The 57671-nt window shown below is 66.3% G+C and carries 49 protein-coding genes and 3 pseudogenes (2 of these 52 cut by a window edge); 39 read left to right on the top strand and 13 right to left on the bottom strand.

Annotated features, from left to right (window positions below; translation table 11 throughout):
• From J0I42_RS09475 to J0I42_RS09465, 3 genes are all read right to left on the bottom strand, one after another.
• Positions 1-768, bottom strand: the 5' portion of a protein-coding gene (locus J0I42_RS09475) for a protein adenylyltransferase SelO (protein WP_291654576.1). It extends 702 nt beyond the left edge of the window; the window shows 768 of its 1470 coding nt (coding positions 1-768); the start codon lies at positions 766-768; the stop codon falls past the left edge of the window.
• A gap of 115 nt (positions 769-883) precedes the next feature.
• A complete protein-coding gene (locus J0I42_RS09470; RefSeq protein WP_291654575.1) occupies positions 884-2410 on the bottom strand; it encodes a M81 family metallopeptidase in 1527 nt (508 codons plus the stop codon).
• Positions 2407-3987, bottom strand: coding sequence for an ABC transporter substrate-binding protein (locus J0I42_RS09465; RefSeq protein WP_291654574.1), 1581 nt, complete (start codon positions 3985-3987; stop codon positions 2407-2409). The genes J0I42_RS09470 and J0I42_RS09465 overlap by 4 nt, the downstream gene beginning before the upstream one ends.
• Positions 3988-4447: 460 nt before the next feature.
• Here J0I42_RS09465 and J0I42_RS09460 point away from each other — a divergent pair, with 460 nt between their 5' ends.
• The 3 genes from J0I42_RS09460 (at position 4448) to J0I42_RS09450 (ending at position 8381) form a co-directional block, all read left to right on the top strand.
• Complete coding sequence (locus J0I42_RS09460) at positions 4448-5335, top strand: DMT family transporter (RefSeq protein ID WP_291654573.1); 888 nt, start codon at positions 4448-4450, stop codon at positions 5333-5335.
• Between the two features lie 94 nt (positions 5336-5429).
• Positions 5430-6932: an aldehyde dehydrogenase family protein gene (locus J0I42_RS09455; protein WP_465247666.1), complete on the top strand. Its 1503-nt coding sequence runs from the start codon at positions 5430-5432 to the stop codon at positions 6930-6932.
• Between the two features lie 57 nt (positions 6933-6989).
• Positions 6990-8381: an amidase gene (locus tag J0I42_RS09450; protein ID WP_291654571.1), complete on the top strand. Its 1392-nt coding sequence runs from the start codon at positions 6990-6992 to the stop codon at positions 8379-8381.
• Between the two features lie 42 nt (positions 8382-8423).
• Here J0I42_RS09450 and J0I42_RS09445 read toward each other — a convergent pair whose 3' ends face one another.
• Complete coding sequence (locus J0I42_RS09445) at positions 8424-10778, bottom strand: xanthine dehydrogenase family protein molybdopterin-binding subunit (protein ID WP_291654591.1); 2355 nt, start codon at positions 10776-10778, stop codon at positions 8424-8426.
• 388 nt (positions 10779-11166) lie between these two features.
• On the opposite strand from J0I42_RS09445, the gene J0I42_RS09440 reads away from it, so the two are divergent.
• The 9 genes from J0I42_RS09440 (at position 11167) to J0I42_RS09400 (ending at position 20334) form a co-directional block, all read left to right on the top strand.
• Positions 11167-11778, top strand: coding sequence for a fused MFS/spermidine synthase (locus tag J0I42_RS09440; protein WP_291654570.1), 612 nt, complete (start codon positions 11167-11169; stop codon positions 11776-11778).
• A complete protein-coding gene (locus J0I42_RS09435; RefSeq protein ID WP_291654569.1) occupies positions 11775-13331 on the top strand; it encodes a fused MFS/spermidine synthase in 1557 nt (518 codons plus the stop codon). The genes J0I42_RS09440 and J0I42_RS09435 overlap by 4 nt, the downstream gene beginning before the upstream one ends.
• Positions 13328-13672 carry a hypothetical protein gene (locus J0I42_RS09430; RefSeq protein ID WP_291654568.1) on the top strand — a complete coding sequence of 115 codons (345 nt, stop codon included), beginning with the start codon at positions 13328-13330 and terminating at the stop codon, positions 13670-13672. Before J0I42_RS09435 ends, J0I42_RS09430 begins: the two co-directional genes overlap by 4 nt.
• Complete coding sequence (locus J0I42_RS09425) at positions 13669-14037, top strand: hypothetical protein (RefSeq protein WP_291654567.1); 369 nt, start codon at positions 13669-13671, stop codon at positions 14035-14037. The genes J0I42_RS09430 and J0I42_RS09425 overlap by 4 nt, the downstream gene beginning before the upstream one ends.
• Before the next feature lie 103 nt (positions 14038-14140).
• A complete protein-coding gene (locus J0I42_RS09420; RefSeq protein WP_291654566.1) occupies positions 14141-14371 on the top strand; it encodes a hypothetical protein in 231 nt (76 codons plus the stop codon).
• Between the two features lie 68 nt (positions 14372-14439).
• Positions 14440-15429 (top strand): MvdC/MvdD family ATP grasp protein, encoded by a 990-nt coding sequence (locus J0I42_RS09415; protein ID WP_291654565.1) that lies wholly within the window; start codon positions 14440-14442, stop codon positions 15427-15429.
• Positions 15426-17150, top strand: coding sequence for an ABC transporter ATP-binding protein (locus J0I42_RS09410; protein ID WP_291654564.1), 1725 nt, complete (start codon positions 15426-15428; stop codon positions 17148-17150). The genes J0I42_RS09415 and J0I42_RS09410 overlap by 4 nt, the downstream gene beginning before the upstream one ends.
• A gap of 201 nt (positions 17151-17351) precedes the next feature.
• A complete protein-coding gene (locus tag J0I42_RS09405) occupies positions 17352-19565 on the top strand; it encodes a sensor histidine kinase (RefSeq protein WP_291654563.1) in 2214 nt (737 codons plus the stop codon).
• A 76-nt stretch (positions 19566-19641) separates the two neighbouring features.
• A complete protein-coding gene (locus tag J0I42_RS09400; RefSeq protein WP_291654562.1) occupies positions 19642-20334 on the top strand; it encodes a response regulator in 693 nt (230 codons plus the stop codon).
• Positions 20335-20374: 40 nt separating this feature from the next.
• Here the strand turns inward: J0I42_RS09400 and J0I42_RS09395 are convergent, their stop codons facing one another.
• The gene (locus J0I42_RS09395) at positions 20375-21979 is read right to left on the bottom strand and encodes a glucan biosynthesis protein G (protein ID WP_291654561.1); all 1605 of its coding nucleotides are present in this window, start codon (positions 21977-21979) and stop codon (positions 20375-20377) included.
• A gap of 300 nt (positions 21980-22279) precedes the next feature.
• Between J0I42_RS09395 and bglX the strand changes: the two genes are divergently transcribed.
• Entirely contained in the window at positions 22280-24676 is a 2397-nt protein-coding gene (bglX, locus tag J0I42_RS09390; protein WP_291654560.1) for a beta-glucosidase BglX, read from the top strand.
• Between the two features lie 49 nt (positions 24677-24725).
• On the opposite strand, the gene J0I42_RS09385 is transcribed toward bglX, so the two are convergent.
• Entirely contained in the window at positions 24726-25172 is a 447-nt protein-coding gene (locus tag J0I42_RS09385; RefSeq protein WP_291654559.1) for a VOC family protein, read from the bottom strand.
• 254 nt (positions 25173-25426) lie between these two features.
• On the opposite strand from J0I42_RS09385, the gene J0I42_RS09380 reads away from it, so the two are divergent.
• The 5 genes from J0I42_RS09380 (at position 25427) to J0I42_RS09360 (ending at position 32531) form a co-directional block, all read left to right on the top strand.
• Positions 25427-27025 (top strand): acyl-CoA carboxylase subunit beta, encoded by a 1599-nt coding sequence (locus tag J0I42_RS09380; protein ID WP_291654558.1) that lies wholly within the window; start codon positions 25427-25429, stop codon positions 27023-27025.
• Between the two features lie 5 nt (positions 27026-27030).
• Positions 27031-29025, top strand: a complete 1995-nt coding sequence (locus J0I42_RS09375) for an acetyl/propionyl/methylcrotonyl-CoA carboxylase subunit alpha (RefSeq protein WP_291654557.1) — start codon at positions 27031-27033, stop codon at positions 29023-29025.
• Positions 29026-29177: 152 nt separating this feature from the next.
• Positions 29178-30389, top strand: coding sequence for an MFS transporter (locus J0I42_RS09370; RefSeq protein ID WP_291654556.1), 1212 nt, complete (start codon positions 29178-29180; stop codon positions 30387-30389).
• A 157-nt stretch (positions 30390-30546) separates the two neighbouring features.
• Positions 30547-31494 carry an N-carbamoyl-D-amino-acid hydrolase gene (locus J0I42_RS09365; protein ID WP_291654555.1) on the top strand — a complete coding sequence of 316 codons (948 nt, stop codon included), beginning with the start codon at positions 30547-30549 and terminating at the stop codon, positions 31492-31494.
• Positions 31495-31679: 185 nt separating this feature from the next.
• Positions 31680-32531 (top strand): NHL repeat-containing protein, encoded by an 852-nt coding sequence (locus J0I42_RS09360; protein WP_291654554.1) that lies wholly within the window; start codon positions 31680-31682, stop codon positions 32529-32531.
• 20 nt (positions 32532-32551) lie between these two features.
• Here J0I42_RS09360 and J0I42_RS09355 read toward each other — a convergent pair whose 3' ends face one another.
• The 5 genes from J0I42_RS09355 to J0I42_RS09335 all read right to left on the bottom strand — a co-directional run bounded on the left by J0I42_RS09355 (position 32552) and on the right by J0I42_RS09335 (position 36608).
• Entirely contained in the window at positions 32552-33226 is a 675-nt protein-coding gene (locus tag J0I42_RS09355; protein WP_291654553.1) for an amino acid ABC transporter permease, read from the bottom strand.
• Positions 33226-33900, bottom strand: coding sequence for an amino acid ABC transporter permease (locus J0I42_RS09350; RefSeq protein WP_291654552.1), 675 nt, complete (start codon positions 33898-33900; stop codon positions 33226-33228). Before J0I42_RS09350 ends, J0I42_RS09355 begins: the two co-directional genes overlap by 1 nt.
• Before the next feature lie 8 nt (positions 33901-33908).
• Positions 33909-34670 (bottom strand): amino acid ABC transporter ATP-binding protein, encoded by a 762-nt coding sequence (locus J0I42_RS09345; RefSeq protein WP_291654551.1) that lies wholly within the window; start codon positions 34668-34670, stop codon positions 33909-33911.
• Complete coding sequence (locus J0I42_RS09340) at positions 34667-35542, bottom strand: substrate-binding periplasmic protein (protein ID WP_291654550.1); 876 nt, start codon at positions 35540-35542, stop codon at positions 34667-34669. Before J0I42_RS09340 ends, J0I42_RS09345 begins: the two co-directional genes overlap by 4 nt.
• A gap of 145 nt (positions 35543-35687) precedes the next feature.
• Positions 35688-36608 (bottom strand): LysR family transcriptional regulator, encoded by a 921-nt coding sequence (locus J0I42_RS09335; protein WP_291654549.1) that lies wholly within the window; start codon positions 36606-36608, stop codon positions 35688-35690.
• Between the two features lie 172 nt (positions 36609-36780).
• On the opposite strand from J0I42_RS09335, the gene J0I42_RS09330 reads away from it, so the two are divergent.
• The 7 genes from J0I42_RS09330 (at position 36781) to J0I42_RS09300 (ending at position 43802) form a co-directional block, all read left to right on the top strand.
• Positions 36781-37878: a DUF917 domain-containing protein gene (locus J0I42_RS09330; protein WP_291654548.1), complete on the top strand. Its 1098-nt coding sequence runs from the start codon at positions 36781-36783 to the stop codon at positions 37876-37878.
• A gap of 42 nt (positions 37879-37920) precedes the next feature.
• The gene (locus J0I42_RS09325) at positions 37921-39270 is read left to right on the top strand and encodes a dihydroorotase (RefSeq protein WP_291654547.1); all 1350 of its coding nucleotides are present in this window, start codon (positions 37921-37923) and stop codon (positions 39268-39270) included.
• Positions 39271-39275: 5 nt separating this feature from the next.
• On the top strand, positions 39276-40520 hold the full coding sequence (locus J0I42_RS09320; protein WP_291654546.1) for a Zn-dependent hydrolase: 1245 nt from the start codon (positions 39276-39278) through the stop codon (positions 40518-40520).
• 4 nt (positions 40521-40524) lie between these two features.
• The gene (locus tag J0I42_RS09315) at positions 40525-41187 is read left to right on the top strand and encodes a flavin reductase family protein (RefSeq protein WP_291654545.1); all 663 of its coding nucleotides are present in this window, start codon (positions 40525-40527) and stop codon (positions 41185-41187) included.
• Complete coding sequence (locus J0I42_RS09310; protein ID WP_291654544.1) at positions 41184-41867, top strand: aspartate/glutamate racemase family protein; 684 nt, start codon at positions 41184-41186, stop codon at positions 41865-41867. The genes J0I42_RS09315 and J0I42_RS09310 overlap by 4 nt, the downstream gene beginning before the upstream one ends.
• Before the next feature lie 220 nt (positions 41868-42087).
• The gene (locus J0I42_RS09305) at positions 42088-43017 is read left to right on the top strand and encodes a dihydrodipicolinate synthase family protein (protein WP_291654543.1); all 930 of its coding nucleotides are present in this window, start codon (positions 42088-42090) and stop codon (positions 43015-43017) included.
• The gene (locus J0I42_RS09300) at positions 43017-43802 is read left to right on the top strand and encodes an SDR family oxidoreductase (RefSeq protein WP_291654542.1); all 786 of its coding nucleotides are present in this window, start codon (positions 43017-43019) and stop codon (positions 43800-43802) included. The genes J0I42_RS09305 and J0I42_RS09300 overlap by 1 nt, the downstream gene beginning before the upstream one ends.
• 128 nt (positions 43803-43930) lie before the next feature.
• On the opposite strand, the pseudogene J0I42_RS09295 reads toward J0I42_RS09300, so the two are convergent.
• Positions 43931-44053 (bottom strand): annotated as a pseudogene (locus J0I42_RS09295) (IS630 family transposase); the annotation flags it as partial.
• 81 nt (positions 44054-44134) lie between these two features.
• On the opposite strand from J0I42_RS09295, the pseudogene J0I42_RS09290 reads away from it, so the two are divergent.
• The 8 genes and pseudogenes from J0I42_RS09290 (at position 44135) to rfbA (ending at position 53014) form a co-directional block, all read left to right on the top strand.
• Positions 44135-45247 (top strand): annotated as a pseudogene (locus J0I42_RS09290) (IS3 family transposase).
• A 340-nt stretch (positions 45248-45587) separates the two neighbouring features.
• Positions 45588-47006, top strand: a complete 1419-nt coding sequence (locus J0I42_RS09285; RefSeq protein ID WP_291654541.1) for a phosphomannomutase — start codon at positions 45588-45590, stop codon at positions 47004-47006.
• A gap of 89 nt (positions 47007-47095) precedes the next feature.
• Positions 47096-48124 (top strand): NAD-dependent epimerase, encoded by a 1029-nt coding sequence (locus tag J0I42_RS09280; RefSeq protein WP_465247665.1) that lies wholly within the window; start codon positions 47096-47098, stop codon positions 48122-48124.
• A gap of 38 nt (positions 48125-48162) precedes the next feature.
• Positions 48163-49371, top strand: coding sequence for a 3-oxoadipyl-CoA thiolase (gene pcaF, locus J0I42_RS09275; RefSeq protein ID WP_291654539.1), 1209 nt, complete (start codon positions 48163-48165; stop codon positions 49369-49371).
• A 232-nt stretch (positions 49372-49603) separates the two neighbouring features.
• On the top strand, positions 49604-50659 hold the full coding sequence (gene rfbB, locus J0I42_RS09270; RefSeq protein ID WP_291654538.1) for a dTDP-glucose 4,6-dehydratase: 1056 nt from the start codon (positions 49604-49606) through the stop codon (positions 50657-50659).
• A gap of 14 nt (positions 50660-50673) precedes the next feature.
• The gene (gene rfbC, locus J0I42_RS09265; protein ID WP_291654537.1) at positions 50674-51231 is read left to right on the top strand and encodes a dTDP-4-dehydrorhamnose 3,5-epimerase; all 558 of its coding nucleotides are present in this window, start codon (positions 50674-50676) and stop codon (positions 51229-51231) included.
• A complete protein-coding gene (gene rfbD, locus J0I42_RS09260; protein WP_291654536.1) occupies positions 51231-52136 on the top strand; it encodes a dTDP-4-dehydrorhamnose reductase in 906 nt (301 codons plus the stop codon). The genes rfbC and rfbD overlap by 1 nt, the downstream gene beginning before the upstream one ends.
• Positions 52137-52138: 2 nt before the next feature.
• Complete coding sequence (gene rfbA / locus J0I42_RS09255; RefSeq protein ID WP_291654535.1) at positions 52139-53014, top strand: glucose-1-phosphate thymidylyltransferase RfbA; 876 nt, start codon at positions 52139-52141, stop codon at positions 53012-53014.
• Here rfbA and J0I42_RS09250 read toward each other — a convergent pair.
• The gene (locus J0I42_RS09250) at positions 53011-53298 is read right to left on the bottom strand and encodes a helix-turn-helix domain-containing protein (protein ID WP_291654534.1); all 288 of its coding nucleotides are present in this window, start codon (positions 53296-53298) and stop codon (positions 53011-53013) included. The two genes, rfbA and J0I42_RS09250, sit on opposite strands and share 4 nt — an antisense overlap.
• A gap of 117 nt (positions 53299-53415) precedes the next feature.
• Here J0I42_RS09250 and J0I42_RS09245 point away from each other — a divergent pair, with 117 nt between their 5' ends.
• The 6 genes and pseudogenes from J0I42_RS09245 to J0I42_RS09220 all read left to right on the top strand — a co-directional run.
• On the top strand, positions 53416-53724 hold the full coding sequence (locus J0I42_RS09245; protein ID WP_291654533.1) for a hypothetical protein: 309 nt from the start codon (positions 53416-53418) through the stop codon (positions 53722-53724).
• Between the two features lie 186 nt (positions 53725-53910).
• A complete protein-coding gene (locus tag J0I42_RS09240) occupies positions 53911-54651 on the top strand; it encodes an ERF family protein (protein ID WP_291654532.1) in 741 nt (246 codons plus the stop codon).
• Between the two features lie 2 nt (positions 54652-54653).
• On the top strand, positions 54654-55277 hold the full coding sequence (locus J0I42_RS09235) for a lambda exonuclease family protein (protein WP_291654531.1): 624 nt from the start codon (positions 54654-54656) through the stop codon (positions 55275-55277).
• Positions 55277-55672: a hypothetical protein gene (locus J0I42_RS09230; RefSeq protein WP_291654530.1), complete on the top strand. Its 396-nt coding sequence runs from the start codon at positions 55277-55279 to the stop codon at positions 55670-55672. Before J0I42_RS09235 ends, J0I42_RS09230 begins: the two co-directional genes overlap by 1 nt.
• 27 nt (positions 55673-55699) lie before the next feature.
• Entirely contained in the window at positions 55700-56062 is a 363-nt protein-coding gene (locus tag J0I42_RS09225; protein WP_291654529.1) for a hypothetical protein, read from the top strand.
• Positions 56063-56899: 837 nt separating this feature from the next.
• Positions 56900-57671: pseudogene (locus J0I42_RS09220) on the top strand (lysozyme) (it continues 33 nt past the right edge of the window).

Raw genomic sequence — 57671 nt, 5'->3', positions numbered from 1 at the left:
GGTTTCTCCCGCGATCGACATGTTGTCCGTGTTCATCACACCATGAATGAAGCCGACCGTCATCCATTGCGCGATCAACGAAGCCTGCGCAGCGACCACCGCCTCGAGCAAGGCGAGATAGCGCCCCTCGCCGGCGCAGGCCGGGTAGTGCCTGGCGATAACGTGCTCGGCGAGCAGGCGCAGCGCCTCGAGATCGCCGCGAGCGGCAAAATACTGGAAAGTGCCGATCCGGATATGGCTGGAGGCAACACGGGTCAGGACCGCGCCGGGCAACGCGGTCTCCCGCCGGACTGATTCGCCGGTCAGGACCGCGGCAAGCGCGCGCGTCGTCGGGACGCCCAGCGCCGCCATCGCCTCGCTGACGATATATTCGCGCAGGACCGGCCCGAGCGCGGCCCGGCCATCGCCGCGGCGCGAGAACGGGGTCGGTCCCGCGCCCTTGAGCTGCAGATCGCACCGCCTGCCATCACGGTCGATAACCTCGCCGAGCAGGATGGCGCGGCCATCACCGAGCTGCGGGCTGAAGCCGCCGAACTGATGACCGGCATAGGCGGTCGCGATCGAAGCGGCACCGGCCGGCATGCCATTGCCGGACAGCATCGCCACGCCCTCCGGGCTGCTCAGCCAGCGGGGATCGAGCCCGAGCCGCACCGCGAGCGAAACGTTCAGTCGGATCAACCGCGGCGCGGTCACGGGCGTCGGGGCGACCGCCGCGTAAAAGCGCGGCGGCAGGCGCGCATAGGAATTGTCAAAGGCGATCGGGCTCATCGATCGAAGATAGGCCCGGAATGCGGCCGCGCAACTCGCAGGCCCGGGCAGGCGCCCATGCGATCAGCTCGCATGGGCTTGTCTCGGCCAGCCGCGCGGCTGGTCAGGCTTCCCGTCAGCCGGACGACTTGTCCCAGTCCGCCGGCGGGAAGCTCGGACTGCCATAGGGATAGTAGTCCGTCAGGGTCAGATTCTCGTAAGGCAGCGCGTCGAGATGGACCGTGCCCATGAAAGGCTCGGGCGGCTCGACCAGCAGGATGGTCGGCGTGAAGCCGCTATCATCGAAGCCCCGGCGGAAGTGGACGCGCGACTTGATCGCGATCACGTCGAACTCATCCGGCGCGAGCCCGAGCTGCCAGAGTTCCGAAGGTTCGATGATCTGGACGAGATAGGGGCTGAGCACCAGCAGGTTGCCCTTGCCGAACTCAACGCAGATCCACTCCTTGCCATTGCCGCGCGCGGTCGTCGCCGGCCCGACGGAGCGCAGCTTGCCGGTAATGCGGATGGGGGCTCCGGCCGATTCATCGAAGAGGCCGCCGATCTCGGCATCGAACGGATCGCCCGGCTTCGCGCCGGACTCGATCACGGAGCGAACCGCATCGGGCGAGGCGATGGTCGCGACCAGCGTGCGCTCGAGCTTCTGCGCGACAATCTCCTGGAGAAGCCAGGTCGCATAGCCGGAACGATCGCTGTAGTCGGCAAGCAGGACGGGGCCCTTGCCTGCCGCCACCGCCTTGCGGGCCTCGGCGACCGCTTCCTTGGTCTTGTAGATTTTCACGGTGTCGAGCAGCGCCTGGCGCCGGCGCCAGGTCCATTCCGCCATGTCGCGGATAACGCGCTCTGCCAGTTCCGGATCGTCGTTGGTCAGCACCTGCAGCGCCATGCCGGCATCGGGAACGTCCGACCAGGGAAAGCCGAAGAAGACGTTGACGAAGACATCGGGCTCGCGCGCCTCCCAGATCAGGGCGCGCTGGATGAGATCCGACCAGGGCGAGGCGCCGGTCCACATCACCACCGTCGGCGCGATGATCGGGATGCGCAGCGTGCGATGCACCGGCTTGAAGCTGCCGCGGATCGCCCGGACCAGCATGCGCGCCGCGCGCTCACCCTGCAGATGCATGTCGTAATGCGGGAAGTACTTCACGCAGAAGGCCATGTCGGCATGGGCGAGGAAATTCTCGTCCTCATTTCCGTGCGGGTCAAAGGTCGCGGTGATGAAGGCCTTCCTGCCGACGACCTCGCGCACGCGCCGGGCGATGTCGGCCTCCGGCCGCGGCACGCCACGCACCGCGAGCGCGCCATGGAGCGCGAGATAGACACCGTCGAGATGAGGCTGCGCCTTCAGCTCTTCGATCATGATGCCGATGAAATGCTCATAGGCATCTTCGGTCACCCAGCCGGAACCGGTGCCGGTGCGCGGCCAGAGCGGCGAGGTGATGCCGATGAGCTCGACATCCTCGAACTCGCGCGCAACCTGGACGAAGCCGCCCATGTAGCCCTTGGGGTCGGTGGCCAGGAGCGCTTCGCCTGAAGCCGGAGAGCCCGGGTAGATGAAATCCTCCCGCGTGGTGTCGTTCGGGAGGAAGGTGACCGTCTCGTGGGAGAACTGAAGAACGGCGATACGAAGCTTGGAATGTGTCACAGCGGCCTTACGTCGTAGAATTGAGCGAACCCGATACGCATTCCCGTGATCCCGCGAGAGGCCGTCTTTTCGTAATAGGCGCCGAGCGGAATGTAGGGCACGTCGATGAAGAACTGCTTCTGGATCTCGGCGCAGATCGCCTTCTGCGCCGAGATGTCCTTGGCCGCGAACCAGTCGAGCCTGAGCTCTTCGAGGCGCGGCGATTTCGGCCAGCCGAACCAGGCCTGGTCGCCATTGCCGCGGATGCCGAGCTGGCTCGCCGGATCAAAATTATTGGTGCCGTTCAGATAGGTGAAGAAGATGTTCCAGCCGCCTTTGTCGATCGGCTGGCGGCTGGCGCGGCGCTGGACCACCGTGCCCCAGTCGGTCGAGACCAGCTCGACATTCATACCCGATTTCTGCAGGGCATCGGCCGCGACCGCCGCGAGCGCATGGGTCGAGGGATAATCGGTCGGGTCAAGCAGCACGACCCGCTCGCCCTTGTAGCCGGCCGCTTCCAGGGCGCGCCTGACGGCGGCAAAGTCGCGCTTGCCGACCAGCACCTCGGTCCCGGCGGTCGTCGCCATCGGCGTATCCGGGCTGAAGACGCCGACATGGTCCTTCCAGAGCGAGCGCTCGTCACCGGCGACCGCCGTCATGCACTCGACCTGATCGATGGCACCGAGCAGGGCCCGCCGGATCGCCGGATTGTCGAAGGGCGGATGCAGCGCGTTGAAACGCAGGCAGCCGATGCCGCCGGCCGGGTCGAGAACTTCCAGCTTGAGGCCCGGCCTGCCCTTGAGCGTGCCCTGGAGATCGGGCGTGGGGTTCTGCCACCAGTCGATCTCGCCGTTGCCGAGCGCGTTCGCCGCCGTCTGCGGATCAGGGATGATGTGCCACTCGATGCGGTCGAAATGAACCCGCTTGGGACCGGCGGTGAAGGTGGCGGAACCGTCGGCGCGCGGGACATAGCCAGCGAAGCGCTCGTAGACTGTCAGCGCGCCCGGAATCCGCTCGTCGGCCTTGAAGCGGAACGGCCCGCTGCCGACCATCTCCGTGACCTGCTTGTTGGGGTCGGTGACGGCGAAGCGCTCCGGCATGATGCAGGGCATCGAGGTGCCGGTCTTGCCGAGCGCGGCAGGCAGCAGCGGGAACGGGCGCTTCAGCCGGAACTTCACGACACGATCGGACTCGACCGACAATTCGTCGGTGGCATCCATCAGGGCACGGCCGAAGGCGTCGCGCGCCGAGAAGCGGCGGATGCTCGGCACGACATCCTGCGCCCTGACCGGCTCGCCATCATGGAAGCGCAGACCCTCGCGCAGCGTCAGCCGCCAGGTCTTGCCGTCATCCTCGACCGTATGGCCGGCCACCATCTGGGGTTCGAAACCGTAACTGGCGTTCTGGCCATAGAGCGTATCGAAGACCAGATAACCGTGATTGCGCGTCACCGTCGCGGTCGTCCAGACCGGGTCGACAATCGCGACATCCGATTCCGGAATGAATTTCAGCACCTTCGCCGGCTGCGCGAGGCTGGGCCTCGCCAGCGTGGAGACGGCCGCTCCGGCAGCAACACCCAGGAATGTCCGACGCTTCATGCTGGGAACCCTCTCTGGAGAAGGTGGAAAACCGCACGGACAGCGTCCCTGCGATCCCGACACCTCGATCCTAGGATGGCGCAAATGACGGGAGCAAGCGCTTTGATCCTGCCCTGAACGCAGGACCGCCCCTCATTCAAGCAGCCTGCGTCCATTCGGCGCGTGAGCTCAGCGCATGGGTGGGCTGAGCAATCCGGGCGTTGAGATCGCATTGGGGCGCCCCATATCGCGGATACGGTCCACGGCCCCTCCGCTTTCTCCTCCCAGCGGAGCCTTGCCGTCCCGTTCCCCTCGAGACCTTTTGGCCGCGTGCCAACGGTTTCCCCTTGGCCGGCTCCTTTCGAGGACGCCGGCCTTTTTTGCCTTGGGCCTCTTCACGCGCCGCAGGACAAGACCATTGACGAAGGGCTCTGCGCCCGCTGTGGCTTCTCGCCGCCCCGTCTTTGCCCCGCGTGTGATCTTGACGCCCCACTCCTCTTCATCGGCCGCTCACTCCCGCGGCGTCCTGCTTGTCTTCGCCGCGACCGTCGCCTGGAGCGCCAGTGGCATCTATGCGCGGCTGCTGACGACGGATGCCTGGACGGCCATCGCCTGGCGCTCGCTCTTCGCCGCAATCTTCCTGATCGTCCCGATGGTCCTATTCGGCGGCGCGGGAACGCGACGGCAGTGGAAGAAGACATTTGGTCCTGCCGGACTCGCCCTGATCGCCTGCCAGACGATCAGTCAGGCCGCCTTCCTCGGTGCCTATTATACGACCAGCGTGGCAAACGTGGCTGTGATCTACGCCACCGCGCCTTTCATCGCCGCCGTTCTCGGCTGGCTGCTGCTGAAGGAGCCGATCGCCTGGCGCGCGATGGTGGCGGGGCTCGTCTGCCTGATCGGCGTCGCGATCATCATCTCGGCTTCGATGGGGGCCGGGCGGATCATCGGCGACCTGCTCGCCCTGCTGATGACGGTGACATTCGCGGTGGTCATCGTGGTTCCGCGGCTGGAGCCGGAACTGCCGGCCATGCCGCCGATCTTCATCAGCGCGCTGCTTGCCTTCGTCATCTTCGCACCGTTCGGATCCGGGGGCACGCTCGACGCCCATAACCTGCTGGTGCTGGCGGCTTTCGGGGCGACGAATTTCTCCATCGCGCTCGTGCTGTTCATCATGGGCGCGCGGTATCTTCCGCCGGCCGAATCGGCGCTGATCGGCACCACCGAAGTCGTCATGACCCCCGTCTGGGTCTGGCTCCTGTTCTCGGAGCGCCCTCCGATGGCAACTCTGATCGGCGGCGGCGTGATCCTTGCGGCGGTGCTCTGGTACACGATCGCCGAACTCCGGCGCGGCAAGCAGCGGGGCTAGCGGATGAGGATCAGCGGCGGGCGATATTGACAGCTCTCGTATCCGGGATACCACAAATCCGACGATATCGAGCGCCGCGTGCAGGCTCTCGCTCATGCGACGGCCGTCCGCTCGAAGGGCGCCGCTCGCCGACCACAGAAGACGATCGAGGCTCGACGTGAAGACCTATCGCAATTTCATCGCCAATGAATGGCGCGATGCCGTGGACGGCGATCATATCGACGTTCGCAACCCGTCGACCGGCGAGGTCCTGGCGAAGCTGGCGCGCGGCCGGCGTGAGGATGTCGATCTGGCGGTCACCGCCGCCCGGCAGGCTCTCTCCGGCGAATGGGGCCGCCTGACCGCGACGGAGCGCGGGCGCATCCTCAGCCGGATCGGAGCCGGCGTTCTCAGGAACATCGACCTTCTCACCGAGACCGAGGCGCGCGATGTCGGCAAGCCATTGACGCAAGCACGGGCCGATGTCGTCGCGCTGGCACGCTATCTCGAGTTCTACGGCTCCTCCGCCGACAAGGTGCATGGCGACACCATCCCGTACCAGAACGGCTTCACCGTCCTGACGATCTACGAGCCGCATGGCGTCACCGGGCACATCATCCCGTGGAACTACCCCATGCAGATCCTCGGCCGCAGCCTCGGCGCGGCGCTGGCCATGGGCAATGCCGCCGTCGTCAAGCCGGCGGAAGAGGCCTGCCTCACCATCCTCGAATTCGCGCGGATCGCGCAGGAGGAAGGCCTGCCGGCCGGGGCGCTGAACATCGTCACCGGCTTCGGCGCCGAGGCCGGCGCGGCGCTCTCCGCGCATACCGACATCAACCATATCTCCTTCACCGGCTCGGCCCGGACCGGCGAGATGGTGCAAGCCGCCGCCGCCCGCAACGCCGTGCCGGTAACGCTGGAACTCGGAGGCAAATCGGCCCAGGTCGTCTTCGCCGATGCCGATCTCGACCGCGCCGTGCCCTTCCTGGTCAATGCCGGCATCCAGAATGCCGGCCAGACCTGCTCGGCCTCGTCGCGCATTCTCGTCGAACGTCCTGTCTACGAGGACGTCATCGCGCGCATGAGCGAGAAGTACCGGGCGCTGAGGGTCGGGCCGGCCGAATCCGACCTCTCCGTCGGCCCGGTCGTCTCGCAGCGCCAGAAGGCCATCGTCGAGGATTTCCTCGACGTCGCCCGCAGGGACGGCCTGAAGGTCGCGGCGCGGGGCACGATCGTCCCGGACGCGCCGGCCGAGGGCGCCTATGTCGCACCGACCCTGCTGCGGGACGTGCCCCCCGATCACCGGCTGGCGCAGGAAGAGATCTTCGGCCCCGTGCAGGTCATCATGCCCTTCGACACGGAGCAAGAAGCGCTGGCGCTCGCCAACGGCACACCCTACGGGCTGGTCTGCGGCATCTGGACGAGCAACGGAGGCCGGCAATTACGCATGGCGCGGGCGGCGCAGGCCGGGCAGGTCTTCATCAACAATTACGGAGCCGGCGGCGGGGTGGAGCTGCCCTTCGGCGGCGTCAAGAAGTCGGGTCATGGCCGGGAAAAGGGTTTCGAGGCCCTCTATGGCTTCGCCAGCATGAAGACCATCTCGATCTTCCACGACTAGGGCCGGCACCCCACCGCCTTATCCCACAGGACGACCGGACCTGACGAGAGTTGCCCCATGACCGAACTTGCCGACCTGACTGCCGTCGCTCTCGTCGAAGCCTACCGCGCTCGCAGGCTTTCACCCGTCGAGGTGACCGATGCCGTGATCGCGCGCATCGATGCCTGGGAACCGCAGCTCAATGCGCTCTGGGCCTATGATCCTGAGGCGGCGCGCGCAAGTGCGCGGCAATCCGAGATGCGCTGGATGAAGGGCGAGCCCATCGGCGCGATCGACGGCGTGCCCGTCACGATCAAGGAGAACATCGCGACGAAGGGAACGCCGGTTCCGTTGGGAACCGCGGCCGTGACGCTGGTGCCCGCTGCCGCCGATGCCCCCCCGGCAGCACGTACACGGGAAGCGGGCGGCGTGCTGCTCGCCAAGACGACCATGCCCGATTACGGCATGCTCTCCTCCGGCCTGTCGAGCTTCCACAAGCTGGCGCGCAACCCCTGGGATCTCTCGACCAATCCCGGCGGATCCAGCGCCGGCGCAGGGGCCGCGGCCGCGGCGGGCTATGGCCCGTTGCATATCGGCACCGATATCGGCGGCTCGATCCGCTTGCCGGCAGGCTGGTGCGGCCTTGTCGGCCTGAAGCCCTCGGCCGGGCGCCTGCCGATCGATCCGCCCTTCATCGGGCGCGCGGCCGGACCGATGACGCGCACGGTCGCCGACACCGCCCTCTACATGTCGGTGCTGACCAAGCCGGACCGCCGCGACACCATGGCCCTGCCCTATCAGGAGATCGACTGGCTCGATCTCGCCGGCTCGGTGAAGGGCCTGAAGATCGGCCTGTGGCTCGATGCCGGCTTCGGCCAGGAGGTCGGCGCGGAGACGCTCGCTGCCGTGCAGGACGCTGCCGCATTGCTCGCCGATGCGGGCGCGACCATCGTGCCGATCGCCCCCTTCCTGACCCGCACCATGATCGACGGCCTCGACCGCTTCTGGCGGGCACGCGGCTATGAGGACGTCTCGCGCCTGCCGCCCGAGCAGCAGGCCAAGATCCTGCCCTATATCTTCAACTGGATCGTGACCGCCAAGGACTTCTCCGGCGGCGACGTCTATTCCGGATTCGCCCAGATCGATGCGATGCGGAACGCGCTCCATGGCGCGCTGAAGGATGTCGATTTCATCATCTCGCCGACAGCGCCGGAGCCGTCCTATCCGGCGGAATGGGCCTCGCCGCTCAATGACCCGCAACGGCCCTTCGAGCATATCGCCTTCACGGTTTCGGCCAATATGGGCGGCCAGCCGGCCGTGTCGCTCAACTGCGGCTATTCCAGTGGTGGTCTGCCGATCGGCCTCCAGATCATCGGCCAGTCCTTCGACGATCTCGGCGTACTGCGCCTGGCCCGGGCCTTCGAAGAGATGCGCGCGCCGTCGCGGCCGTGGCCGAAGCTCTCCGGCTGAGCCCAAGCCGCTTCACGACGCGGCGCCTCTTGCGGCGCGTCGTCAGGCTTTCGCGTGAATGGCCCTCCAGATAGCCTGCGGCGTCGCCGGCATATCGAGATGGCGCACGCCATGGGGCGAAAGCGCATCGACGATCGCATTCATCACCGAAGGCAGCGAGCCGGCACAGCCGGCCTCGCCGCAGCCCTTGGCACCGACCGGGTTGGTCCGGGTCGGCACCCCCTCGCTGATGAAGGTGAAGAACGGCGTGTCAGCCGCCCGGGGCATCGCATAATCCATGTAGGAGCCGGTCCTGAGCTGGCCGTCCTCGTCATAGGAGGTCATCTCGCAGATCGCCTGGCCGATGCCCTGCACGACGCCGCCATGGAGCTGCCCCTCGACGATCATCGGATTCACCAGCACGCCGAAATCATTGACCATGACATAGCTGGCGATCTCGACATGACCGGTATCGGGATCGATCTCGACCTCGGCGATATGGCAACCGTTGGGATAGGCCGAGGGCGCCGCCTTGAAGACGTGGTCGACATCGAGCGTCCTTGGCAGGTCCTCCGGCAGCGATGCGCCCGCCTGGAGCCTGCGGGCCAGTTCCATGATGTCGATCGAGCGGTCGGTTCCGGCAATGCCGAAGCGTCCGTCCATGAATTCGATATCGGCGACGGCAGCCTCGAGAAAATGCGCGCTCAGGAGCTTGCCCTTCTCGATGACGCGCTCGCTCGCCTCGATGATGGCCGAGCCGCTCGCCATGATCGATTTGGAGCCTCCGGTACCACCCCCGGCGATCAGACGATCGCTGTCGCCCTGCACGAGCTTGATCTTGTCGAAGGGCACGCCGAGCTGGCTGGTCAGAACCTGAGCGAAGGGCGTCCAGTGGCCCTGCCCGTAATCGAGCGTGCCGGTGACGATGGTGACCGTTCCATCCGCCTCGAAATGGATGCCGCCCATCTCGTTGCTCGGCGGGGCGGTGACTTCGAGATAGCAGCCGATGCCGCGGCCGCGCAGCTTGCCGGCCTTGCGGCTGGAGCGCTCTCGCGCCCCGTAGCCCTTCCAGTCGGCCGCCTCCAGCGCGCGAGCGAACAGCGCCGGGAAGTCGCCGCTGTCATAGACCGTTCCGATCGGGGTCTTCCACGGCAGTTGCGCGGGCCCGATCAGGTTGCGGCGCCGGAGGACGGCCCGGTCGATCCCCATCTCGCGGGCGGCGGTGTCGATCAGCCGCTCCATGAAATAGTTGCCCTCGGGGCGCCCGGCGCCGCGATAGGCCGCGATCGGCACGGTGTTGGTGACAGCGCAGCGCGTCTGCACCTCGACCAGCGGCGTGCGGTACATGCCGACGCTGTTCTTGCCGATGTTCAGCGTCGCCATCAACGGACCAGGCTGGGTGAGATAGCCGCCCATATTGCCGAAGCCGGTGAAGCGCGTCGCGAGGAAGCGCCCACGAGCGTCGAGGGCGAGCTCGGCCTCGAACACCATGTCGCGGCCGTGATGGTCGGAGACGAAACTCTCTGAGCGCTGATCGGCCCATTTCACCGGCTTGTTCAGGAGCCGCGCGGCATGGAGCAGCACGACATATTCCGGGAACACCGCCGATTTCATCCCGAAGGAACCGCCGACATGACCGGTGATCAGGTGCATCTTCTCCTGCGGCACCCCCATCGCCGCCGCCAGATTGTTGCGCATGCCAAACGCGCCCTGGCTTGGGGCGTGGAGCGTGTAGCGCTTCGTCTTGCGGTCATAGGTGCCGATCGCAGCGCGCGGCTCGATCGGGTTCACGATGATGCGGTTGTTGACGATCCGTACCTTGGTGACATGAGCCGCCGCGGCAAAGGCTCCCGCGACCTTGTCGGCATCGCCGAAATGGTAATCGAGCACGAGATTGCCGGGCACATCGTCGAAGAGCTGGGGCGCATCGGGGGCGAGTGCCGCCTCGGCGGAGGTGACGGCAGGCAGGACGTCGATATCCAGCGACACGGCCTCGGCTGCATCGCGCGCCTGTTGAGCCGTGCGAGCGACGACCATGGCGACGGGATCGCCGACGAAGCGCACCTTGTCGGCCGTCAGCGCGTGCCTGACCGGCTTCTTCATCGCTGACCCGTCGCGATTCGGCAGGTCGACCGCACATTTCAGCGCGCCATAGCCCTGACCTTCGAGGTCCCCGGCCGCGTAGATCGCAACGACGCCCTTCATCGCCCCGGCTTCGGCGACGTCGATGCCGCGAATGACGCCATGCGCATATGGGCTGCGGACGAAGGCTGCGTAGAGCTGGCCGTCCAGCGAGAGATCATCGGTATAGCGCCCCTCGCCGCGCACGAGGATCGCATCCTCCTTGCGAGGGAGCGACTGACCAATCCCGGCGGCGCGTCCGGCCAGGCGGTCAGGCTTGGAAACATGCATGTTCATCGCAAGGCACCACAGTCGCATGACGGCCGAAGCGGTGATCCCGAGCGGATCGGCAAGGAGCACTTCGGCCTCGCGCCGGCATTACCTCGTCTTTCGAAAGGCGTCCGGGCGCGGTGATCATAGGCGTCCTCGCGCCGATTGGCGCCTGTGTCGACGGCATAGCTCCATTGACCGTGAGGTAGCCCGACCTGAATCCCTTTCAGCAAACCAGCGCCTTCCGATCGCCCCTTCTCGGGAGGTCTCCGGTCTCCGCGCCTCTCTCGGGCCGAGAACGAAAAACCGGCGACACGAGGGCGCCCCCTCCCCCGAAACGGGGGCTGGCAGGAAGCCCGAACCGATCCGTAATGACCGGCATGGTTGCAAACCCCGGCAGGGCCGGCGGGGCCCTATGATACCCGCCCTGCTTCTGGCCGAAGCTCTCACCGCCTTCTGCGCGCTCGCCTTCGAGACCGCGACGGCGCGGCTCGTCGCCCCCTATGCCGGTCTGTCCACCGATAGCTGGACCGCGATCATCGCCGGCTTTCTTCTCTCCTGGGCGCTCGGAAACCATCTTGGCGGCGCCTGCACCGCAGGATCGATGCGTCTCTCCCTGTTCAGGGCAGCCGCTGCGATGCTCGCCGGGACGATCGCCATCGCCCTCACGCCATCCCTGTTGCCGGCCCTCGACGCGTGGATCGTGGCACCGGATCCGCTCGCCCGCTGGCGCATGGTGGTTTTCGCGGCCGTGCCGACGCTCATGCCTGGCGTCCTGCTCGGCATCGCGCCGCCCCTGCTGATGCTGGCGATCATCGAACGCGGTGGCGGACGCGGCGCACTGGTGGGGCTCGCCAATGCGGCCGGGGCCGCCGGCAGCGCCGCCGGAGCGCTCAGCGTGCTCTGGCTCGGGCTGGATCTGCTCGGTGCGCGCGGGACCTGTATCGCCATCGCAGCGCTCGGCATTCTGGCCGCGGCCGTCACCGCAGCGGCCGGATCCGTCGCTGCTTCGAGGCGGCCGGCATGAGCGCAGCACTGCTGCCCGCCGCCGTCTTCCTGTCCGCCGCGGCCTGCCTAGCGGTCGAACTCGCCATCGTGCGGCTGGCCGCTCCGCATGTCGGCCAGTCGCTGCTGCCATGGACCGCTGCGATCACGACGGTTCTGCTCGGGCTCACGCTCGGGCATGTCCTCGGCGGCCGCGCCGGCGGTCCGGAAGCACAGGCCGGACGCCTGAAGCAATTCCTGGCGGCGGCCTGCCTGTGGGCGAGCGGCGCCACGCTGGCGATGCCTGCTCTTGCATCGCCCATTGCGCGGGCGCTCGCGACGGAAGACGGCGCCGGCTCCGTCATCGGCCTCACCGCCCTATCTCTGCCGCCCAGCCTTGCCGCCGGCTTCGTGACGCCGCTGGCTCTGCGCCTGCAACTGGCGCAAGGCCTGCCGGGTCTCGGCCGGCGCGTGGCGACGATCTATGCCGCCTCCGCCGCCGGCAGCGTCGCAGGGACAGCCGCAGCCGGCTTCTGGCTGCTGGAGCAAATCGGTGCGGCCGGGCTCGCCGCCATGGCAGCGGCAGCGTGGGCCGGAATCGGACTGCCCTTCCTGCCCTGGCGCGACGGCGGCACCTCCGCGCTGCTCCATGCCGGCATGCCGCTGCTTGCCGGCATGGCTGCGGCGCTGGCGGGCGAAGGCAGCCCCTGCACCGTCGAGTCGCGCTATACCTGCATCCGCTATCTCGACACCCGCTCCCCGCAGGGAACGCGCCTGCGCTTCATGATCCTGGACGAGGGCGTCCACAGCGCCAGCGATCTCGACGCGCCCCGCACGCTCCATCTCGGTTACGCCGCGTTGACGGATCACCTCGCCGCCGCCGCCTTCTCCCGCTCGACGGAGCCCCGCGCGCTCGTGATCGGCGGCGGCGGCGCGACGCTTCCGCGCGCCTGGGCGAACGGTTCGCCATTGGTTTCCGTCGTCGTCGCAGAGCTCGATCCTGTCGTCGCGACGCAGGCGGCGACACGGATGGCAGCAACCGGCCCGCGGTTGCGCACTGTGATCGGGGACGGAAGGAATGTCCTGCGCAGCCTGGCTCCGGTGCCGGCCCAGGACGTGGTTCTGATGGACGCCTACCGGACACGCACCGTTCCCCCACATCTGGTCACGCGGGAATTCGGAGCGCTCGTCCACGCCAGATTGAACGAGGCCGGTGTCTTCCTGTCGAACGTGATCGACAGGGGAGACACCCTGCTGCTGGCGCGCAGCCTCGCCAGGACTCTGTCCGGAGACTATGCGGCCGTCGACATCTGGCTGGCGGAAGGTGCCACGACGGAGCGGACGACCAACGCTGTCGTCGCAGCCTGGAAGAATGCCGGAGCCGCGCTGCGCCCGGACAGGATCACGGTTCCCGTCAGCATCATGGCGGCCGGGGAGGCTCCATCGGCCGCTCATGTGACGTGGCGGCGCTTCGACTCCGGCTCCGACCCGGCCACGCCATGGGGTCGGTGTGCGACTCTGCTGACCGACGATCATGCACCGGTCGACAGGCTTCTGGATGGCCGCGCCCTCTGTGCCGGGGAACAGCGGCAGTGAAGGAGCATCTGGCCCGGATCGCATCGACGACGCTGCTCTGCGGCGGCCTCGGGCTCGGTCTCTACGCCGCCCTGGCAGAAGCCGCGCGATTTCCCGAACTGACCAGTGCGCTCCTCGGTCTCGTTTGTTCCACCGGACTTCTCGTCCTGCTCGCATGCGAGATCGCCGATGCGCTGAGAACCGGGATCGTGCCGTCGCGCCCCTTCCCGATCGACCGGGACAAGGAGCCAGCCTGGTTCTGGGGGGCGGTTCTCTTCGGCTGTCTCTGCCTGCTGCTCCTGCTCTGGCTGTTCGTCTACGGTACCGCCCGCCTCGCCATTCTCGCGACAGGTGACGTGTGAGCCACGCCCAGCCCCGACAGGATACCGGCAACGCCGACGTCACACTGACGCCACTGGCGACGTTCAGCGGCCTGCAACGGCTGCCGCTCATCGCGCTGAGCCATAACAGCCTCTTTCCCAGCCTCGTCATCGGACCGCGTGCCGTCACGATCCGTGTGCTGCGGCGGCATGTCCTCGCCTATGACGATCTCGCCTCCATCAGCCTGAGCTACCGGTTCGGCGAGCGGCTGACCTTCACGCCGAGGCAGAGCTGGCGCAACTTCACAGCCAGCTTCGCCAGCCGGGAGGAGGCTGCGAAAGCCGTGGCTGCGCTCGTCGATTTCGGTGCGCCCGTCGACGGCAAAGCTCTCGCTCTGATCAACTGAGCAGCCATGAAGGCCCCGTGAACAGGGGGATTACCGCTACGTCACGGCCTCCCATAGTGCTCCGGCGTCCGATCGCGGGCGCGCTCATCGCAAAGGGTCGCCCATGCAGATTCAAGCCCAGCCTGCCAGCACGCCGCTGCCGTTCGTCCTCGCCAATTCCAAGCCCTACGCCCTCGAGCAGTACGAGGACGGCGAGCTCGGCTATTATGATGCGGAGACGCAGACCTGGCGCGGCACGGTGCTGTTCCACAAGTCGTCGACCTCCCGGAACGTGACCTCGACCTCGGGCCGCATCTCCGATTCGGATCTGTCCTCGGACGTCCTCGGCAACTGAACGGCATCAGCCCGAATGCGGGACCGGCCTTCCGGCCCCGCCCCCTTCCCTCGCCGCCGAAGCCGCCGATGCCTGCGACCCAGACCCTACCGGCCGTCCTGATGATCTCCACCAAGCTCGACCCGCATGTCGATGCGGTGCTCGCGATCCTGGAAAAACGAGCCGTGCCGTGCTTCCGCCTCAACACCGATCATTTCCACGAGGAATATCGCGTTGCGATGGCGGATGGTGTCGAGGGCACGATCCGCATCGCCGATCGCTGGGGCCGCTCCTGCGTCTTCCCGCAGGGCCTGCGCGCGGTCTGGATGCGCAAGCCGGAGCCGTCGCTGCCGCCGCCGGGCATCGAGGATGAGGGCATCGTCGAGTATGTCAGGGACGAGATGCGCGAGTTCATGGGCTTCCTGCCCATGGATAGCCGCGTGCCATGGATCAACAACCCCGACGAGAACCGGCGCCACCAGCGCAAATTCCCGCAACTGCGGCTGGCGCAGAGCCTGGGCCTGCGCGTGCCCCGCTCGATCATCACCAATGATCCCGAGGCGGCGGAAGCCTTCTTCGCGACTTGCCCGGACGGGGTGATCTGCAAACCGATGCTGATGGGCAGCCATTATATCGACGGCGCCCATCACGTCGCCTATACGCGCCGCGTCCCGCCCGGCGAATTCGCCGCGCTGAAGGCCTCGATCGCACTCTGCCCTACCTATCTGCAGGAGGCGATCGAGAAGGACCACGAGTTGCGCGTCACCATCGTCGGTGATCGCCTGTTCAATTGCCGGATCGACAGCCAGGGCGTCGCAGGGGCCGAGCAGGACTGGCGCGCCGTCGACACGATCAAGCTGCCGCACCGGATCGAGCCCTTGCGGCCGGATGTCGACAAGGCTCTGCGGGCCTATCTGAAGCAGTGCGGCCTACGCTTCGGCGCCTTCGACCTGATCGTCACGCCCGAAGGCGAGCACGTCTTCCTCGAGCTCAACCCCAACGGCCAATGGTACTGGGTCGAGCTCGCGACGGGCGCGCCGATGGCGGAGGCGATGGCGGATCTGCTCGAGGCACCGTGACACCCCGGCTGCCTCCTCCGGCCCTGCTCGCCGCCCTGCTCGGAGAGGTTCCGGCCTCGGAGCGGACGGGCGTGACCGGGCTGCTCGCGCGCATGCTCTGGTGGCAGCGGCGGCGCACGCTTCCGGCGCTCGCGGTCGCCGTGGCCCTCAGCCTGATCGCCTTCGTTCCGCCATGGCTTCTGGCGCGACTGATCGACGATGGGTTGGCCGGGCGCGAAACCGGGCTCGTCGCCGGCATTGCCGGGTTGCTCCTCGCCATCGGCATCGTCGATGGCGGTCTGGCCTGCGCCCGGCGCGTGCTCGCGGCGCGGGCAGCGCTGGCTCTGCGGCGCGACATGCTGCTTCCAGCCTTCGGCACGATGCTGCGGCTGCCGGCCGACAGCCCGCTCGCCGGAGATCAGGGCATGCTCGGCCAGAGCTTCGAGGAGGTCGACCGGCTGGCGCAGGGTGCGGGCGAGCGGTTGATCGAGTTCGCACTCGGCTTCGGCATGGTCGCCGTGCTGCTCGGGGCGATGCTGGCGACCGACTGGCGCATCGGCCTGTCCGTTGGCGCGCTCGTCGGACTGCTCGCGGCCCTTCACGTCGCCGCCGCCACGACGCTGCGCCAGCGGGAGATCACCTGGTTCGAGATGCGCAGCCGCTATTGGGCGCATCTGATCGAGGCCATCGCCTATGTCGAGACGATCCGGCGCAACAATGCCCATGGCTTTGCCGAAAGGCGTTTCACCGAGCGGCTCGACGGCGACAACGCAGCGCATCTCGCGGTGATCCGGCTCTCGACCCTGCTCGACAGCGCCGGCCGGGTCGCAAGCGGCGCGATCATCGCAGTGGTGACGCTGCTGGCCGGCTGGCGTGTCGCGGGGGGAGAAGCCAGCATCGGCACCTTCGTCCTGCTCCTGTCACTGGGCGGCGCGTTGACCGCACCAGCGCTCGCCCTGCTCAAGGTGGTGGACGACCTGCAGGCGGCGAGCGTCGCGGCGATCCGGCTGCGCACACTGGCGCAGCCGCCGCACGAGGCGATCGACGGCGATCACGAGCCCGGTGACCTTCCTCCCGCCGCGCTCTGCGTATCTGGACTGAGCTTTTCCTACGGCGTCGCGGACAGGCCGGTGATCCAGCGTCTCTCGTTCACGCTTGCACCGGGCGAGAGGATGGCGCTCGTCGGGCGCAGCGGGATCGGCAAGAGCACGCTGGCAAACCTGCTGATCCGTGCCCGGCACGGCACGGACAGCATCCGGCTCGGCTCCTTCGCGGCAACCGACATCCCGCTCGGCATTTGGCGCCGCCGCGTCGTCGTCGTGCCCCACGAGATCGATGTCTTCACCGGCAGCGTCGCGGAGAACATCGGCCTGCCGGCACCCCATGCCGGCCGTGATGCGATCGTCGCGGCCGCGACATCGGCAGGGCTCGATGGCGATATCGGCAATCTGCCGGCCGGCTACGACACCATGCTGGGACAGGGCGGCGTCGAGCTCTCGGCCGGACAGAAGCAGCGGCTGGGGCTGGCACGCGCCATGCTCGTCACGCCCGACATCCTGATCCTCGATGAGAGCACCTCGGCCCTGGATGCGGCGACGGAGAAGCAGGTGCTCGACGCACTGCTGCAACGGCATGCCCAGGCGGCCGTGATCGCCATCACCCACCGCGAGAGCGTAGCCGCGCGGATGGATCGCATCCTGCGGCTCGACGATGCGCCCGCCGCAGCAGGAGAGGCGGCCTGAAGTTGGCGACCCATAGCACGAGCCGGCATAACAAGGCGCTCCTTTACGAGAAGGCCCGAAACCAGCCGTTTTTGCGATGACGCAGGGGAATATACCGTCGACACCGCCGGGAAACGCTGCAATGTTGTCGCGCGGCTCGTAACGGAGGGGCGCCATGAGGGCGGTCCGCAGGACGGCCGGGATGGCGAAAAACATCGAACGATGGCTTTCTGGCTTCCGAGCCGCATCCTGCAGGCTGCGATCATTCTCTGCTTCACCGCGGCGCTCGTTGTCCTGACGCTCACCTTGCGCCAGCCCTGGCTCGGACTGGCGCTGTCGGGCGATACGTCCGACGATACGGTCCGGATCATCGCTGTCGCCCCCGACGGCCCCGGCCATGACAGGGTGAAACCCGGTCGCCTGATCTCGATCGCACCTGCTGGCACCACGAGTGCCGCGATCCGGCTCGACGCGACCGATGTCATCGAGGAGCCGGACGTCATCGCCAGCTACGAGGCCGTGCGCCGCTTCTTCGCCCGGCAGAGCGAGCTGGCATCGATCCTCGCCTCCGGAGATGTCGATCTGCGCCTGGGCGTGGATGGCGGCAACGACGTGGCCGTACAGATCCGAACGGCATCCCGCCCGATCACCAGCCTGCCCTCGGCCTTCTGGGTTCAGCTCGTCACGGGCTCCGGCGCCCTGCTGATCGGCGCCTGGGTGCTTGCCCTGCGCCCACGCGATCCTCCGACACAACTCTTCGCCCTGTCGGGCGGGATGGTCATGCTCTCGGCCTTCGCGGCGGCCGTCTATTCCTCGCGCGAGCTCGCGATCGACGGCGGCCTGTTCCGCCTGCTCAGCGGACTCAACCATATCGGTGCCGTCGGGTTCGGCGCGGTGATGATCAGCCTGTTCCTGATCTACCCGCGCCGGCTGGCGCCAGGATGGGTGCCTGGCCTCGTCTGCATCGTCGTGACCGTCTGGAGCCTGAGCAATCTCAGCCACGCCCTGCCTAATCCGCAGATGGGCGCGCAATTGCCGACGATGCTGGAGATGCTCGCCATCATCGCGCTGGTGATCGCCCAGCGCGTCGCGGTGCGAAAGGATGCGCGCGGACGTGCGGTCCTGCGCTGGCTCGGCTTGTCGGTGATCGTCGGGGCGCTGCCCTTCATCCTGCTGATCATCAGCCCGGTTCTGTTCGATACGACGCCGGTGCTGCAGCAGGGCCATGCCTTCGGCTTCTTCCTGCTGATCTATGCCGGGCTTGCGCTCGGCGTCTCGCGCTATCGCCTGTTCGATCTCGACGAATGGGCCTTCCGCATCCTGTTTTATGCCGGCGGCCTGCTTGTGCTGCTGGCCGCAGACGCCCTCCTGATCGTCCTGCTGCATCTGCAGCCGGCGACATCGCTCGGGCTTTCTCTGCTCTTCGTCGGCTTCGCCTATCTGCCCTTGCGGACTTTGTTCTGGGAGCGACTGGTCGAGCGGCGCAGCGTCGAACGGCATGAATTGTTCGAGGCCGTGGTCGACATCTCCTTCACGCCCTCGCCGGCCGAACGCTCACGCCTCTGGCGCGCGCTGCTGATGCGGCTGTTCGAGCCGGTCGACCTCGCCACTGTGGAGGATGCCCGTACAGGCGTGGCGATCCGGCGCGACGGGCTCGATCTCGCAGTCCCCGCCGTCGCGGACACGCAGGCCCTGATGCTCCGCTATGGTTGGGGCGGGCAGCGCCTATTCGGCTCCCGCGACGCCAAGCTCGCCGAACAGCTCGTCCGGATGATGCGTTACTCCGAGACGAGCCGCAGCGAGTTCGAGCGCGGGCGGACGGAGGAGCGCCAGCGCATCGCCCGCGACCTGCATGACGATGTCGGCGCGCGCCTGCTCTCCGGGCTGCACAAGAGCGAGACCGGCGATGTCCAGCGCGTGCTGCGCGATGCGCTCGCCGATATCCGCTCGATCGTCGGCGGCCTCTCGGCAGAACGCCTGCCGCTCGCGCAGGTGCTCGCGGCGCTCCGCCACGAAACCGCCGACAGGCTCGACATGGCCGGCATCGAGCTGGCCTGGCAGATGGAAGGAAGGACGGACGCCGAAACCCTGCTGGACTACCCCGTCTATCGCAGCCTGATCTCGCTTCATCGCGAGTTGGTCACGAACGTCATCCGTCACGCTGGCGCCCATGTCGTCGAGGTTTCGATCGCATTGTCGGAGAACGCTCTTGCAATGCGGATTCGCGACGATGGGGTAGGCCTGCCGGCATCGCCCGAAGACGAAGCCCGAACCGGCCATGGGCTGCGCGGCCTCAGGCGCCGGCTCATCGAACTCGGCGGCACGTTCGGGATCGAGCCGACCCCGCGCGGCACTTGCATCAGCGTGTCGCTGCCGTTGCAGGCGCCCGGATACCCGGCCACGGAAGCCATCGCGACCCCGGCCCGGTCCCCATGATCGCGGGGTCGCAGGCCGATCGGGCGGGGCCTATCGTGAGATATGATCGTTCCCCCGCGTCCCTGGCGCATGCCCGATGATGAATCTCCCGACCTCCCCGCGCCACTCGGATCGCATCGGCCTCGTCGTCGAGGACAGGCCCGATACGCGGCGCTGGCTCGCCGCGATGCTGAAGACCGCCTTCCCGGAGATCATTGTGCGGGAAGCGGCCTCGCTGTCGGCGGCCCGAATCTGCCTGCACGATATGCGCGTACGGGAAAGCCCGGGCGGGCCGGATGATATCGCGCTCGTGGATATCGGTCTGCCGGACGGCTCGGGCATCGACCTGATCCGCGAGATCGCAGCGAACCATTCGGGCCTGAGCCCGATCGTGACGACGATCTACGACGACGACCAGCACCTGTTCGAAGCCATTGCCGCCGGAGCACAGGGCTATCTGCTGAAGGACCAGCACGAAGAGACGATGGTGCGCTACCTCCACCGCATCGACATGGGCGAACCGCCGCTCTCGCCGTCGGTCGCGCAACGCATCATGGCCCATTTCGCCCGCCGGCGACCGGAACCGGCTGTCGAACCGATCGCGCTCACGCCACGCGAGCAGGAGGTTCTGGCCTTGATCGGGAAGGGACTGCGCACTCCGGAAGCGGCCCGCGTGCTTGGCCTCACGCCGCACACCGTGGCCGGCTACGTCAAGAGCATCTACCGCAAGCTCAACGTCTCGTCGCGCGCAGAGGCTGCCGTCGAAGCGATGCGGCGCGGGATCGTCTGATCCCGCGTTCGGCACCTCTCCGCCCCTCGCGGGCGGGCGACTACTCCATCGCCTTGAAGCGGTTGAGGTAGGTTTCCTTGTTCGTCGCCGCCTGCGTCGGCGGCAACCTGAACTTCCAGGTCTCGGTGAGGGTACGATCGCCAAGCTTCAGGACAGCGTCGAGATCGGATGAGACCGCCGGATTCCTGATCTTGATCCGATAGCTCAGGCGCCAGCCCTGGATCGCCGGATTGGGCTGCAGTTCAGTGCCGACGATCTCGACATTGTCGTTGGCGCCGACGACGGCCGTGGGCCTCGCATCCCTCGGCAGCTTGCGCAGCGAGGGGCCCTTGAAGTCGATCAGGAAGGCCAGCGTGCCGTCCCCGGCGCGGATCAGGTTCGACTGGTAGAACTCGCCGGTCGAGCGCATCGTCTGCCAGACATGGGAAATGTCGCCCTTCATCAGGGCCGGCTCGTCCATGGTCCAGTGCATGCGGTAGTCGAAGCGCATCGGCTCCCCGAACGGAGGCCTCACGTCCGGCACCCAGAGCGTGACGATATTGTCGTTGGTCTCGTCGGCGGTCGGGATCTCGACGAGGCGCACATTGCCCTTGCCCCAGTCGTTGGTCGGCTCGATCCACGCGCTCGGACGCAGATCGTAGCGATCCTTCAGATCCTCGTAGCGCGAGAAATCGCGCCCACGCTGGAGCAGGCCGAAGCCCTTCGGGTTCTCCGCCGGGATATCGCTGATCGCGACCATGGAGGGGTTGACCAGGGGGCGCCAGATCCATTCCCCGTCGCCACGACGAACGGCGAGCCCATTGGAATCATGGATCGCCGGGCGGAAATTCGGCGTCGGCGACGGCTGCTGCGGGCCGTAGAGGAACATGCTGGTCAGAGGCGCGATGCCGATCGTCGTCGGCGAGGCGTCCCGTCGCAGAAAGACCCGCGACTTGACGCTCAGCACGGCGTCCGCGCCCGGCGTCAGCGTGAATTCATAGGCGCCAGATGCGCGCACCGAGTCCATCAGCGCATAGAAGGTCAGGTGCTTGTCCTTCGGCTTCGGACGGCGCAGCCAGAACTCGCGAAAATTGGGGAACTCCTCGGCGATCGGCAGACCGGTATCGATCGCGAGCCCGCGCCCGGACAGGCCATAGATCTGGTTCTTGCCGATGACGCGGAAATAGCTCGCGCCGAGCACGCTCATGATCTCATCAAGCTTGCCGGGCTGGTTGATCGGATAGACCACGCGGAAACCGGCCCAGCCGAGCTTGCTGGTCGCCTCACGGTCGAAATGCAGGTCTGCGAAATCGAAGCGCCCGGCGTCATAGGGGATCTCGTGGGCGGCGCCGTCGACGATCTCACTGATCTTCACCGGCGTGTTGAACTGCATGCCCTGATGGTAGAAGGCGAGCTTGAACGGAGTCTTGAATTCCATCCAGGCGAAGCGATCGCGCTTCGGCTGCATCTTCTGGTAGTCGGCGAACTGCATCTTGCTGAAGACGTCGGGCAGGTTGCTGACCGGCGCGACATAAGGCGCCTCGGCCAGCGCCCTGGCCCTGGCGACCACGTCGTCGAGTCCGAATTTCTGGCGCTGCTGCGCGAAGGCCGAGGGGCCGGCGAGAGCTGCCAGGGCCAGCCAGCCGAGCGCCAGGCCGAGCCGCACGAAAGCGGACCTGCTTCGCGCCTGTCCGCACCGGTCCGGCAGCCGCATCAGCTTCTGTCGGGCCGAAGAGGAAGATCGGGCCGTGAGCGGGGCCCCGTCGGCGGAACGGGTCGACAAGTTCACACTACCTCCTTAAAGGTGGGCGGCGGCAGGACGGAGCGCACCCGTCCTATATTGGCAGCGGCGCATCCGAGCACACATGCCCATCATCGCGACGAGGGTCAAGGAACGAGCGCCGTTCTTTCCGAACCGCTCCCGCGCTCCCCTTCGGCCCCGACAACCTGAGTGAACGAACACAGCATGGATCACAAGAACGCTGCGCCGGTCGTCGAAGGACTGGAGACGGTGTCCCCTGAGCAGGCCAATGCCGGCCTTTCCCGCCGGCAGGCGCTCGGTGCCATGGCCTCGGCCGCCTTTGTGGCGGGGATGGCCGCGGGTCCTGCGGCAGCCAGGTCGAAACCGGCGCGCGCCGCCGATCGCGCCGCGACGAAGAAGGCTTTCGTCGACAAACTGATCGGGCAGATGACGGTCGACGAGAAGGTCGGGCAATTGCGCCTGATCAGCATCGGCCCCGAGATGCCGCACGCGCAACTGATGGACGAGGTTGCGGCCGGGCGCATCGCCGGTTCGTTCAACACCGTGGTCCGGCGCGACAATCGGCCGCTCCAGGAAGCCGCCGTCAAGCGCAGCCGCCTGAAGATCCCGCTCTTCTTTGCCTATGACGTGGTGCATGGCCACCGCACCACCTTCCCGATCCCGCTTGGCCTCGCGTCGAGCTTCGACATGGCCGTGATCGAACGGATGGCCCGCGTCTCGGCGGTCGAGGCCTGCAATGACGGCGTCGACATGACCTTCGCGCCGATGGTCGACATCAGCCACGACCCGCGCTGGGGCCGCACCTCCGAGGGCTTCGGCGAGGATCCCTATCTCGTCAGCGAATGCGCCCGAGCCAGCGTGCGCGGCTTCCAGGGCACCTCGCCCGACCAGCCCGACACCATCATGGCCGCAGTCAAGCATTTCGCGCTCTATGGCGCGGTCGAAGGCGGGCGCGACTACAACACGGTCGACATGAGCCCGCTGCGCATGCACCAGGTCTATCTGCCGCCTTACAAGGCGGCTATCGATGCGGGTTCCGGCGGCGTCATGGTCGCACTGAATTCGGTCAACGGCGTGCCGGCGACTTCCAATACCTGGCTGATGCAGGACCTGTTGCGCAAGCAATGGGGCTTCAAGGGCGTCACCGTCAGCGACCATGGCGCGATCACGGAGCTGACGCGCCACGGCGTCGCCCGCGACAACCGCGAGGCGGCCAAGCTCGCGATCAAGGCCGGCATCGACCTCAGCATGGCCGACCAGGTCTATCTCGCCGAGGTGCCCGGGCTGATCGCGTCCGGCGAGATCAAGATGGCCGAACTCGACGCCTGCGTGCGCGAGGTGCTCGGCGCCAAATACGACATGGGCCTCTTCGCCAACCCGTTCCTGCGCATGGGCAAGCAGGAGGACGATCCCGTCGATGTACGCTCGAACGACCGCCTGCACCGCGAGCCGGCCCGCGAGATCGCCCGCGACTCCATCGTGCTGCTGGAGAACCGCAACCAGACCCTGCCGCTGAAGAAGCAGGGCACGATCGCACTCGTCGGGCCTCTCGCCGATTCCGGGCTCGACATCCTCGGCAGCTGGTCGGCGCAAGGCGTCGCCGAACAGGCCGTCACGGTCAAGGCCGGCATCGAGAAGGCGATCGGCGACAAGGCCAAGCTCCTGATCGCACGCGGCGCCAACGTGCTCGATGACCAGAAGGTGGTCGACTACCTGAACTTCCTGAACTGGGACAAGCCCGAGGTCATCCAGGACCCGCGCCCGCTCGACGTGATGATCGAGGAGGCTGTCGCGGTCGCCAACCAGTCCGACGTGGTGATCGCCGTCGTCGGCGAGGTGCGCGGCATGTCGCATGAATCCTCGAGCCGCGTCACGATCGAGATGCCTGGCTCGCAGCGCAAGCTGCTGCAGGCGCTGAAGGCGACCGGAAAGCCGCTCGTCGTCCTGCTGATGAACGGCCGGCCGCTCGCCATCGGCTGGGAGAAGGACAATGCCGATGCGCTGCTGGAGACCTGGTATGCCGGCACCGAGGGTGGCAATGCTATCGCCGACATCCTGTTCGGCGACCACAATCCCTCGGCCAAGCTGCCGATCAGCTTCCCGCGCTCGGCCGGCCAGATCCCGACCTATTACAACGCACTGCGGATCGGACGGCCCTACACGCCGGGCAAGCCGGGTAACTATACCTCGCAATATTTCGAGGAGGAGCAGGGCGCACTCTATCCGTTCGGTTTCGGCCTGAGCTTAAGCACGTTCACCCTGACCGACCTCAAGCTCTCGGCCAGCCGCATCAGACGCGGTGAGAAGCTGACCGCCGAGGCGACGCTGACCAATACCGGCAGTTTCGCGGGCGCCAATGTCGTGCAGCTCTACATCGCCGACCCCTACGCCTCGATCGCGCGACCGGTGAAGGAGCTGAAGGGCTTCCAGAAGGTGACGCTCAAGCCCGGCGAAAGCCGCGCCGTGCGCTTCGAAGTCGGCCCGGAACAGCTCAAGTTCGTGAATGGCGAGCTGAAAGAGGTGATCGAGAGCGGCCAGTTCGATGTCCAGCTCGGGCTGGATTCGCGGGACGTGCTGCAGCAGTCCTTCCATCTCGCGTGAGCGAGCCGCGCGCCCCGCGGTTCTCCGCGGAGCGCGCCTGACAGCGTGATCAGCCCTGCGACGGCTTCCAGTCGGCCGCCGGGATGGTATTGATCATCCAGGGAATGCCGAACTTGTCGACGAGTGAGCCGAAGCCGGGCGACCAGAAGGTTTCGCCGAACGGCATGACGGCGCGTCCGCCCGCGGAAAGCTGATCGAACCAGCGCTGGCCCTGCGCCTTGTCCCCGGTATGCAAGGTGACGTCGAAGCCGTTCTTGGGCTTGTCGACGTTCGGCGCCCACGCCGTGTCCATGTCGGCGCCCATCAGGGCCTGATCGCCGACTTCCAGCCAGCAATGCATCAGCCAGGTCTTGTATTTCTCGTCGGTGATCGGCATGCCGGGCGGCGCGTCGCCATAAGGCATGGCTGCGGTGATCTTGCCGCCGAGAACCTTGGCGTAGAACTCGAACGCCGCCCGGCATTCACCCCGAAAACTCAGGCTGGTCACGATCTTCATGGTCGTCTCCATTGTGGCGGGAGCTTCAACGCTCCTCAAATGGATTGATATCAATATATCAACACGCGCGTGTCAGCATAACGAATGCCGGCCATGATCGAACGTTCCCCGGCTTCGCGTGTCCTGATCTGAATCGCGCATCACCGCGCAGGCCACCGTCAACGCCTCTTGCCCATCTGCCTACCGGCAGGTAGGTAGATGGCGCCTCTCCATGGGCGGACCAGCCGCCGGGAGGCCGAGGAGGCTCAGCACGCATGCCGGTCATCGAAAGCAGGGTTGGCACCGGAGCCGAGCAGCAGCAGAAGCGGGCCGCCTATGGCGCGCTCATCCAGACCCTGCGGGAGCGCCACGCGCGCGTGCTGGCCGGCGGTGGCGAGAAGCTCAGGGCGCGCCATCGCGAACGCGGCAAGATTCCGGTGCGCGAGCGCATCGACCTCCTGGTCGATCCTCTGTCGCCCTTCCTCGAACTTTCCCCGCTCGCTGCCTGGGAGCTCTATGGCAACGAGGTGCCGGGCGCCGGCATCGTCACCGGCATCGGCATGGTCTGCGGCACGCCCTGCATGATCATCGCCAATGACGCGACGGTGAAGGGCGGCTCCTTCTTCCATGAGACCGTCAAGAAGCACCTGCGGGCGCAGGAGATCGCCTTCGAGAACCGCTTGCCTTGCGTCTATCTCGTCGATTGCGGGGGTGCCTTCCTGCCGGAGCAGGACCGCGTCTTCCCCGACCGCGACCATTTCGGCGGCGCCTTCCTGCAGCAATGCCGTATGTCGGCGGCCGGACTGCCGCAGATCTCGGCGGTGTTCGGCGGCTGCACGGCCGGCGGCGCCTATATTCCTGCCCTCTCCGATGAGGTCGTGATGGTGCGCGGCACCGGCCGCATCCATCTCGGCGGGCCGCCGATCGTGAAGGCCGCGATCAATGAGATCGTCGATGGCGAGACCTTGGGCGGAGCCGAAATGCATACGCAGGTTTCCGGCGTCAGCGACTATCTGGCGGAGGATGAGCATGAGGCGATCGCGAAGGTTCGCGACATCGTCGGCGCGCTGAACTGGCCGGCGTCTTCGCGTATCCCGGCGCGTCCCGTCACCGCGCCCCTCTATGATCCCGACGAGATCGAAGTCATCGTCGGCACCGACCTGAAGCAACCCTTCGACGTCCGCGAAGTCATCGCCCGCATGGTCGACGGCAGCGTCTTCGATGCCTTCAAGCCGGATTTCGGCGCGACGCTGGTCACCGGCTTCGCCCATATCCACGGCCAGCCGGTCGGCATCATCGCCAATAACGGCGTCCTGTTCTCCGACAGCGCGCTGAAGGGCGCGCATTTCATCGAGCTTTGCGACCAGCGCCGCATCCCGCTGCTGTTCCTGCAGAACATCACCGGTTTCATGGTCGGCACCGAGGCCGAACGCAGCGGCATCGCCAAGCATTCGGCCAAGCTGGTTTATGCCGTCTCGAACGCGCGCGTGCCGCGCTACACCGTGATCATCGGCGGTTCGTACGGCGCCGGCAATTACGGCATGTGCGGCCGGGGCTTCCAGCCGCGCTTCCTCTTCGCCTGGCCGAATGCGCGGATCGCGACGATGTCGCCGGACGTCGCGGCAACGGTAGTCACCGAACTGCGCCGTTCGAGCCTGACACGCGGCAATGCCAACGAGGCCGATATTGAAAAACTCGATCGCGAGACGCGCCGCCAGTTCGAGGAGCAGAGCACGCCCTATTACGCGACGGCGCGACTCTGGGACGACGGCATCATCGAGCCGGCCCAGACGCGCGACGTGATCGGCCTGTGCCTCTCGCTCGCCGCGCGCGAGATCGACCTGCCCGGGCATCGCCCCGTCTACCGGATGTGACCCCGATGATCGGCTCCCTGCTCGTCGCCAATCGCGGTGAAATCGCCGTGCGGATCATACGGACCTGCCGGCGCCTCGGCATCCGCACCGTCGCCGTTTTCTCCGATGCCGATCGCGATGCGCAGCATGTCGCCTTCGCCGACGAGGCCGTCCGGATCGGCCCTGCCGCCGCGCGCGACAGCTATCTGCGGGCGGAAGCGATCATGGAGGCTGCGGCACGTAGCGGTGCGGAAGCGATCCATCCGGGCTATGGCTTCCTCTCGGAAAAGCCGGACCTGCCGCTGCTCTGCCGGCAGGCGGGACGCATCTTCGTCGGCCCTTCCGCCGAATGCATTACCGCGATGGGGCCAAAGATCGGCTCGAAGCTGATCGCCGAGAAGGCCGGCGTGCCGAGCGTGCCGGGCTATGCCGGCGCGGACCAGTCGAATGCGGCGCTAGCCGATGCCGCGGCGCGGATCGGCTACCCGGTGATGATCAAGGCCTCGGCCGGCGGCGGCGGCAAGGGCATGCGCCGGGTCTTCGCGGCCGCGGAGCTGGTGCCGGCGCTCGAAATGGCGCGGGCCGAGGCGCAGGCCGCCTTCGGCGACCCCGCCCTCCTGATCGAGAAGCTTGTGATGCGCCCGCGCCACCTCGAAGTGCAGGTGGCCGGCGACAGGCACGGCAATGTCGTGCATCTCTTCGAGCGCGACTGCTCGGTCCAGCGCAACAACCAGAAGGTGCTGGAAGAGGCGCCCGCGCCCAACCTCGCGCCCGCGATCCGGGCCAAGCTGCTGGAACGTGGCGTCACGCTGGCAAAGGCCATCGGCTACGACAATCTCGGCACGGTCGAGTTCATCCTGGAGGATGGGTTCGACGAACCCTGGTTCCTCGAAATGAATACCCGCCTGCAGGTCGAGCACCCCGTCACCGAGGCGATAACCGGCTACGATCTCGTCGAATGGCAGATCCGGATTGCGGCCGGCGAGCGGCTGCCGGCCTTGCAGCATGAGATCCGCGAAAGCGGACACGCGATCGAGGCCCGCATCACCGCCGAGCGCGCAGACCGGGGTTTTCGGCCCGATACCGGGCGGATTGAGGGCTATGCGGAGCCGGCATCGATCCGCGTCGACAGCGGCGTGCGGGCCGGTTCGGAGGTCACGCTGTTCTATGACTCGCTGCTGGCCAAGGCGATCGCGGCCGGGCCGGACCGCAGGGCCGCCTGCGCACGGCTGGCGGCTGGCTTGCGAGATTTCGCGATTCTCGGCCCAGCGACCACCTTGCCCTTCCTGATCGATGCGGTGGAGCATCCGCTTTTCGTCGAAGGGAAGGCAACGACGCGCTTCATCGACGAAGCCTTTCCAGAGGGCTGGGCCGCCAAGCGGCCGAGACAAAGGCTGGCGCGCGCCGTCGCGGCGCTCCTCTGGCTGGAACAGCAGAAGGCGGCACGCCCACAGGTCGATGCCTGGGATCGTCTGGCCGGATTCCGCCTGCTGGCGCCGGCCGGCGGCGTGGCGACCAGCCACCTGCTCGCCGATGCAGAAGATGGCGCGACCAAGCTGGAAGTCCGTTTGCTGCCGAACGGCCGGCAGATCGTCCTCGATCCCGGGGGCGAGATCGAACTGGCGTTGCGGATCGGTTCCGGGAGCTTCGAACTCACCTTCGAAGACCGGCTCCTGCGCGGCAGCCATGCCGCAAGCGCCGGGGACATCCGGCTGACGCTCGACGGCGAGACCTTCACGATCCGGATCGGCAGCGAAGCGCGGCCGGCGGCGGCAACAGGCAGCGGCGGAGCCGGCTCCGGGGCGGTCCTCGCCCCGATGCCGGGTGTGGTCGCCGAAGTCCGCGTCGCGCCGGGCGACAGGGTCGAGGCCGGACAGGTCGTCATCGTGCTGGAATCGATGAAGCTGTTCACCTCGCTCCCGGCCGGCGTCGGCGGCGTCGTCGCCGATGTCGCCTGCAGACCGGGCGACACGGTTCAGGCCGGCAAACGGCTCGTGCTGATCGAGCCGGCCTCCGCCTGAGGGCCTGCATGCTCCTGACGCAGCCCCGCCAGCGCATCGAACCATCTCGACCGCTCGCGGCCCTTGCCGGATGAACGATCCGAGCCGCCGCTCCTACCCGTTCGATCCGAGAAGCGGGACAAGTGGATGGCGACGGGATCGGAGAGTCCGCCTTGAAGCTGCCTTTGTGGGGAAGCGCACTCAGCGCCACTCTGCTCGTCCAGGTCGTGAGTTCCTTCGCCGGGGCCGCCATTCCGCTTCTCGGCCCGCTCCTGACACTGCGCTGGGGCCTCGCGCCCGAGAGCATCGGCTATGTCTCGTCCGTGGTTTCGGTCGGCATCTGCTGGTTTCTCGCCTGCGGCAATCCGATGCTCGATCATCACGGGCCGGTACGGGCCTTGCAGATCGGGCTTGCCTTCATCGCAGCAGGACTGCTGCTCCTGTCCCTCCCCTTCGCGGCGATAGGCCTTGCCGGCGCCCTGCTGGTGGGGCTCGGCCTCGCGCCCAACACCCCAGCCGGCAGCCAGATTCTGATGCGCACGGCGCCGGCCGGCCACCGGACGCTCGTCTTCTCGATCAAGCAGGCCGGCGTTCCGCTCGGCGGCGCCATCGCGGGTTTCGCCATCGCGCCGATGGTGTCGGGTTTCGGATTCGTCGGCGCACTCTGGGCCGTGGTCGCCACCGTCCTGGTCAGCGGGCTGGCTGTGCAACCCTTCCGGAGGAGCCTGGACGCAGAGAAAGGCACGCAGAACCGTGCCTGGGCGCGGATGTTCCTGTCGCCCTCGTCGCTGGCGCGCTCGGCGCGGGTGCTGAGCTCGCATGCCTCGCTGCCGATGCTGACGGCGCTCGGCGTCTCCTTCTCGATCACGCAGGCCAGCATCACCGCTTTCACCGCGACCTACATGATCACCCAGCATGGCAAGACGCTGGCCCAAGCCGGACATCTGGTCGCGACCCTGCTCGTCGCCAGCACCCTCGCACGCATCTTCTTCGGCTGGCTGGCAGACCGGATGGGCAGCGGCCTGCATCTGCTCTGCCTTCTGGCGCTCGCCGCCGGCTCGGCCATCGCCCTGCTGGTCGGCATGGGCGGCACGAACCCCTGGGTGACCTATTCTTGCATGGCGCTCGTCGGCGCGACTTCGATGGGCTGGAACGGCGTGCATATGGCCGAACTGGCGCGGGTGTCGCCGCCCGCCCTGATCGGCGACGTGGCCTCAGGCGCAAGCCTGTTCGGCTTCGTCGGCTCGATCTGCGGTCCCCTGATCTTCGCTGTCACCGCAAACCGGACCGGCAGCTTCGACTGGCCCTACCTGCTGGTCGCAGGCCAGTTGGCGGTCTCCGGCGCCTTTGCGCTCTGGTCACTGCGGCGGCACACGCAGGCCTGACGCGAGGGACGAACGGGAGCTGGATAACATCAGGTTATGCCTGATCCCGAATAAAGCATGAGAACAAAGAAGACGAGCCCTCTAGAGCTTGTTGGTGGAACGGCCACGCGGCCGTTTCCCGAGACAACCAGATCACAGGCCACATCAGGAAACTGCGATGCCCCGCCTCATCACCGTCGCCGCCGCACAGTTGGGTCCGATCCAACGCGCCGACAGCCGCAAGCAGGTCGTCGACCGGATGATCGCGCTGCTCGAAAAAGCCAAGGCGCAGGGCGCGACCTTCGTGGTTTTCCCCGAGCTGGCGCTGACGACCTTCTTCCCGCGCTGGTATCATGAGAACCGGGCGGACGCCGACGAGTGGTTCGAACGCAGCATGCCCGGCCCGGACACGCAGCCGTTGTTCGACAAGGCCCGCGAGCTCGGCCTCGCCATGAGCTTCGGCTATGCCGAACTCACTCCGGAAGGGCGGCATTTCAACAGCTCGATCCTGGTCGATCGCGGTGGCCGCATCGTCGCCAAATACCGCAAGATCCACCTGCCCGGCCATGCCGAATTCGATCCCGAGCGGGCGCATCAGCATCTCGAGAAACGCTATTTCGAGCCGGGCAATCTCGGCTTCCCGGTCTGGGAGTTCGAAGGCGGCCTCTTCGGCATGGCGATCTGTAACGACCGGCGCTGGCCCGAAACCTATCGCGTCATGGGGCTGCAAGGCGTCGAGATGGTCGTGCTCGGCTACAACACCCCTTCCGCCAATTCGCAATCGCCCGACGAGACGACCGCCGACCGAATGTTCCACCATCGCCTCTCGGTCCAGGCCGGTGCCTACCAGAATTCGACCTGGGTCGTTGCCGTCGGCAAGGCCGGTACCGAAGACGGGCACCATCTCTTCGGCGGCACGCTGATCGCAGCGCCGGACGGCAAGATCGTCGGCGAGCTCGAGCACGAGGAGGACGGGGTGCTCGTCCATCCCTGCGATCTCGACGACACCCGTTTCGGCAAGGCGACGATCTTCGACTTCGCCAGGCATCGGCGTGTGGAGCACTACGGTCTGCTGACCGAGCGGACCGGCGTCGGTGCCCCGCTCGGCAAGCCGGAAAGCGCCTGAACGCTCTCCCCGGCGACTTCTGGACAACGGACCGAACGGCGACGGCCAGCGACCGATCGGTGAGCTCTCGATGTGAGGCGCGCGCAACGCCGCTCGCCCGGAGGCAGTCTGCGCGGGCGTCGAGGGCGAGACACCCGGGAGCGTGAAACGGCGCCCCGCGGCGCGTGCAACGACGAGGGAGCAGGATGGACACGGAACTGCGCGTCGTGCTCGGCGACAGGCGCTACGGCATCCAGCGCCCTTGGGGCGTCCTGCCCGCGACGCCGGGGCGGATCACCGATCTCGCGGTCAGCGAGGACGGGCTGGTCCATGTCCTCTTGCGCCGCGACAGTGCCGTCGATCCCGCAGGCCCCTGCGTCATCACGCTCGGGACTGACGGCAGCTTCGTGGGGAGTTGGGGCGAAAAGCTCTGCGTCGACGCCCACAAGATCGCGATGACGCCCGATGGCGGCCTCGCGATCGTCGACCGCGACGCGCATCGCATCTTCCTGTGCGATGACGAGGGTCGCGTGCGACAGCAGATCGGCGAGAGCCACCGGCCCGGCCATCCCTTCAACCATCCCAGCGATATCGCCTTTGTGTCCGATGGCGGCTTCTACGTCGCCGACGGCTATGGCAACGGACGCATCCACCGGTTCGATGCAAGTGGCGACCTGATCGCGAGCTGGGGCTCGGTCGGAACGGCGCCCGGTGCCTTCCTGACGCCGCACGGCATCTGCGTGCTCCGCGACGGGCGCGTCATTGTCGCCGACCGCGAGAACAGCCGCGTGCAGAGCTTCAGCGCCAAGGGCGAGCTTCTCGCTGTCTGGGATACGTTCCTGCGGCCGCAGGACGTCGTCGCCGATGCCGAGAATCGCATCTATGTCTGCGATTCCATTCCGACACTCAGCCTGCTCTCGGCGGATGGCGCCCTGCTCGGCCGCTGCCGGCCGGTCCTCAACGGCGCGCATGGAATGTGGCTCGGACCGGCCGACGATATTTTCCTCGCCGAAACCAACCCGAACCGCATCACGCGGCTTTTCCCCATCGCGGCTTGACGCGACGGGCGGCACCTCCGTCATGCGGGGGACATGGCAGTGCGGTTCTGCAGGCGCGAGACCAGCCGCACGAAGGGCCAGAACATCAGGAAATAGACGATCGCCGCCGCGATCAGCGGGGTCGGGTTGTAGAGCAGGCCCTGGGCGAGCTGGGCCGAGCGCAGCAATTCCTGCAAGGCGACGGCCGAAGCGATCGAGGTCTGCTTCACCAACTCGACCGTGTTGCTGATCAGATCCGGCAGGACGTTGCGCGTACCCTGCGGCACCACGACATGGATCATGCTCTGGTACCAGCTCAGGCCGGTCGAGCGGGCCGCCTCGCGCTGGCCCCTCGCGACCGATTCGATGCCGGCGCGAAATATCTCGGCGAAATAACTCGATCCGTTCAGTGTCAGCGCCAGAACGGCGGCGGTGAACTCGTTCAGCTTCAGGCCGAGGAAAGGCAGGCCGAAGAAGATGAAGATCAACAGCACCAGCGGCGGGATCGCCCGCAGCACGTCGACATAGGCGATCAGCAGGAAGCGCAGCAGCCGGTTCGGCACGTCCTGCGCCATGGCGATCGCGATGCCTGCGAGCACCGAAAGCGGCACGGCGACGGCAGCCAGCGCCAGCGTCATCCAGAACCCCTGCAGCAGCAGCGGCCAGACCTGCTTGAGGACGTCGAGATTGAGGAAGGTCGTGACGAGATCGTCCATCATGACCTCGGGTGCGCATAGGCGCGTTCGAGCCAGCGCGTGAACCGCACGAAGGGCAGGAACAGCAGCAGGAAGAGGAGAGCGCCGACGGTCAGCGCGGTCGGATTGGCGACGTTGGACTGGATGCTGGAGGTCACGTTGAGCAGTTCCGGCACCGCCACGACCGACCCCAGCGTCGTGCCCTTGCTGATGCCGATGGCGCGATTGGTCAAAGGCGGGATCGAGATGCGCACCACCTGCGGCAAAATGATGTAGGCCAGCGTCTTGCTGAAACTCAGGCCGGTCGAGCGGCCGGCCTCCCATTGGCCTTTCGGCACAGCGTTGATACCGGCCCAGAATATCTCCTCGGCAAAGGCCGAGAGCACGATCGCCAGTGCCAGCACGGTCGCGGTGATGGGTTCCAGCACCAAGCCGAAATAGGGCAGCGCAAAATAGGCCAGCACGATCAGCACGAGCTGCGGGATCGAGCGGAAGAAGTCGATATAGAAAATGATCAGCCAGTTCAGCGGCCGGATGCCGTAGAGCCTGAGCACCGCGAGCCCGAGGCCGAGCGGGATGCCGATCAGGATCGTCAGGATCGACATCTGCACCGTGATGAGAAAACCGCGCAGAATGTCCGGCCAGAACGCCGACATCAGCGAGAAATCGAAGAAATAGCGGACGATCTGGTCCATGGGCACCGTCAGCCGTGCGAGCGCATCACGAAATCCCTGATGCGCGGATGCTGCGGATCAACCAGAATCTCCTGCGGCGTGCCCTCGGCCAGGATCGCGCCATGGTCCATGAAGACGACACGGTCCGCGACATCGCGCGCGAACTTCATCTCATGGGTCACCACGATCATGGTCATGCCCATCTCCTTGGTGCGGACCATGACGTTGAGCACTTCGCCGACGAGTTCGGGATCGAGCGCCGAGGTCGGTTCGTCGAAGAGCATGACCTGCGGCTCCAGCGCCATGGCGCGAGCAATGCCGACGCGCTGCTGCTGGCCGCCGGAGAGCTCGGCCGGATAAGCGTCGGCCTTGTGAGCGAGGCCGACGACCTCGAGATGGCGGCGAGCCTTCTGTTCCGCCTCCTCCCTGCTCAGGCCAACGACCTTGCGCAGCGCCAGCGAGACATTCCCCAGCGCCGTCTTGTGCGGATAGAGATGGATGCCCTGGAAGACCATGCCGATGCCGCGGCGCAGGCGGTCGAGATCAACCTTGGGGCCGGTGACCTCCTGCCCGCCGACCCGGATCGTGCCCGCCGTCGGTTCCTCCAGCCGGTTGATGCAGCGCAGGCAAGTGCTCTTGCCCGAACCGGAGGAGCCGACGATCACCACGGCCTCGCCCTTGCCGACCTCGAGATCGATGCCGCGCAGAACCTCGACCTGGCCGAAGCTCTTGCGCAGCCCCTCGATCGACACGATCGCCTCGGCCGCCGCCGTGGCGGGCACGGATTTCACTTGCAGGCGGCCTTGTGTTCGGTCGCGTCATAGCCTTCGAAGTTCGGTGCACCGGTGCCGGGATAGATTTTCGCGGTCGAGGAATCGGCCGCCGGCTTCACGCCGAACCATTTCTCGTGGATCTTGGCCAGCGTGCCGTCAGTCTTGATGCATTCCAACGCCATCTCGACCTTGGCGCGGAACGCTGCGTCTTCCTTGCGGAAGGCGATGCCGAAATTGTTGCCGCTGTTGAAAACGAAGGCGACCTCGGCCATCGGGGTCTGCGTCGCGACATAGCGCGAGACCGGAACGTCGGCGACATTGGCGAAGGCGCGCCCGATCATAACCGCCTGCACGGCATCGGCGTTCTTGTTGTAGCGCTGGATCGTATAGCCGTACTTGGCTTCGTTGTCGGTCAGCCACTTGTCGGAGATCGAGCCGTTGTTCACGGTCACCGCCTTGCCCTTCAGCTCTTCCAGATTGGTGATCTTGCCGCCCTTCTTGACGAGGAAGCCGAGACCCGTCGGCATATAGGGCTCGCTGAACAGCATCTGCGCGGCGCGCTCGGCCGTGATGTTGGTCGGCGCGGGGATCATCTCGTAGCGCTTGGAGAACAGGCCTGCGAAGATCGCCGAGAAGTTGGAATCCGTAACGTCAACGCCGGGTCGCCCGAGTTGCTTGGCCAGCGCGACCGACATGTCATAGGTGAAGCCGGTCGTCTCGCCCGCCGGCGTCTTGAAGCAGAACGGTGCGAAGCCGAGATCGCATGCCACCTTCAGCTTCTCGCCCTGCGGATGGTCGGCATCCTGCGCCATGGCCGGCATGGCGAGCATCGCGGCGAGGACGACGCCCGCGGCGGCGGCACGTGTCAGCTTGATCGAACTCAGCTTCATGATTTCCCGCTCCCGTTATGCGTGGTGGCTCCGGCGCGATCGCTGCACCCCTTACATGCCACGATCCGGCGATGCCCAAAGTGAGCCTAACAGGGCAAAATCATGCCCAGCCAATCATTTGTTGTCAGGTTTCAATAACCTGATGTTATACAGTTTCCTGGTGTTCCCTGTCTGCTGGCGGCGACGGCACCAGGCTACGCAGAATGTCGACGAAAACACTTGCCGTCCGCGACAACGGCTCGAAGCGCGGCGTCAACAGATGAACACGCACCCGTGTCTTCGGCGCCAGCGGGCGCGACACCAGATCCGGCCACGTCCCTCCGCGCAGAACGAATTCGTCGACCACTGCGACACCCGCGCCCGCCCGGACCATGGCGCAGGCAACCGGCGTGAAGCGGACGACGGTGCTGATCCTCAGCGGGGCTGCTTTCAACGCGAGGGCACGGCCAACGACATCGCCATAGGGCGTCTGCGGCCCGAAGCCGATCAAGGGATAGGACGCAAGATCGGCCGGGCGGACGACGCGCAACCGGGCGAGCGCATGATCGCGCGGCATCACCACCATCAACCGTCCCTCCGCAAGCACCTCCGTATTGAGCGTGGGCTCGTCGACCGGAATGATCGAGACGCCGAGATCGGCACGTCCGGCAATGACCTTGGCGACGACCTCCAGCAAGGTCAGCACCTCGAACTCGACGCGCAGATCCGGGAAGTGATTTCGCAGGCGCGCGATCGCCTCCGGCACCACAGCCTGGCCGACACTTGGGCTTGCGACGATCCGCACCGAGCCGGTGCCGCGCTCGCGCAGTTCGTCGGCGAGCTCATTGACCCTGACCACGCCCTGATGAACCTGATCCACCTCCTGGAAGAGGCGCCGCGCCTCCGGCGTCGGCTGGACGCGGCCGCGCACGCGCTCGAACAGGCGCAGCGCCAACCGGTCCTCGGTGTAGGCGAGCAGGCGGCTGATGGCGGGCTGCGAGACGGAGAGCAACCGCGCCGCGCCGCTGATCGAGCCGGTGATCATGATCGCGCGGAAGACTTCGATCTGCCGAAGATTGAGACGCATGCGATAACATCCGATTATGATCGGCCACATAATAAGCATGATTCACTTTGCGCCTAGCGCTCTAAGCTCGACGTCGCCGGCAGTGACCGGTTCGACGGAGCATCGCGCGAAAAAGCGGAAACCGCTTTTCGCTTGAGCAATGCTTCCAACCAAAACGGGACGAGGCGGGCCGATGAGGCGCTTTCTGACCATCGGGGACGTCGAGGCCGCTGTTGCCGGCGGATCCGTCTTCGCAGCGGGCGGCGGCGGCTGGGCCGATCATGGCCGCATGCTGGGCACCGCCGCGGTCAATACCGGCAGGCCCGAGCTCGTCACGATGGACGAGATTCCCGACGACGCGATCATCGCCACCGCCGCCGCCATCGGCGCGCCCGGCGGCACGACCGAGTGGGAGATGTGGGGCATCGACTACGTCAAGGCGGTGCAGCTCCTGCAGGAAGCGCTGGGCAAACCGATCTACGGCCTGATCATCGGCCAGAACGGCATGTCGAGCACGCTGAACGCCTGGCTACCGAGCGCCATCCTCGGAGTGAAGGTCGTGGATGCCGTCGGCGATATCCGCGCCCATCCCACCGGCGACATGGGCTCGATCGGCCTCGCCAACAGCCCTGAGGCGACGATCCAGGTGGCGGTCGGCGGCAACCGCGCCAAGAACCAGTATATCGAGCTGGTCACGCGCGGCGCGACGGCCAAGGTCTCGCCGATCCTGCGCACCGCTTCCGACATGTCGGGCGGCTTCATCGCCTCCTGCCGCAACCCGGTTTCGGCGGCCTATGTCCGCAAGAACGCGGCGCTGGGCGGCATTTCGCTGGCGCTGGCGCTGGGCGAGCGCATCATCGCCGCGAGGCCGAGGGGCGGCAGCGCCGTGATCGACGCGATCTGCGACGAGACCGGCGGCTCGATCATCGCGCGCGGCATCGTCGCGAAGAAGGACGTGCGCTACACCAACGAGGCCTTCGACATCGGCACGATCCAGGTCGGGACCGGGGCTGCCGCCCGCGTCATCCATGTCATGAACGAATACATGGCCGTGACCGATCTCGACCGCGCCCGCCACGCCTGCTTCCCCGACGTGATCACCACGCTGGACAATGACGGCCAGCCGGTCAGCGCCGGCCATGTCCGCGAGGGCATGGAGCTCTCGGTGCTGCGCGTGCCCAAGAGCAAGATCCCGCTGAGCTCCAGCGTGACCGATCCCAGCGTCTATCCGATCGTCGAGAAGGCACTCGGCATGAGCTTCACCGACTACGCGCTCGGCCGTGAAGGCTGAGCACATTTTCCCCGATCCTGCAGACCAACCGGATACCCCACAATGAGCGATTTCGATCTCGTCCTCCGCGGCAATATCGTGCTGTCCGACCGGATCATCGAAGACGGCTATGTCGCCGTCAGCGGCGGCAAGATCGGCAAGGTCGGGTCCGGTACGCCACCCTCGGCCCGCGAGACGCAGGATTTCCGCGGTCAGTGGATCATGCCGGGCGTCATCGACGGACAGGTCCATTCCGGCAGCCAGGCCAATCACGAGGGCATCGGCATGTGCTCGCGGGCGGCCGCGGCCGGCGGCGTCACCGTGATGGTCGACATGCCCTATGACGAGCCGGAGCCGGTCACCAGCGCAAAACTCTTCAACGAGAAGGTCGCGGTGGTCGAGCGCGATGCCCATGTCGACGTCGCGCTCTATGCCACGATCACCATCGAGAACGGGCTGCATGCCATTCCGGGCCTCGTCGAGGCCGGCGCCTGCGCCTTCAAGTTCTCCACCTTCGAGGCCAACCCGACGCGCTTTCCCCGCATCGGCGACGATACGCTCTACGAGGCTTTCAAGCTGATCGAGCCGACCGGCCTGCTCTGCGGCGTCCATAACCAGGACCAGGAAATGACCCGGCGCAACATCGCCAGGCTGATCGAAGCCGGCGATACTGGCCCCGACGCCTTCCTGCGCGCCCATACGCCGCTGGTCGAGAACCTCGCCACCGCCCGCATCTACGAGATCGGCGCCGAGACCGGGGCTCGCGCCCATGCCGTCCATGTCTCGACCTCGCGCGGCTTCGAGATCTGCAACATGTACAAGCGCGCCGGATACAAGGCGACGGTCGAGAGCTGCGTGCAGTATTTCATGCTCAATGCCGAGGAGCACGGCCCGCGCTTCGGCGCCAAGATCAAGCATTACCCGCCGATCCGCCCGAAGGCCGAGAGCGACCTGCTCTGGAGCCATCTCGCCGCCGGCCATTGCGACTTCATCTCGTCGGACCATGTCTCCTGGGGGCTGGAGAAAAAGGGCGATCCGATGATCTTCAAGAACACCTCAGGCGGGCCGGGCATCGAGACCCTGCTGCCGGCGCTGTGGACCGGCTGCGAGGAGCACGGCCTGTCGCCGACCATCGTCGTGAAGCAGCTCTGCGAGGGGCCGGCCAAGGCCTTCCTGCTCGCCGACAAGGGGCGGCTTGAAGCCGGCGCCGATGCCGACATCACGGTGCTTGAGCCCGGCCGCTTCATCCACGATCCCAGCAAGAGCCTGTCGGCCGTGAAGTGGAGCTCGATGGAGGGTCGCGAATTCCGCGTCCGCGTCGCCGCCACCTATGTGCGCGGCCAGATCGCCTGGGACGGCAAGGAGATCCGCAACAAGGCCGGCGACGGCCGCTTCCTGCGCCCGGCGGCGTGATCAGCATGTCGATCGATCAGGACCGGCTCTGGCGCCGCATCGAAGCACTCTCCGAAATCACCGACCCGGAGCGCCCATGGACGCGCCGCTCCTTCACGCCGCGTTTCCTCGAAGGGCGGGCATGGCTGGCAGCGGAGTTCCGCGAGGCCGGGCTGGAGACGGAACTCGATGCCGCCGGCAACCTGATCGGCCGGCTTGCCGGCGCCGATCCGAGCCTGAAGCCGATCCTGATCGGTTCGCATTCCGACACGGTGCCCTCGGGCGGGCGCTATGACGGCATTCTCGGCGTGCTCGCCGCGCTGGAAGTCGTGCAGAGCTTCAGCGAGCGCGGCGACCGCCTGCGCCATACGCTGGAGGTCGTCGACTTCCTCGCGGAGGAGCCGAGCGAGTTCGGCCTCTCCTGTATCGGCAGCCGCGCGCTCGCCGGCACGCTGAGCGAAGAGCATCTGGCAATGACCCGCCCGGACGGCATGACCTTGCGCGAAGGCATCGGTTTCGTCGGCGGGCGGCCGGCGGAACTGGCCTCCGTCAAGCGGCCGGCAGACGGCATTGCGGCTTATGTCGAGGTTCATATCGAGCAGGGGCGCGTGCTGGAGAACGAGCGCATCCCGATCGGCATCGTCACCGATATCGTCGGCATCCGCCGCGAGCGCATCATCGTCACCGGCCGGGCCGACCATGCCGGCGCGACGCCGATGCCGCTCCGGGCCGATGCTCTGGTCGGCGCGGCGAAGCTGATCGAAGCCGCCTACAAGCGCGCGCTGGCGACGGCGCGGGACAACCAGCCGCTGGTCGCCACCTTCGGGCGCATCGAGGTCAGCCCCAACGCCTCGAACGCAGTGCCGGGCGAGGCCGTGCTGACGCTCGAAGTCCGCTCCGGCAATGAGGCAGCGGTGAAGGCCTTCGGCGAGGCGCTGGTGCGCGACCTGCGCCCTGCCCTCGAAGAGCTTCGCCTCACCATCGCGGTCGAGCCGATCAGCCATGTCGCGCCGACGGCCTGTGCTCGGCAAGTTCGCTCTGCCATCGCCAATGCCTCGGCCTCGCTCGGGCTCGCCACGCGCGACCTGCCAAGCGGCGCCGGCCATGACGGCGTCCACATCGCCCATATCGGCCCGGTCGGCATGATCTTCGTGCCTTGCCTCGAAGGGCGCAGCCATGCGCCGGAGGAATCGACCACGCCCGACCAGGCGGGTGACGGCGCTCGCGTGCTGGCCGAGACGGTGCGCCTGCTCGACGCGCAACTGGGTTGAAACGATGGATTGGGCGGCAAGCGATCTCGGGGAGCGCGATCTCTACAAGCTGCTCGTCAATACCGTGCTGCCGCGGCCGATCGCGCTGGTCACCACGATTGACGAGAAGGGCCGCGCCAATGCCGCGCCCTTCAGCTTCTTCAACGTGTTCAGCCATGCGCCGCCGCTGGTCGTGCTCGGCATCGAGGGCCGCGGCGGCGCGACGCCCCTGAAGGACACGATGCGCAACATCCGCGAGACCGGCAGCTTCGTCGTCAATCTCGTCGACCGGACGATGGTCGCGGCGATGCAGGTCTGCGCCATCGACTTCCCGTCCGAAATCGACGAGATCGCGGCCGCCGGGCTCGACACCGCCGCTGGCGCCAAGGTCGCGGCACCACGGCTCGCGGCCTCCCCGGTCCAGCTCGAATGCCGCGAGACGGTCTCGCTCTCGCTCGGCACGCGGCATCGCAATCTCGTCGTCGGCGAGATCGTCCATCTCCATATCCGCGACGACATCGTCGACGAGCGGCTGCATGTCGATATCGACAAGCTCGACCTCGTGGGCCGCCTGCACGGTGCCGACTGGTATCTCGGCCTGGGCGACCGCTTCCAGGAGCCGCGCCGAACGCTGGACGGCTGGCGCCAGCGCGAACGAGCCCCCATTCCCAAAGGAGAGGTGTCGTGAGCGGCACGATCTACGTCATCAACCCCAATTCGACCGAGCGCGTGACCCGCGAGATCGACGCCGCCGTCGCGCCACTGCGCATGGCGGACGGTCCGGCGATCGAATGCCTGACGCTGGCCGACGGGCCACCCGGCATCCAGTCGCAGCGCGATGTCGACGGGCTGATCCCCGCCTTGCTGAAACGCGCCGCGGGCCTTGAAGGCGAGGCCGCGGCCTTCGTCGTCGCCTGCTTCTCCGATCCCGGCATGCATGCCCTGCGCGAGCAGAGCACGAAGCCGGTGCTGGGCATCGCCGAATGCGGCGTGCTGATGGCGCTGACGCTCGGCCAGCGCTTCGGCATCGTCGCCATGCTGCAGAACTCGATCCCGCGCCATCTGCGCTATCTCGGCGCGATAGGCGTGGTGGGCCGCTGCGCCGGCGACCTGCCGGTCAATCTCACCATCGCCGAAATGGCCGATGACGACCTCACGCTCGGCCGGATGATCGCCGTCGGCAAAACCTTGCGCGATACGCACCATGCCGACGTGCTGGTGATGGGTTGCGCCGGGATGGCGCGCTTCCGCGAGCCGCTGGAGCGCGAACTCGGCGTGCCCGTCGTCGAGCCGACGCAGGCCGCGGTGACCATGGCCCTCGGGCGGGTCCGGTTGGGCTGGGGCGGACGTCCCCTCACCGGACATTGAGGCCATCTATCGCGAATAAGACTGAATAGCATTTGCGACAAGGTATCTTCGCAACCCCGCCTTCGATCGCATTGCCAGCCCTGTTTGCGCCGACGGAATCCGCACCGCACGAGAATGCAGACATGCGAACGGAACCGCCGGACGCAGGACACGCCAACCTGACAAGAACCCCTTCATCCGGGCAAGCCCTGCCCTCTTCCACCAGCAATTGAGGACCATCATGGCTCTGCTCGATGAAACCGCAGAGGGCGTCTACGTCATCACGGTGACGCCCTTCACCGAAGCCGGCGCTCTCGATCTCGACAGCATCGACCGCATGGTCGATTTCTACCTCGACAAGGGGGCGACCGGACTTACCGTGCTCGGCATGATGGGCGAAGCGCCGAAGCTGACTGCCGAGGAATCCCGCATCTTCGTGCGCCGGGTGCTGAAGCGGGTGGATGGCCGCGTGCCGGTCGTCGCCGGCGTCTCGGCCTCCGGCTTCGCTGCGATGGCCGAACTCAGCGAGAGCGTGATGGGGGACGGCGCTGCCGGCGTCATGGTCGCACCGCCCTCCAATCTGCGGACCGACGATCAGATCCTCTCCTATTACGCCACGGTGGCGGAGACGCTGGGCGCGAAGACACCGTTCGTCCTTCAGGATTTCCCGCTGGTGACGCAGGTGCAGATTTCGGCTGCCGTGATCCTGAAGATCGTCGCCGCCCACCCGTCCTGCGTCATGCTCAAGCACGAGGACTGGCCGGGTCTCGCCAAGATCTCGGCGCTGCGTGCAGCGAGCGACCAGGGCGGCCGGCGTGTCTCGATCCTCGTCGGCAATGGCGGCATGTTCCTGCCGGAGGAACTCTCCCGCGGAGCCGATGGCGCCATGACCGGATTCGCCTATCCCGAGATGATGGTCGATGTCTGGAAGGCGCATGCGGCGGGCCAAGTCGAGCGGGCGCATGATCTGTTCGACGCCTATCTGCCGCTTGCGCGCTACGAGCAGCAGCCCGGCCTTGGCCTTGCCATCCGCAAATATACGCTGGCGAAGCGTGGCGCGATCGCCTCGGCCACGCTGCGCAAGCCCGGCGGAGCGTTGTCCAAGACGGATATCGCCGATATCGAACGGCTCATCGCGCGGCAGGAGCGGCGCCTGAAGGAGATCGGCTGATGGACCTCGGACTTTCCGGAAAGCGCGCCCTCGTGCTGGGCGCCAGCCGCGGGCTCGGCGCGGCGATCGCGCAGACGCTCATCGCGGAGGGCGCGATCGTCATCGCCGCGGCGCGCAGCACCGATGTCACGGAAAGCTGGATCGCCGGCCTGCCGGCGGACCAGCACGGTCGCGCCAGCGCCGCCAGGCTCGACCTTGCCGATCTCGCCTCGGTCGATGCGCTCGCGGACAAGCTGATCGCGGAAGGCGGCGTCGACATCCTGATCGGAAATTCCGGCGGCCCGCCGCCCGGTGAGGCACGCGACACCAGGCGCGACGACTGGCTCAGGCATTTCGAGGGGATGGCGGCCAATCTCTTCCACCTGGCGCAGCGCCTGCTGCCCGGCATGACGGAGCGTGGCTTCGGCCGCATCGTCACCATCGCCTCCTCCGGCGTCGAGCAGCCGATTCCGCGGCTCGCCCTGTCCAACGGCATCCGCGCCGCGGTCATCGGCTGGTCGAAGACGCTGGCTTCCGAGGTTGCCGGCAGCGGGGTGACGGTGAATGTCGTGCTGCCGGGCCGCATCCATACCGAGCGCGTCGACCAGCTCGACGATGCGGCCGCCGGCCGCAGCGGCGGCACCCGCGAGGCAGTGGCGAAGGCCTCGATGGCGGCGATTCCGGCCGGCCGCTACGGCAAGCCACAGGAGTTCGCCGATGTCGTCACCTTCCTCGCCAGCGAACGGGCGAGCTACGTAACCGGAGCGAAAATCCGGATCGACGGCGGGCTGATCCGAGGAATCTGATCGAAGCGGACTGTCGAGGGCGAAGGGATATTATAATCTGGAAAAATGAGGCAACTGGCTTCGTCGGCGCCGTTTGTTCCACAACCCGCTAAAGGTGACCCGAGACCAGCTGCTAGAGTGACGCCGGTTTAATCTGGGTCATATCCTGCGGCTTTGCAGAAGCTGGCGCATTCGTTTGCCGAGAAAAGATGGACGATGCTGCCGACGGCGTCCTAGAGAACGCCGATGGAGCGCTCTGCTTTTGCCCGGAGTGATCTGAGCCCTTAAAACTGGATCGCTTTGGGTTAGAGTTTTCCGCGTCGTTTCCCTTGGGCTGGGAGGAGCGCAAGACGATGAAAGATTCGAAGTTCTCGGCCGCCCAGAAGGCGTTCATCCTGAAGCAGGGCGCGGACGGGATTCCGGTGGCGGAGGTCTGCCGGCGGGCCGGAATCAGCCAGGCGACCTATTTCGCTTCGCGGGCCTTCGGTTCAACTGGAAGAAGAAGTACGAGGGGCTGCTGCCCGCCGAGATGCGCCGGTTGAAGCAGCTGGAGGACGAGAACGCGAAGCTGCGCAAGCTCGTCGCCGATCTCGCGCTGGACCGCGAGATGCTTCAGGACGTCATCCGCCGAAAGCTCTGAGGCCTGGTCGCAAGCGCGAGCTCGTCGGCCTGATCTGTGGTGAGTGGCAGGTGTCGATCCGGCGGGCCTGTGCGGTCCTGGAGTTCGACACCACTACAAATCGTGCCGGCCCGACCAGGCCCCCTTGGCCGCCCGGATCAAGGCGATCTGCGAGACCCGCGTCCGTTATGGCTACCGTCGTGTCGACGTGCTGCTGCGACGCGAGGGCTGGCATGTCAATCAGAAGCGGATTCCAAGGATCTACAATGAGTTAGGCTTGCAGCTCAGGAACAAGACGCCCAAGCGCCGGGTCAAAGCGAAGCTGCGCGAGGACCGTGCGCCGGCGACGCGGCCGAACGATGTCTGGGCAATGGATTTTGTCCATGACCAACTGGCGACAGGCCGCAAAATCCGAGTGCTGACGGTGGTCGACACCTTCTCGCGCTTCTCACCGACTGTCGATCCCCGCTTCAGCTACCGGGCCGAGGATGTCGTCGCCACGCTGGAGAGGGTCTGCGCGAAACTGGGCTATCCGAAGACGATCCGGGTCGATCAGGGGTCCGAGTTCGTCAGCCGCGACCTCGACCTGTGAGCCTATGCCAAGGGCGTCACACTGGACTTCTCCCGCCCGGGGAAACCGACCGACAACGCCTTCATCGAGGCGTTCAACGGACGCTTCCGCAGCGAGTGCCTGAACACGCACTGGTTCCTGACCCTTGCGGATGCGGCCGAAAAGATGGAGGCTTGGGTCAAATACTACAACGAGGATCGGCCACACGGGGCCATCGGCAACAAGCCCCCGATCCTGCTACAAAATCCCGGCGGAGCGCCCAGCCTACCGCCGTGATCGAAGGCCGGAAACTCCAGCCTCCGGCGGTCCAGCAAATGGTCTCAGATCACAATGAAACTCAGGACTCTCCCTCAGACCGGAGGAGAAAAGGGTCTCAGGTCAAGAGCAAAGCTCAATTGCCGCCTTATGGAACGCAACGCACCTAGTGCTTGGATCACACAGCGCAACAGCGAGATTCTAGATGGCGCGGTCTTTCTAGCAGGCTCGAATAACAAGAGAATGTTGAGCAACTCGGCTACGCGAGCTTAGGAGATCGCGCCAGCAAACGTCGTGACAGCAGGATACAGCCGGGCTATCTTGTCACAGACATACACTATCTCTTTCCAAATTTGTCGCTATGACTAACCTAAAATTCGGAACCTCCGGCCTGCGCGGCCTCGTGACGCAGCTAGCCGGCCTGCCGAGCTACGCCCATGTCCGTGCCTTCTGCGCCACGCTGCAGGAGGACAAGGCGGCCGGACCACAAGGCGAAGTGCTGATCGGGCGCGATCTGCGCGCCTCCAGCCCGCTCATCGCGGCGCAATGCGCCCAAGCGATCACCGATGCCGGGCTCGTATCCGTCGACTGCGGCGCCGTGCCGACACCGGCCCTGGCTCTGGCCGCCATGACCGCAGGCAGCCCGGCCGTCATGGTGACGGGGAGCCATATCACGGACGACCGGAACGGCCTGAAGTTCTATCGTTCCCAGGGCGAGATCGACAAAGCCGACGAAGCCCGCATTCTCGCCCATCATGGCAGGCTCGCGCTGACGGCCATGCCCAGAATCGCAGTTGCGCCGCAGCAGCGCGATGTCGCCGCCGGCTACGGCGCCCGCTACGTGGAGTTCTTCGGACGTGCGCTGGAAGGGCTCGTCGTCGGCGTCTACCAGCACTCCTCCGTCGGCCGCGACATCATCTGCGACGCGCTGGAGGCGCTTGGCGCCAGGCCGGTTCCGCTGGGCCGCAGCGATGCCTTCATCCCGGTCGATACCGAGGCGCTCCGCCCGGAGGACGAGGACCTGGCGCGGCGCTGGGCCGGCGCGCAAAAGCTCGACGCGATCGTCTCGACCGATGGAGACGCGGACCGGCCGCTGGTCGCCGATGAAACCGGCCGCTTCCTCCGCGGCGACCTCGTCGGCGCTCTGACCGCGCGCTTCCTTGGCGCCGATGCGATCGTGACGCCGGTGACCTCGAACTCGGCGCTCGACCGCCCCGGATCCTTCACGACGGTCCTGCGCACGCGCGTCGGCTCGCCCTATGTCATCGCCGGCATGGAGCAGGCCAAGACGGAAGGCGCCCGTATCGTCATCGGTTTCGAGGCGAATGGCGGCGTCCTGCTGGGCTCGGATGTCGCGCAGCACGGCCGGGTCCTCCCCGCCCTGCCGACGCGCGACGCCATGCTGCCGATCGTGGCGACGCTGGCGCTGGCACGCGCCGCGCAAAAGCCCTTGAGCGCCATCGCGGCGGAAGCCCGCTTCGCCATCGCGCTGTCGAACCGCCTGCAGGAGGTCCCGCAGGACAGGACGGCCGCCCTGATCGCCCGGCTCGATACCGAGGATTCCGGCTTTCGCGACGCGGCTTTCGCGGCCCATGGCGCAGTCGCGGCGCGCGACCGCCGGGACGGCCTGCGCTTGACCCTGGGCAACGGGGCGACGGTGCATTTCCGCGCATCCGGCAATGCTCCGGAGCTGCGCGTTTATGTCGAGGCACCGACGCCGGAAGCGGCCGAAGCGCTGCTCGCCGAAAATCTTGCCTTCGCGGCAGAGCAGACACGCTAGGATCGCCGCGTCGGCCGGAACAGCCGGCGAAGACACATCGTACAATAAGCGGCGCGATGCGCCCGCAAGCACTCTACCGGGAAGACCAGTTGGACCAAGCCCCTTCGTTCGAACGCGTATTGCTGACCGGAGCGGCCGGCTTTGTCGGCTTCCATGTCGCGCAGGCCCTGCTCGACAAGGGCATCGAAGTTCTCGGCATCGACAACCTCACACCCTATTACGATCCCGCCCTCAAGCAGGCTCGGCTCGATCGGCTCCTTACCCGCAACGGCTTCTCCTTCGAGCGGATCGACATCGCCGATTATGATGCCGTGCTCGCCGCATTTGCCGCCTTCCGGCCCCAGGTGGTGATCCATCTCGCGGCGCAGGCCGGCGTGCGCTACTCGCTCGAGAACCCGCGCGCCTACGCCGCCTCCAATCTCGACGGCTTCCTGTCGATGCTCGAAGCCTGCCGGCACAACCCCGTCGACCATCTGGTCTATGCTTCGTCGAGCTCCGTCTACGGCGCCAATGCTAAGGTACCGTTCAGCGAACATGACGGCGCCGATCACCCGATCTCGCTCTACGCGGCGACCAAGCGCGCCAACGAGTTGATGGCGCATTCCTATGCCCATCTCTACGGCATCCCGGCGACGGGCCTGCGCTTCTTCACGGTCTATGGCCCCTGGGGCAGGCCGGACATGGCCTATTTCAAGTTCACCAAGGCGATCCTCGAAGGCCGGCCCATCGACGTCTATGACGAAGCCGCGATGAGCCGCGACTTCACCTATGTCGACGATATCCGCGAAGCGATCGTGCGGCTGGCGGGCCTGCCGCCACAGGCGAACCCGAATGCCGGCGTCGCCGGGGCGGACCCTGCCACGGCTGCCGCGCCCTGGCGCCTCTACAATATCGGCAACCACACGCCGATGCGCCTTGACCATTTCATCGCAACGATCGAGGCCGCCTGCGGCTGCAAGGCGATCAAGCGGCACCTGCCCACACAGCCCGGCGACGTCCAGGCGACCTATGCCGACGTGGCGGCTCTCGCCGCGCGCGTCGATTTCCGGCCGGATACGCCGATCGAGACAGGAATTGCTCGCTTCGTCGCCTGGTATCGGGAATTCTATCGTATCTGAGCCGATCAGCACCGCCTTCGAGACAGGACTCAAACGACATGACCGAAGCCTTCATCTGCGCCTATGTCCGCACGCCGATCGGGCGCTTCGGCGGCTCGCTCTCCTCCGTCCGCGCGGATGATCTCGGTGCCGTGCCGCTGAAGGCGCTGGTCGAGCGCAACCCCGGCGTGGATTTCGGCGCCGTGGACGACGTGATCTTCGGCTGTGCCAACCAGGCGGGCGAGGACAACCGCAATGTCGCGCGCATGTCGCTACTGCTTGCCGGCCTGCCGAAGGAGGTGCCGGGCACGACGATCAACCGGCTCTGCGGCTCCGGTATGGATGCGGTCATCGCCGCCGCCCGCGCCATCAAGGCGGGTGAGGCCGAGCTGATGATCGCCGGCGGCGTCGAGAGCATGTCGCGCGCGCCCTTCGTCGTGCCCAAGGCCGACAGCGCCTTCTCCCGCCATGCCGAAATCCACGACACCACGATCGGCTGGCGCTTCGTCAACCCGCTGATGAAGGCGCAGTACGGCATCGATTCCATGCCGGAGACCGGCGAGAACGTCGCCGCCGATCGCCATATCAGCCGCGCCGACCAGGATGCCTTCGCACTGCGCTCGCAATTGAAGGCCGCCGCCGCCCAGCAGAACGGCCGGCTCGGCAAGGAAATCGTTCCCATCCTGATCCCGCAGCGCAAGGGTGATCCGATCCGCGTCGAGATTGACGAGCATCCGCGCGGCGACACCACCTTGGAGAAGCTCGCCAAGCTCGGCACGCCGTTCCGCAAGGAAGGCGGCACCGTGACCGCCGGCAACGCGTCCGGCGTCAACGATGGCGCAGCGGCGCTGATCATCGCCTCCGAGAAGGCCGCAGCGAAATACGGGCTGACGCCGATCGCGCGCGTGCTCGGCGGCGCGACCGGCGGCATCGCGCCGCGCGTCATGGGCCTCGGGCCGACCCCAGCGACGCGCAAGCTCTGCGAGCGCCTCGGCCTCAAGCCCAGCGATTTCGACATTGTCGAGCTGAACGAGGCCTTCGCCAGCCAGGGCATCGCGGTGCTGCGCGAGCTCGGCATCGCCGAGGACGGCGCGCATGTGAACCCGAATGGTGGCGCGATCGCGCTCGGCCACCCGCTCGGCATGTCCGGCGCCCGCATCACCGGTACCGCCGCGCTCGAACTCTCGCTCACCGGCAAGAAGCGCGCGCTGGCGACGATGTGCATCGGCGTCGGCCAGGGCATTGCGGTCGCGCTCGAACGCGCCTGAGCACCATCATGGCTTGTAGAAACGATCGGCCTTTATCCTGCCCGGTTCGGTCGTTCTGCTGTCATGCGGCAATGCTCGGTGGCGGGCATCGTAAGGTAAACAAGGGAAACAAGTTGACGCCGATAGTGATGTTGAGCGATCCGAGCCTTCGCGCTGCCGTTCGTGGAGGATTGCTCGCCTTGCTCGCTTCCCACCCCAGTCTCCACCCTGCCCCGCTTCAGGATTGCTTCGGATGTCCCTGAGATTTCTTGTGACCGGCGGCGCCGGCTTCATCGGCTCGGCCGTGGTGCGCAAGCTGATCGGCGAGACGGAGCATGAGGTCTGCGTAGTCGACAAGCTGACCTATGCGGGCAATCTCGCCTCGCTGGCGCCGGTCTCCCGCAGCAACCGCTACCGCTTCGAGCAGGCTGATATCGGCGATGGCGAGCGAATGAAGGCGATCTTCGCCGATTTCCAGCCTGATATCGTGATGCATCTCGCCGCGGAGAGCCATGTCGACCGCTCGATCGACGGCCCCGCCGCCTTCATCGAGACCAATATCGTCGGCAGTTTCACGCTGCTGCAGGAGGCGCTGCGCCATTTCCGGGCCCTGCCGGAGGATCGCAAAGCGCGCTTCCGCTTCCACCATATCTCGACCGACGAGGTCTTCGGCTCGCTGGGTAGCGACGGCTTCTTCCGCGAGGACACGGCCTATCAGCCGAATTCGCCTTACTCGGCCTCCAAGGCAGCATCCGACCATCTCGTACGGGCCTGGCACCACACTTATGGCCTGCCGGTGGTGATGACCAATTGCTCGAACAATTACGGTCCCTATCACTTCCCGGAGAAGCTGATCCCGCTGATGATCATCAATGCGCTCGAGGGCAAGCCTCTGCCGGTCTATGGCAACGGGCTCAATGTTCGCGACTGGCTCTATGTCGACGACCATGCCGATGCGCTATTGACCGTCGCGACCACCGGCAAGCTGGGCGAGAGCTACAATATCGGCGGCCATAACGAGAAGACCAATATCGAGGTGGTGAAAGCCATCTGTACCCTGCTCGATGAGCTCCGACCCGATCCACAAGGCTCGCGCGAGCGCCTGATCAGCTATGTCACCGACCGGCCCGGCCATGACGCACGCTATGCGATCGATGCCGGCAAGATCGGCAGCGAACTCGGCTGGGCGCCGAAGGAGACCTTCGAGACGGGCTTGCGCCGCACCGTCGAATGGTATCTCGCCAACCCGACCTGGTGGGGCAATATCCGGTCCGGCGTCTATCGCGGCGAACGCCTCGGCGCGGCCTGATCGGAGAGTTGAGCATGCTGAGCTTCGAGGAAACGGCGATCCCCGCGGTCAAGATCGTCACGCCGAAGAAATTCGGCGACCACCGCGGCTTCTTCTCGGAAACCTGGAGCCGCAAGGCCTTCACCGACGCCAGGCTCGATCTCGATTTCGTTCAGGACAACCAGTCTCTATCGGCGCCCGTCGGCACGCTGCGCGGCCTGCATTTCCAGTCGCCGCCTTTCGCGCAGGACAAGCTGGTGCGGGTGACGCGCGGCCGCATCCTCGATGTCGCCGTCGATATCCGCACCTCGTCCCCGACCTTCGGCCAGCATGTAGCGGTCGAGCTTTCGGCCGAGAACTGGCGGCAACTGCTGGTTCCGATCGGCTTCGCCCATGGATTCGTCACGCTCGAACCGGACACCGAGGTGATCTACAAGGTCACCGCTCCTTACGCGCCCCAGAACGACCACGGGCTCGCCTTCGACGACCCGGCGCTCGGTATCGACTGGCGCCTGCCGCTCTCCGCCCTCACCCTCTCAGACAAGGACCGCAAGCATCCGCGCCTCGCCGAGATGCTGCGCTATTTCGACTGATGACCCTTCGCATCGCCGTCACCGGTTGGACCGGCCAAGTCGTCTGCGCCATGCTGGAGCGCGTGCCCGTCGGCGTCGAAGTCATCGCGCTGCGCCGCCCGGACCTCGACCTCGCCGTTCCGAAGACGGTCGCGCCGGCCCTGCGTTCGGCGAGGCCCGACGTGATCGTCAACACCGCCGCCTATACTGCAGTGGACCAGGCCGAGAGCGAGCCTGAGCTTGCCATGCGCGTCAATGGCGAGGCCGCCGGCGAAGCGGCACGGGCCGCGGCGGCGCTGGGCATTCCGATGATCCAGCTCTCAACCGACTATGTCTTCGATGGCGTGCTCGACCGGCCCTATCGCGAAGATGACGCGACCGGCCCGATCTCGGCCTATGGCGCGAGCAAGCTCGCCGGCGAACAGGCCGTCGCGGCTGCGACCGACAACCATGCCATCCTGCGCACGGCCTGGATCTACAGCCCGTTCGGCAAGAACTTCGTCAAGACGATGCTGCACCTGGCCGAGACGCGCGAAGAGGTCGGCGTCGTCGCCGACCAGGCGGGTTGCCCGACCAGCGCACTCGACATCGCCGATGCGATCTTCACCGTCGCACGCAACCTGACCGCACGGGCGGATGATGCGAACCTGCGCGGCGTGTTCCACATGAGCGCGGCGGGCGAGGCCGTCTGGGCCGATGTCGCCGAGGCGATCTTCGCCGAACGCGAACGGCAGGGCGGCAATCCGGTCCGGGTCAAGCGCATCGCCACGGCCGATTACCCGACGCCGGCCCGCCGGCCCGCCAATTCCCGGCTCGATTGCAGCAAGCTCGCGCTCGCCCATGAGGTGCGGCTGCCGGAATGGCAAAGCTCGCTCCGGCCTTGCGTCGCACGACTTCTCAAAGATCAGGCCAAGGACCAGAGGTAACGATGAAGGGCATCATCCTGGCCGGCGGTTCCGGCACCCGGCTGCACCCGATGACGCTGGCGATGTCGAAGCAGCTCCTGCCTGTCTACGACAAGCCGATGATCTACTACCCGCTCTCGACGCTGATGCTCGCCGGCATCCGCGAGGTGCTGATCATCTCGACGCCACATGACCTGCCGCATTTCAAGCGCCTGCTCGGCGACGGCTCCGATTGGGGCATGAGCCTGAGCTATGCTGAACAGCCGAATCCGGGCGGGCTGGCGCAGGCCTATCAGATCGGCGCCGATTTCGTCGCGGGCAAGCCTTCCTCCCTGATCCTCGGCGATAATCTCTATTACGGCCACAACCTGCCGGGGATAATGGCCCGTGCCACGGCCCGGACGACCGGCGCGACCGTCTTCGCTTATCATGTCCGCGACCCCGAGCGGTACGGCGTCGTTGCGTTCGACCAGTCGGGCAAGGCGATCTCGATCGAGGAGAAGCCGAAGGTCCCGAAGTCGAACTGGGCGGTCACGGGCCTCTACTTCTACGATGCGGAGGTGGTCGAGATCGCCCGCTCGCTGAAGCCCTCGGCCCGCGGCGAGCTGGAGATCACCGACGTCAACCGGATCTATTTGGAGCGCGGCCAGCTCTCTGTAGTATCGATGGGCCGAGGCTTCGCTTGGCTCGATACAGGCACGCCTGACAGCTTGCTGGAAGCAGGCGAGTTCGTCCGCACGCTGGAAAGCCGCCAGGGCCTGCGCATCGCCTGCCCTGAAGAGATTGCGGCACGACAGGGCTGGATCCTGGCCGCGGAGTTGACAACGCTCGGCGAAAAGCTCGCCAAGAGCGACTATGGCCAGTATCTTTTGCGCGTGGCAGGCGAATTTGGGAGCTAACACACCGCTCGACCAGATACGACATCAAAGAAGCGCTGCTGCTTTAGCCGCTGACGCGCATCAAAACTCGCAATGAAGCCAACGCTTGACCTCTCAGCCCCGATCTCGACACCCGCCTCCTCCACCGCGAGTCTAATGCCTCGCAGGTTGTTGTGTGTCGGCACGCGCCTTCCCTTTTCGAAGTCACGAATGGTTGAGAGGCCGAGATGAGCGGCCTTGGCGAGGTCCTGCTGGCTCCAGTCGAGGAGCGCGCGGGCGGCGCGACATTGGGCTGGCGTGATCATGAAGACGGCATAGCCTGATCAACGCTTTTCGTCGAGCGCCGACCTTTCCAGTTGACTGGAGCCGCCATAGGAAGGGAACCGTCCTTCACCGACGATTTTCGTCGCTGGAGAACGATGATGACCCTGATCCTGGAGTTCAAGCGGAAGCTCATTTTCTACAAGCCTGGCATCCTGCGCTACGCCATGCGCCGGGCCGGGGCGCAGCTTGGCGCAACGCAAGACGGCGCCGAGCGACGCGAACTTCTCTCTCAGTCGCTCAAGCGCGGCTGGGATGAGGCCAGAGCCGAACTGGCAGCGCTTCAACGATTGCGGGCCCTTATGCCGCAAGAGCGCGACGGGCAACTGCGCGACCACATCGTCGTCGGGGAGATCAGCTTACCGCACGAGGTGGCCTCGACCGCGCTCGGCCCTTGTCGGCTTCAGTGAGGGGTCTGCCATGCATCGCTCTTTGCCTCATCCCCTCATCGTGCCCTCGCCCGCATTGCCTGACGAGGCGCATCCGCCCTCGCCGCCTCAGCTGAGCCCAGCTGAGCTCGCTCAAGCCTATCGGGACTGGCGGTTTCGCCGAGGTCGTCCCGCGTCACCCGTCTCTCTCACCAGAAGGACCGGACGATGACCAGCACCTTGCGCCATCGGCGCTCCTCGGCGAGCGCGCGGCTCACGGAGCTGCGCCCTGCCCCCACGATCACCCCGTTGAGCCTATTGAGTTCCGCGCTCGATCGCGGCGCGGATGAACATGTGCTGTCTCAGCTGATCGGCCTGCACGAGCGGAGCCGCGCAGAGGAAGCACGCCGCGCCTTCGAGGCAGCCCTCACGGCCGCCAAAGCCGAGCTCCCGGTGATCGCAAAGACGCAAATCGCCAGTATAGGCGCAAAGCATTATCGCCACGAAGATATCGCCGAGATCGCCCGCACGATCGTGCCCATCCTGGCGCGCCACAGGCTGGCTTACCGCTTCCGTTCGAACAGTGACGGCGAGAGGGTGAGCATCACTTGCGTGATCTCGCACCGCGACGGTCATAGCGAGGAGAACAGCCTCTCAGCCGGCGCCGATCACAGCGGCGAGAAGAACGCGCTTCAGGCGATCGGATCGACCCTGACCTATCTGCAGCGGATGACGCTAAAGGCAGCGCTTGGTCTGGCTGCAGCCGATGACGATGATGGCAAGGCCGCAGGGGTGGGCGAGACCATCACCCGCCAGCAGACTCGGGAGCTGCTCGCCCTGGTCGACGAGGTCGGCGGCGAGCGCGAGGCCCTGCTGCGCTTTTTCAAGATCAAAGCTTTCGCCGAACTGCCGGCGCGCCGCTTCCGGCAGGCGCTGGTGACGCTCAATGCCAGGAAGGGACGGGCCTGACCATGCTCGAGATCATCAACTGCACACAAGGCTCCCCGGAATGGGCCCAAGCGCGCCTAGGTATCCCGACCGCGTCCGAGTTCGCCTCGATCCTGACCAAGGGGCGCGGCGGTACCGAGAGCCGGACCCGCCAAACCTATCTCTACAAGCTCGCCGGCGAACGGCTGACCGGCGAGGTGATGGAGGGCTTCACCTCTGCGCATATGGAACGCGGCAAGCTGATGGAGGAGGAGGCCCGCAGCGCCTATAGTTTCGTAACCGGCCTGGACTGCGAGGCCATCGGGTTCCTGCGCCGCGGACGAGCCGGCGCCTCGCCTGATGCGCTGATCGGCAAGGACGGCCTGCTCGAGATCAAGACCAAGCTGCCGCATCTCCTGATCGAGGCTCTGCTCAAGGGCGAGTTCCCGCCGGAGCACAAGGCGCAGTGCCAGGGACAGCTCTGGATCGCCGAGCGCGACTGGATCGATCTTGCGATCTATTGGCCAGGCCTGCCCATCATAATCACCCGGGCCCATCGCGACGAAGCGTTCATCGCCGAGCTCAGCACAGCCGTCGCACAGTTCAACGAGGAACTCGATCGGATCGTCGCGCAGGTCGCCGCATACGGTCGGCTGGAGGCCGCCTGATGGGTGGGCGCCGCGAGTTCACCCGCAGCCAGAAGGTCGCCATGCTCAAGCGGGCCATGGATGAGCGCGGCTGCATCCGCTGCGAAGGCTGCGGCCTCAATGTCTCCGGCAAGGTCGTCGAGTTCGACCATGTCATTCCGGAAGCGCTGATCCTCGACAAGACGAGAGAGCTTTCCATCGAGGACGGGCGTGTGCTCGGCCGTGACTGCTGTCATCGCGCACCCGGGACCAAGACCGCCCGGGATCTCGCCGCGATCGCTGAAGCCAAACGGCGCGAAGCCCGCCATCTCGGGATCCGGCCCCTTCTTTCACGTGGGTTCCCGAGACCATCACCGCAGATGAGGGCTTCCCGCCCACTCGCCAAGCCCGCTGCCTGGCGCCGCGACGATCAGTGATCCCCTGCCTCTTGGAGTTCCCATCCCATGTCTTCGACAAGCCCTGCCTCAGAACCCCGGCGCCGCTGCGCGCCGGTTCTCATCACCGCCATCATGCTCGCCAACGTCGCAAGCGCATGCGTCCCGCGTACCGCCATGCGCTTCGACCGCTACGATGGACGCAGCGACGCTGGAGCCGTCGCCCAGTTCCAGCAGGACGACGCCATCTGCAAAGGCGAAGCCGCCAAGGCCCAGGCCATGGCGGCTCCGATCCATATGGGCCGTAGCCTTGCAGATGCGATGGAGGCCGGCATGCTGGAAGGGCAACGCAACCAAGCACTGCGCCAGATCATGGTCGGCTGCATGGCCGGCCGAGGCTACAGCATGACCGTCGTCACGCCGCAGCCCTAGCGGCGACGCGCGTCATACTTGAGCAATGATGATGATCGGGTTTGCCAGTCTCGGTCCTGCGGGCTATCGCAAGCGTAAGCCGGCCGCCATCACGGCCTGACCGCAGTCGCACAACTGGAATTCAGAGCCCGCCTTAATGGCGGGCTTTTTTCTTGGGCATACCCGAAGAACAGGCTCCATCCCGCCCACGCAATCGACCCGAGCCAGAGGGTCATCACGAATGCTGCGGCTGCAAGATAGATTGGTGCTATCAGCCTTTTCATCTGTACCTAAGTGTTGGGCAGCGACCCGGCCGGCGGTGCGGCCACCGACCGGGCCAGCCAAAGACAGTTACGAGGTATGGCCAGTACCCGCGCTTAAACTATCAGCTAACGATGACGTTCCATCATTCAAACGATCGACGGCGTTAATTCGCCGACCCTGAACCCATCACCTTAACTGGCCGCAGCCTCGGCACGATAACCCGCCATTTAGAAACAGCTTCTAACGTGTGGAGCAGAACATTGGCTGAAAGCTGCGCGCATGACCTGGCTCTGGATTCTGAACCTACATCTTTTGGGCCTGGCCGTTTTCTTGGACATAGCCGAGAGCGCGCCGGAGCTCGACTGGCACGATTGAGTGCTAGCCAGACAGTAGATGCCACGCTGTTAAGCCGAGAAGCCCAATCCACACTACCTGGCTGAGCACGAGCCCGCTCAGCACAAGGCGCGAAAATGCGCGCTCTGAAAACCTGAAGCCTCTAGGAAATCGGGTCACTTCGAAACTGACCTGTGTCACTTCGACATTCCTCCGGTAGCCGGAAGAGGCCGTCGCAGGCCTCTTGCCACCTATGGCTCTTTGCAGGGCAGCCGGGCTTTGATCCGCCCACCTCGCGCGGGCTTTCCCAAAGCTCTGAGAACGAAGGCCTATTTCGACAGCGTCGGCATCTGGACAATTGAGGTAGGGCACACCGCCGCCGGCGCGCCAATCCCGTATAAGGGCCCGGCAATCAGCCGGGAAGAGGCGCTGGCCGTTTTCACTTGCGACCTGCAGCCCTACGAGGATGCGCGACGCGATCAAGGTGCCGTTCGCCGACCATCAGTTCGACGCCCTGGGCTCGATCTGCTTCAACATCGGACAAGGCGGATGCAAGGGCTCGACCTTCTTGAAGCGGATCAACACCCGCGCTTCTGCCTCCGATATCCGGGCAGCCATCCTCGCATGGCACAACCCGGCTGAAATTCTGCCCCGCCGCTTGGCCGAGGCTGACCATTTCGAGATGCCCTACACGACGCGGCTTCCCAAGGCTCGCGGTATCGACGCTGCGCCGATCGGCATTCTCAGCATTTGGAAATACCTGAAGAAATTGAAAAGCCCCACGACAGTGACTGGCGACCGGATCATTCCCGGCCTTGCGATTGCCGACATGCAACCGATCCGGGACCTCGCGGCGGCTCAAGCTCGAACTGCCGCGGCTGGCGAGCGAACGGCGGCGGCGCTGGAAAAGATGCTGGCCCTCAGCCAGGAGCGGGCAGAAGACACGGAGATCGTCCGCCGAGCAGAAATCTTGGCGCAAGAGATGCTGAAGAAGCTGCCGGCGACAACGGCGAGGAACGTGAGCGCCGCTGAA

Origin of the sequence: Allobosea sp., assembly GCF_017308015.1 — a bacterium.
In the GTDB taxonomy this organism is placed as follows: Bacteria; Pseudomonadota; Alphaproteobacteria; order Rhizobiales; family Beijerinckiaceae; genus Allobosea.
Note: the sequence above shows the minus strand (reverse complement) of the source record. Positions and strands in the feature narration are given on the sequence as shown.

Coding starts and splice junctions, on each gene's coding strand:
- J0I42_RS09465 (WP_291654574.1), bottom strand. CDS start 3,987: ATGAAGCGTCGGACATTCCTGGGTGTTGCTGCCGGAGCGGCCGTCTCC.
- J0I42_RS09455 (WP_465247666.1), top strand. CDS start 5,430: ATGCGACGGCCGTCCGCTCGAAGGGCGCCGCTCGCCGACCACAGAAGA.
- J0I42_RS09450 (WP_291654571.1), top strand. CDS start 6,990: ATGACCGAACTTGCCGACCTGACTGCCGTCGCTCTCGTCGAAGCCTAC.
- J0I42_RS09445 (WP_291654591.1), bottom strand. CDS start 10,778: ATGAACATGCATGTTTCCAAGCCTGACCGCCTGGCCGGACGCGCCGCC.
- J0I42_RS09440 (WP_291654570.1), top strand. CDS start 11,167: ATGATACCCGCCCTGCTTCTGGCCGAAGCTCTCACCGCCTTCTGCGCG.
- J0I42_RS09435 (WP_291654569.1), top strand. CDS start 11,775: ATGAGCGCAGCACTGCTGCCCGCCGCCGTCTTCCTGTCCGCCGCGGCC.
- J0I42_RS09420 (WP_291654566.1), top strand. CDS start 14,141: ATGCAGATTCAAGCCCAGCCTGCCAGCACGCCGCTGCCGTTCGTCCTC.
- J0I42_RS09415 (WP_291654565.1), top strand. CDS start 14,440: ATGCCTGCGACCCAGACCCTACCGGCCGTCCTGATGATCTCCACCAAG.
- J0I42_RS09405 (WP_291654563.1), top strand. CDS start 17,352: ATGGCTTTCTGGCTTCCGAGCCGCATCCTGCAGGCTGCGATCATTCTC.
- J0I42_RS09400 (WP_291654562.1), top strand. CDS start 19,642: ATGATGAATCTCCCGACCTCCCCGCGCCACTCGGATCGCATCGGCCTC.
- bglX (WP_291654560.1), top strand. CDS start 22,280: ATGGATCACAAGAACGCTGCGCCGGTCGTCGAAGGACTGGAGACGGTG.
- J0I42_RS09385 (WP_291654559.1), bottom strand. CDS start 25,172: ATGAAGATCGTGACCAGCCTGAGTTTTCGGGGTGAATGCCGGGCGGCG.
- J0I42_RS09380 (WP_291654558.1), top strand. CDS start 25,427: ATGCCGGTCATCGAAAGCAGGGTTGGCACCGGAGCCGAGCAGCAGCAG.
- J0I42_RS09375 (WP_291654557.1), top strand. CDS start 27,031: ATGATCGGCTCCCTGCTCGTCGCCAATCGCGGTGAAATCGCCGTGCGG.
- J0I42_RS09365 (WP_291654555.1), top strand. CDS start 30,547: ATGCCCCGCCTCATCACCGTCGCCGCCGCACAGTTGGGTCCGATCCAA.
- J0I42_RS09360 (WP_291654554.1), top strand. CDS start 31,680: ATGGACACGGAACTGCGCGTCGTGCTCGGCGACAGGCGCTACGGCATC.
- J0I42_RS09355 (WP_291654553.1), bottom strand. CDS start 33,226: ATGGACGATCTCGTCACGACCTTCCTCAATCTCGACGTCCTCAAGCAG.
- J0I42_RS09350 (WP_291654552.1), bottom strand. CDS start 33,900: ATGGACCAGATCGTCCGCTATTTCTTCGATTTCTCGCTGATGTCGGCG.
- J0I42_RS09340 (WP_291654550.1), bottom strand. CDS start 35,542: ATGAAGCTGAGTTCGATCAAGCTGACACGTGCCGCCGCCGCGGGCGTC.
- J0I42_RS09335 (WP_291654549.1), bottom strand. CDS start 36,608: ATGCGTCTCAATCTTCGGCAGATCGAAGTCTTCCGCGCGATCATGATC.
- J0I42_RS09330 (WP_291654548.1), top strand. CDS start 36,781: ATGAGGCGCTTTCTGACCATCGGGGACGTCGAGGCCGCTGTTGCCGGC.
- J0I42_RS09325 (WP_291654547.1), top strand. CDS start 37,921: ATGAGCGATTTCGATCTCGTCCTCCGCGGCAATATCGTGCTGTCCGAC.
- J0I42_RS09320 (WP_291654546.1), top strand. CDS start 39,276: ATGTCGATCGATCAGGACCGGCTCTGGCGCCGCATCGAAGCACTCTCC.
- J0I42_RS09315 (WP_291654545.1), top strand. CDS start 40,525: ATGGATTGGGCGGCAAGCGATCTCGGGGAGCGCGATCTCTACAAGCTG.
- J0I42_RS09305 (WP_291654543.1), top strand. CDS start 42,088: ATGGCTCTGCTCGATGAAACCGCAGAGGGCGTCTACGTCATCACGGTG.
- J0I42_RS09300 (WP_291654542.1), top strand. CDS start 43,017: ATGGACCTCGGACTTTCCGGAAAGCGCGCCCTCGTGCTGGGCGCCAGC.
- J0I42_RS09285 (WP_291654541.1), top strand. CDS start 45,588: ATGACTAACCTAAAATTCGGAACCTCCGGCCTGCGCGGCCTCGTGACG.
- pcaF (WP_291654539.1), top strand. CDS start 48,163: ATGACCGAAGCCTTCATCTGCGCCTATGTCCGCACGCCGATCGGGCGC.
- rfbB (WP_291654538.1), top strand. CDS start 49,604: ATGTCCCTGAGATTTCTTGTGACCGGCGGCGCCGGCTTCATCGGCTCG.
- rfbC (WP_291654537.1), top strand. CDS start 50,674: ATGCTGAGCTTCGAGGAAACGGCGATCCCCGCGGTCAAGATCGTCACG.
- rfbD (WP_291654536.1), top strand. CDS start 51,231: ATGACCCTTCGCATCGCCGTCACCGGTTGGACCGGCCAAGTCGTCTGC.
- rfbA (WP_291654535.1), top strand. CDS start 52,139: ATGAAGGGCATCATCCTGGCCGGCGGTTCCGGCACCCGGCTGCACCCG.
- J0I42_RS09250 (WP_291654534.1), bottom strand. CDS start 53,298: ATGATCACGCCAGCCCAATGTCGCGCCGCCCGCGCGCTCCTCGACTGG.
- J0I42_RS09245 (WP_291654533.1), top strand. CDS start 53,416: ATGACCCTGATCCTGGAGTTCAAGCGGAAGCTCATTTTCTACAAGCCT.
- J0I42_RS09240 (WP_291654532.1), top strand. CDS start 53,911: ATGACCAGCACCTTGCGCCATCGGCGCTCCTCGGCGAGCGCGCGGCTC.
- J0I42_RS09235 (WP_291654531.1), top strand. CDS start 54,654: ATGCTCGAGATCATCAACTGCACACAAGGCTCCCCGGAATGGGCCCAA.
- J0I42_RS09230 (WP_291654530.1), top strand. CDS start 55,277: ATGGGTGGGCGCCGCGAGTTCACCCGCAGCCAGAAGGTCGCCATGCTC.
- J0I42_RS09225 (WP_291654529.1), top strand. CDS start 55,700: ATGTCTTCGACAAGCCCTGCCTCAGAACCCCGGCGCCGCTGCGCGCCG.